We start from the raw sequence: 56,356 nt of genomic DNA on the forward strand, positions 1-56,356 counted from the left end.
CAGACCGGTTCCTCGGCTGGGTCCACCGAGCGCCCGCCGAACCCCTCGCAACATCAGTGGCCGAGAACTCTCCCAGCGGTCGCCACCACCCTGCCACAGACCAGTTCTGCGGCCACCGACAACACCCAGCTTACTGAATGTCGCACTGATCTGCCGAGGAGAGGACGTCTTGGGAGCGCTCTTGCCACGCTTTGATCCGAGCCCGATTCGTCGAGGCATCACCATGCCGTAATCAGAGTTTCGTTCGCCCGTCATTTTCAGCCTGCCAGGAACCAGTCGTACTCAATGCTGTAATGCGCTTCCTGCTCCTTGACGTCGAGGGTCTGGGGTCTGCCGATACTCGCATGTTGCCTGACCTGATCAGGATCAGGGATCGTAATCTCTATGGTTCGCGGTGCGAGGACGTCATTTTTGAGGCCTTTATCGATTTCCGCAATGATGTCGTCGAATACGGATCCGGCAAGCTCGCCGACTACAGCACCCAGGAGAGTTCCTACGCCCGGGATCACTGTGCCGATCGTCGCGCCCGCGATGGCCGCAGCTCCGGAGGTTGCTGCGGCCTCCACCGCGTCCTTGATCGTCTTACCGACTTGGTCGTGGAGGCCGTTGAACGACTTGGCGAGGTCTTTGTTGTCCTGCTCGACGATCAGCAGGGTCACCGTGAACGTTCGCGGCCAGTCGGCAGGTCGCCGCAGGTCGAAGTTCACCAGCACATGCGGGTTCGTTCTCCACGGATCTCGGACGGAGTTCTCGGAGACGTCGCCGATCGGCGGGGTGGTCATGGTCCAAGCCACCGGTTTTCCGCCGGCGCCGAGGATGACGTTACCGGAATCAGTGCCGATGGCCGACATAAACACTTCGTCGCTTTCACCTTGAAGGCAACAATCATTGGACTCGTGTTCGGCGAAGTATCGGAGGCGGAACTGCAGATGCTGCGGCAGTTCTCGGGCGGTCCGGGCCTTGTTGACGAGTTCTCGGAGACTGTGCACCCGCGCCTGGGTCAAGACAGCTCGCATGCCGCGGGGCCGTAGACCCTCTACGCCCAGCTGAACGATGGCGCTGCGGACCGATGGCACAGAGCCCAGCGCTGCCATCGCCGGGTCGCCCGCCCTATTGCCGGAAGTGGCCGGACGCTTGCCGGCTGCTGCGGCACCGTCGACCAGAATGCTGCCGCTGACGACCACACCGAAGCTGGCGGCTGCGGTGAGCAACAGTGCACGTCGCGAGGCGATCATCTGCGACCCGTGTGGATCGCCCATCATGGCTACCTCAGCCTGCCTGTCGCGTCCATCATGCACTGATGGCATGACGACTCCACCCGTTGGCTGTGAACGGCATCCGGCACACGATGACTCGACTGCTGAACTTGGATTTCCGCCGAAACGGCGTACGCCCGAGCCCTTTGTTCAGAACGACTGCCACCCTTTGTCACCTCAACCCGACTAGAACCAGGACATGACCCGTGCCAGAGGGAAGGGCGGTCAGGGCCTTGCCTACCACGGTGCCGATGCTCGCGAGCCGGTCCGCCGCGCGCATCGCATGACCTGGACGTGTGGACGTAGTCAATAGATCGCCCACCGCAATCGGATCGTTGGTTGCATCAGCCAGGCACCACGCCTTGCCGACGACCGCGATCGGTCGCCGTTTACGTGTTGTATCGTGCGTGCGATCCAGGACGAGTGCCGGTACTCGATCTCCGGCACCCGAGATAATACCGGCAACCCGGTTGTTGTACGGCTCGCCACAAATGCCGATCCTGCCGTGCTCGTCGAGCACGACCACAGAACCTGGTTGCAGAGATTCTGCGATCTCATCGGGAGACGTCTGAATCTCGAACTGCTCAGCGACGTCCGCACCCACCAATTGGATGTCGCCGTCAACAATGAGATCTTGAGCGACACGAACGTCTCCGTCAAAGAAGCCAGCCGGCCCGGATACGCTTTTCCCGTACACGCCTGGCCCACCCGCGGAGTTGGTGCCCACGACCCCGGCGTGGTCGTTTGAGCGTCCGAGACCATGGATGCCCTTGCCTGATTCGCTCTCGCCGAACACCCCGGTACCGCCCGCGGAGTTGGTGCCCACGACCCCCGTGGAGTTGTTCGAGCGTCCGAGACCGCGGATGCCGTGGCCCGATGCACTCTCGCCGAACACGCCTGGCCCACTCGTGGAGTTGATGCCCGCGACTGCGGCGTGGTCGTTCGAACGCCCTAGACCGCGGACGCCCTCGCCCAGCTCGCTTTCCCCGAGGACACCAATTTCATTGGCTCCGGTGACTTTGCCTACAAGTCCTGGCATAGCGGTTTTCCTCTCGAGCTGACCTGGACGATTATGGGCGAGTGCGGCCGGGCGAGCCGTCGACTCCATAAGTCATGTAGTGAATGGATAAGTAACCACGCGCCGCACCAAGTAGCCGCGAAGCGCCTCCGACGAAGTCTGGAACAGGTCCAGCCTACGGGGAGTGGCAGCTGACGGGTCAGCACTTCACTCATTTGACCACCCTGACCTTGCCCTTATAGGTTTACCTTGGAGTTCTTTACGGCGTTCGCTGGGGAGAACGGGAAGTCATCCCGTCCAACGTGACGCCTCCAGAACGTCAACGGCGGCCGTCACCTTCCAGCCAATGAACTCTCATGCCGCCGAGCGGGTGAAGCGTGAGCGGCGAAGCTGTGCCGATACGTGCCTCAGTACGCTGAGCAACGTGATCGACCGACCAACCTTCGTGTGGCGGGCTGATGTGGCACGCGAAGCCCTCGATGTTGCTACTGGTGCGCTCGCGGAAGAGGATGCCGTCTCGTCAAGGTTGTGGCCCGAGGCGATGAGCCGAGCGACCGATGTCGTACTCGACGGGTTCGAGGCAGACGTCGCCAGCCTGGTGGAACGCCGATGGGAGCCAGCGACTGACACGGGAATCCTTGAGGTCGTTGAACGCACAATCCGGGCGCTGAATGCCGTCAATGATCGGTTCGATGGCGCCGCCTTCGAGACGGACGAACGAGAATTGCTCTGTGCATACGTCGATCGTGTTCTCGAGACGGCGGGAATCGAGCCCGACGACCTCGCCCGCCGAAACGGGATCAGCAGCGGTGACATCACCGGCCCGTGGCGCGACTGGTAGATCTCACCTCACACCGCGCCGACAACTTCCCCATGCGGCGTCGGGAGCGGACGACGCCCTCATTTGCCGCTGAGCGGGCGCTCGGAGTCAGGGCGGCGGCTGAATGTACTCGTCGCATAGGCGGCAGCCGTACTCACCGACGTACAGGCTGTGGGTGTCGCATTCGGCGGTCAGCGCCGCGGCGGGCGGTAGCCGCCAGTCGCCCCACTTCGGCGTGGGCTCCGGCACTGGGGTGTATCCGGCGAGCATCTCGCGGAACCGGGTCAGGTACTGGATCGCGTACGGCGGGTCGTAGTTCAGGCGGTCCCATCCGTGCCGGGTCAGGGCCAACGCGATCAACTGGTCGAGGAACGCCTTCTCCGCCGGCCAGTCACCGGTCCACGGCAGTTCGGCGAGGTCGAAGCCGTCGCATCCGCGGCCCAAGCGGTGCCCGTCGGCGAAGCGCAGCACCAGGTTGCGCTGCCACGGCGTCTGCGCTATCACGCAGCCGGCCAGGGTGAGCACGTCGTAGAACACGTCGGTGCCGCCGTTGGTGAGGTCCAAGTAGCGGGGACCGGTCGAATCGTCCGCGGTGAACAGATTGGCCATGTATACGCTCCTTCCGGGCTGACGGACCATGAATGGCCGCTCCGGCCCTGCGCCGGCGGCTATGCCCGAGCCCTCCGCGAGCATCGAGGCTAGCGAAGGGCAGGCTAAGGAGGCATCCACATTCTTTGGAGTCGTACTGGTGAGCGCCGACTCAGCTGCCACGAGGCCGCCGTTTGAAGCAGGTGCGAGAGTCGTGCCGTCGAGCGTCGCGCGTCGCGCGGGCCGGCCAGCAATTGCGTTGTGGGCGGCCGACGGTACCGCGATCATCTGGGATGGCAGGACTTTGCGGGGCTCTGTGGTGGGAGGCGGCGTGCCGGATCCAGCACTGTACGTCATCGTCCGGGACGGACGGCACGAGGTTCGTCTCGACCGGTCTGGAGCGCTGAGCCTGCCTGAGACGCTCTTCGGCGGCCCGGACGCGTGGAGCGACCCGCACGGCCGGATCGAGGCCGAGCCGTACGACGAGGTGTGGGCCTCCGGTGGGGTGCTGCTGGACCACGACCGGCGCCTGCTGCGCTGGTACAACCGGTTGAGCGTCACCGACGACAGCCTCGGGCTGCGCCGGGCGCTGATGCCGCTGCTCGCGCAGTGCTGGCCGGGCTGGACGGTCCAGCACGCCGACCGCGGGTACGCGGCCGTGATCGACGGCTTGCCGGTCGACCCCGCCGCGCTGCTGATGTCCGATCCGCCGCCGCGTCCCGTCACCGCCGCCGGCATGCTGGCCGGCCTGAACGCGCCGAGTAGCGTCCTGGGCCAGCCGCTGAGCCTCGACGAGTACGTGGCGACCGCCGACCCGTTCGAGCACCTTGGGAACCTGCGCGGGTACGGGCTGACGGTCCTCAGCGTGCGCGACACCGGCCGGACCGTCCGTGACTACGTCGGCGGGATGTTGCTGACGGGCATGCTGGCGACCGGGCCGCGGCTACTGGCGATACTGGACGACGTGCAGACCGCTGCAGTGCCAGGGGAGCTGTACGTCGGCGACGGCGGACTTCTCGACGTCGCCGACCGTACGATCGCCGTCTGGCAGGCCTGCAGCGGCCGCCTGGAACCGGCTTCCTGGCCGGGGTGGCGGGTGACGGTGCACCACGACGGGCTGCCCGGGCACCTGCGCCGCTGTGGCCACGACGACACGCCGCTGCGGCTGCCTGCACGCACCGTCCTGGCCGAGGCTTGCATGCTGTTCGCCTACGACACCCGACAAGCCGAGCACCACTACACGGCGCTGCTCAACGACCCCGACTGGCCCGGTGTGACCGGCCGCCGCCGCGCCGTGCTGCACCGGCTCGCCAAACGGGCGGCCAACGACGGGGTTCAGAATCTTCGACGAGGATGACGTCCTTCATCCGTCTTCGCGGAAGGGCTCACCGGCAGAACCGGCAGACGTGGCGGATGGCTGAGCTCTGCGAATGCGGCGCGAGGAGGGCTGCCGTCCCCGCTGGAGTCGCGGTTCGGCTCCGGTCAGCCAGTGGGCGAATGGTGATCTGTTGCGTCCCGGCGCCGTCTACGGATGACGATCAAGGCCAGGATCGAACCGGCGGTGGCTACCGCTACGGCACCGATGCCGGCATATAGCGGCAGGGGGGAACTGGCGGGCTGAGATGCGGCGGACGATGGCGCGGAGGCGGATGTCGGGGTCGAGGGCGGACTGCTGGCTGCCGGCGCGGACGGGGCCGGGCTCGCCGGTGTGCCGGTGGCGGTCATCGGGGGTACGTCGGCGGTCAGGGCTTTGACGATGTTGAGGACGCCGTACCCGCACTGGTCGTCGCGGCCGGGTGGGCCGATGTCGTCGGCGGTGGCGGTGAGCCGGTGCATGACCTCCGGTGCGGAGAGGTTCGGGTAGCGGGACCGGACCAGCGCGGCGGCGCCGGAGACGATGGCGGTGGCGACGGAGGTGCCGGTGACGATGCGGTATCTGCCGGCTTGCCCGGTCGTGATCACCTTGACGCCGGGTGCGCAGATCCCGATGTTGCCGCCGGGATAGGAGACCGGCGCGTACTGCCCGTCCGGTCCGATGGCGCCGACGGCCAGGACACCGGGCATGGAGGCGGGGTACTCGTCCATGACGGTCTTCGTGGTGTTGCCGTTCGAGGCGACGATGAGAGCGTCGGCCTGCTCGGCGGCCTGGACGGCGCGTCTCAGTGACAGGCTCTTCGGGCCGCCGCTGGACACGTTGACCACCCGGGCGCCGCGTTTCACCGCGAGTTCGATGCCGTCGGCGATGGTCTGCAGGCCGCCGTACTTGCCGGCGGAGACGATTGGGAGGATCTTCGCTGAGGGCGCGATGCCCAGGATTCCGGCCTGGCCGCTGTGACCGCGGCCGGCGATGACGCCGGCCATGCCGGTGCCGTGACCGGTCAGGTCGATGCGCCCGCTGCCGCCGGGTTGAACGAGATTGATTCCGGGCAGCAGGTTCGCGCCGAGGTCGGGGTGTGCTTCGACGCCGGTGTCGGGTAGCCCGACGGTGACGCCCGCGCCGGTGCTGATCTGGTGGGCGCGGGCGATCTGCAGGTAGTCCAGCATCCACTGCTGTTGCCGGATCTTGTCCGCCCGGGCGGGCAGGGGGGCTGTCACGGGGGTGACGGTCAGGAGCGCGGCCACGACCGCGTTCGCTATCGCGGGGATCATGGTCAGGTCAGGCCGATCGCCGGTCCGGGGTTGATGGTCGTTCGTGGTGCCGTGTCCAGGACCGGTGTGACGCCGTCGTCGGTCTCCCACGGGTTGTCCGGATCCCACGAGCGGCCGGCCGTCCGGTCCGCCGGCTCACCGTCGCGGCGTCCCCGGCCGCCCGGGGTACCGGGGAGTCCGGGGTTGGGCCGGCCGGGCGCGGCTGTCTCACCGATGACACCACCGACCGCGTTGACCCGCTGCACCCCTCGCGTCATGCCGCCGGCATGTCCGCCCGGGTGTCCGCCCATAGGTCTTCCCGTGCCGGTGCCGGAGCCGCCGAGCAGGTTCGGATGGGTGGCCTGCTGGCCACGGCCGGATGGGGCACCGAGCGTTTCACCGCCCATCGGCTTCATCGCACTGGGTGAGCGAACGGTGGTGGAGGGTCGCCCGGCCGGGTCGCCCCAGTTGGTGGTGGGCATCCTGTTCGGTCCGGGCAGATTCTGGACCGGGTTGACCGTGTTGTGGTGCGCGGGCAGACCGGTCTGGCCCGGGGTGGTCGCCGGGGACGTGCCCGGTCCGGTATTGGTCGGATGGGTGCCTACGAGCGTCGGTCCGGTTCCCGTGTCGCCGAGCACGGGCGTGACGGTGACGGGCGTGGCGGTGACGGGCCGGTCCTGCACCAGGGGCATCGCGTCTCTCGCCACCCGGGTGGCGGCCTGCTGGTCTCTGAGCGTGAACAGGCTGAGAGCGCTGCTGCCGCCGGCGAAGGCGCCGGCGGCGGCACCATCACCGCCGGCATCGGCGCTCTCGCTGTCGTTCTGCCAGGTCAGGCGGTACTCGTCGGGGGTTCGGATCATGGATTTACCGACGGCCAGGTCGGTGCTCAGCGCGGACATCACCGCTCGCGCCTCGGCCTCCAGCACGGCCTGCCGGCCCCGGGCGGCCAGCGACTCCGGCGTCAGTGCCTGTTGCTGGCCCGGCGGCAGAATGCTCTGTTCGTACCGGGCGAGGTTGGCCTGATTACGCATGTAGTCGGCGTAGATTCGCGCGATCGCCGTGTACGCGGAGTCCAGCGCTCCCGCCACGGTCTCCAGCGTGGACCTGTTGCTCAGCGCCGTGCTCCAGGTGACCCGCATGTTCGCGATCATCGCTTCCAGCTGGTCGTGACACGCCTGGGCGGCAGGGCTGGCCGACGGCGGCCACGACGCGGCGAGCCGGGAACGGTAGTCCTCCAGATAGTCGATGTTGCGTTCCGTGGCGTCGGCGGCCTGCTGCCAGCCCTGGATCAACTGCTCGTAGCCGGTGCGGTTCTGGCCCTGCACCATCTGCCAGATCTGCTCGACGGCCATCGACGACCATGCCGTCCCGCCGCCTCCGGTCCCCGGCATCAGAGCAGGCCCTTCGGGTCGTACGACTGGACCTGGACGCCGAGGCGGTTGAACGCGGACTCGACATCACGTAGCCGGGCCGTGGCGAAGGCGTCGGCGTCGGCGTACTGCTTGCTGATCTGCTCCACCGCCACCCCGAACGCCCACGCGCCCTGCACATAGGTCTGCACGTTGCGCAGCGCCACTTCCTGGGCGGCGAACTGCGACTCCTGGAAGGCCAGCAGCTCGGCGAAGGCGTCGTGCGGTGTGGGCGGCAGGATGTACATCGCCTCCGCCGCTCGGTCGGCCGCCGGCGCGAGCCGCTCCTGGACTTCGGCCTTCAACCGGCCCGCGGCGACGTCCATGGACGTGAGATCCGCCCGGGTCTCGTCACCGATACCCGGCCAGTACCCCGGCGTCGGCGGCGGAATCGCGGGGATGCCCCCGCCCGTACCCGGCACCTCGCCCTTCACGTCGGTCATCAAGCCCCCGTCCCGCGGCATCCAGCCAGCTCCATCGGAGTCGGTAGATTACCGAAGCATCGGGGCACCCCGGTGAGCGGCCGCAGGGTGCTTCCGGATATCGGCCACTGCCCCGAGCGTGGCTGCTGTCTTCCGGCCGACCTGAACCGCCGGCCCCTTCTCGGTGCACCCCTTATCGACGAACGTCCATGGTGGAGCCTTTGGTGGTTGCGCCCACGAAGCAGGAGAGCCGGGGTGGTCGTTGGCCGATAGTGTCTTCTGCCGCGGTCGCCGCCGGGCTGGGGTTGCCCGAACCGGAGGCTCGGGTGGTCGTCGCTTTCCTCGCCGGCCTCCATGATCTTGGTAAGTGCACCGCGGATTTCCAACGCGAGATCGGTGTCGCCTTCGCGGCCCTCCTCGACGACGGCTACGAGAATCCGTGCTGGGACGGCCGTCTGGGTCACGCTGCAGCGTCGCAGTTGTTGGCGTACCCACTGCTACAGGCCGCGGGATATGGCAAGGGCAGCCGGCCAAACCGGACGCCGGCGTATGGCGCGGCTCAGGTGCTCGGGGGTCACCACGGCCGGTTCCAGCAGGATCTCACTTTGGATTATCTGCGTGATCCGCTGGCTCGTGTGCCGCAGTTGGCGGGCAAGACGTGGCAACGGCAACGCGAACTGATCTTCGACGCGCTGCGTGACGTGGTGGTTGACTTGCCGGTGCCGGCCAAAGCGGAAGTGTCCGCGCTGGCGTTGGTCACCGGGGTCGTCATCCTCGCGGACTGGCTGGTCAGCCAGGAGACCTTCTTGGAGAAGCGGCTGCGGCAGCTGCCCACTGAAGCGTCCCCGTCCGCGGTGGCAGCACATTTCGCTGGTACGTGCGCGTCGCTGCCTGGTGTGCTGGCTGAGGCCGGGTTGAGCCGGTCGACGTTGCGGGGCGGTTCTTTCGAGGAGCTTTTCCCGTTCGAGGCGAACCCATTACAGCGCTCGCTGATGCGGGAGCTTGCGGTGCCGGCCCGGGGCGGTGGAGGGCTGCTGATCGTCGCCGCGGCGCCGGGCGAGGGGAAGACGGAGGCGGCGTTGTACGCGGCCCAGGTGCTGGCGGGGGCCGTGGGTGTCGAGGGCTGTTTCTTCGCTCTGCCGACGATGGCCACCTCCGATCAGATGTACCGGCGGGTGCGGCGCTTCCTGGCCGGCCAGGTTGTCGACGCGACGTCATTAACGTTGTTGCACAGCATGGCCTGGTTGAATCCGGCCTACGGTGATGCTCGCCCGGAGGCAGGCACCACTGAGGTGGTTACGGACGAGGATCCATCGGGACGGCCGGGGCGGGTGTCGGCGACGAGCTGGCTGCGTACCGGTAAACGAGGGCTGTTGGCCGGCTGGGCGACGGGGACCATTGATCAGGCGCTGTTGGCGATCCTGCCGGTGCCGCACAACGCGTTGCGGTTGCTGGGCATCTCACGGAAGGTGCTGATCGTCGACGAAGCCCACGCCTATGACCCCTACATGCAGTTTCTGCTGCGTCGACTGGTGGCCTGGTGTGGCCAGCTGGGCTGCCCGGTGGTGCTGCTGTCGGCGACCCTGCCGTCGTCGGTGACCCGGTCGCTGGCGGAGGCATACCGGCGTGGCGCCGGGCAGAACGGGGCGCTGCCGGACACCGTGCAGGTGCCGTATCCAGGCTGGCTGTTCGTTCCGGCAGACGGCTCGGCTCCGGTGGTGCCGAGCGGGCCGGCGCTGGCGGCGATGGCCGCGTCACGGCCGGTGGCTCTGACAGTGAGGGTGCTGCCGGTCCGTCGCGAGGATCCGATCGGTGCGGTGCCGGCGCCGGGTAGCCGACTGGCGGTGGTGCGGGACACGCTGGCGGGGCTGGGCGCCAGCGGTGGTTGCGCGGCGGTGATCTGCAATACCGTGGCGGACGCCCAAGCGACGTACAGCTTCCTGCGGCAGTGGGCGCGGCGGCAGCCGTCCCGCCCGGCCGTCCATCTGCTGCATTCCCGGTTCCCGGCCGGGAAGCGCCAGGACATCACCGAGCGTGTGGCCCGCCTGTTCGGTAAGGAGGCCGGCGACGCCCCCCGTCAGGGCAGCGTCGCCGCGCCCCCGGCCCGTCAGGGACGGGAAGCTGAAAGGACCGCTGATCCGTGCACGCCCCCGCCATACGCCGAACCGGGCACCACACCGGCTACCGACCCCGGCTACCGGTCATCGCCGGACAACACCCTCATCCGCAAGCGCGGTGTCTCTTCCGACTCGGGAGGCCACCGATGAACGACTCAACCTCTGAATGGCGGCCCGACCCTTTACTGACCATCGACGACGTTGTCGCCTGGCTTCGTAAGCCAAAGAACACCTTGTATGCCTGGCACAGCCGGGGCAGGGGACCGCGTGCCATCCGCGTCGGCAACACCTTGCGCTACCGGCGCAGCGAGGTCGAACGGTGGCTCGACGCCCAGAGTGACCCGGAGCGCTGAGCCTTGGCCCGACCTCCCCTACCCATCGGCACGTACGGCGCGATTCGCACCGAACAGCTCGGCCCCAACCGATTCCGGGCCAGGACCCGCTTCCGCGACTACGACGGCAAGACCCGTGACGTGGAGGCGACGGACGTCAGTGGTCCGGCAGCCACCCGAGCTTTGAAGGTCAAACTTCGTGACCGCACGATTCCGGACGACGACGAGATCAATCGCGACACCCGCGTCACCACGCTGAGCGAGAAGTGGGTCGAAGAGATCACCGACGAGGAACGGATCGCCCCATAAACCATCGACCGGTATCGAGAGACGCTGCGCACCGCCATCCTGCCGGCCCTCGGTGAACTCCGGATCCGAGAAGTGACGGTAGGGCGGCTCGACCGGTTCCTCCGGGAGATAGCCAAGAACCACCCGTCCAAGGCCAAGGGCGCGAAGGTCGCCCTCAGCCAGATGTTCGCGCTCGCGGTCCGTCACGGCGCGATCCCTACCAACCCCGTCCGCGACACCGGACGGCTCCGCAAGCCTCGCCGCGAAGTGACCGCTCTCGGAACCGAGCAGCTCGAAACCGTCCGAACAGCGATTCGGGAATGGCAACAGCCCGTCCCCGGCAAACCCGGACCTCGGCACACCGGCGATCTTGCCGACATCGTCGATCTCATGCTCGCGACCGGTGCCCGCATCGGCGAGATCCTCGCCATTCGGTGGTCAGACCTCGACCTGAGTGCAGACCGTCCCGTTCTAACCATCAGCGGCACGCTGGTGTACGTCAAAGGTAAGGGCGTCTTCCGCCAGGACTGGACCAAGAGCGAGGCCGGCTATCGCACGATAGTCCTGCCTGGATTCGCGGTTGGGATGCTCCTGGCCCGCAAGCTCACCGCAGCGGAGAACGACTACGACGCCGTCTTCGCCTCCAGGAACGGCACCTGGCTACAGCCCAACAACGTCCGCCGCCAGTGGCGTCAGGCCCGAGCGGACACTGACCTCACTTGGGTGGTCCCCCACACCTTCCGCAAGACCGTCGCGACGCTCATCGACGAGGAGTCCAACACCAAGAGCGCCGCAACCCAACTGCGCCATGGCAGTGAAGAGGTCACCACCACGTACTACATCGCCAAACCTGCGATCGCCCCGGACAACTCCGCGATCCTCGAACGGCTGGGCGCAGACAGAACGACCGCTGAAGGTTCGGTCCAGGATCGCGACCGGCGGGCCGAATGATCGGCGGCCGACAACCGGTGATCAGTGATGACGATCCCGCCCGCCGATTCGGGTAAATCAGGGTTTTCGGGGGACGGTTCAAAACCCAATAGGTATGAACAAAAGCCCTGACCAGCATTCGTGCTGGTCAGGGCTTTTCAATGGTCGGGCTGACAGGATTTGAACCTGCGACCCCTTGACCCCCAGTCAAGTGCGCTACCAAGCTGCGCTACAGCCCGATCCCGCCCGGAGCCTCAGCCCCGCGCGACATCTCCTAAAGACTACCAACCTCACCCGTGGGCTTTTCCGCGACCCCCCGGCCCGAGCTTCTTGCGGGGTTTCACCGAGATCTCGACCGGTGTGCCCTCGAAGCCGTACTCCTCGCGCAGTTTGCGCTCGATGAAGCGCAGGTAGCCCGCGTCGAACGGGCCGGTGGTGAAGAGGACGAAGCGCGGCGGGGCGGCGCCGGCCTGGGTGGCGAACAGGATGCGCGGGGCGCGGCCGCCGCGGACCGGGTGGGGGGTGGCCTGGGTGAGGGCGGTGAGCCACTGGTTCAGGGCGCCGGTGGGGATGCGGGTCTCCCACGAGGCGAGGGCGCGGCGGATGGCGGGGGCCAGTTTGTCGACGGCCCGGCCGGTCTTGGCGGAGATGTTGACGCGAATGGCCCACGTCACCCGCTTGAGGTCGCGGTCGATCTCCTTGTCCAGGTAGAACCGGCGGTCCTCGTCGACCAGGTCCCACTTGTTGAAGGCGATGACCAGGGCCCGGCCGGACTCGATGACCTGGGTGATGACGCGCTGGTCCTGTTCGCTGATGACCTCGCCGGAGTCGAGCAGGACGACGGCGACCTCGGCGGCCTCGACGGCGCCGGCGGTCCGCAGGGACGCGTAGTACTCCGTACCGGAGGCCTGGTGGACGCGTTTGCGCAGGCCGGCCGTGTCGACGAACTGCCAGACCTCGCCGGCCATCTCGACCAGGCTGTCGACCGGGTCGACGGTGGTGCCGGCGACCGAGTCGACGACCGCCCGTTCCTCCTTGGCGAGGCGGTTGAGCAGGCTGGACTTGCCGACGTTGGGACGGCCGACCAGGGCGACCCGGCGGGGGCCGCGGGGGCCGCCCTCGGTGACCAGCGGGGTCGGCGGCAGGGCGTTGAGGATGTCGTCGAGGAGGTCGCCGGAGCCGCGGCCGTGCAGGGCGGAGATCGGGTGCGGTTCGCCGAGGCCCAGGGACCACAGGGAGACGGCTTCGAGTTCCAGGTTCTGGTTGTCGGCCTTGTTGGCGACCAGGATGACCGGCTTGTGGCTGCGGCGCAGCATCTTCACCGCGGCCTCGTCGACGTCGGTGGCGCCGACGGAGACGTCGACGACGAAGACGACCACGTCGGCGGTCTGCACGGCGATCTCGGCCTGGGCGGCGATGGCGGCGGCCCGGTCGCGGGCGTCCGGTTCCCAGCCGCCGGTGTCGACGACGGTGAAGCGGCGGCCGTTCCACTGGGCGTCGTAGGGAACCCGGTCGCGGGTCACGCCGGGCTTGTCCTCGACGACCGCCTGACGGCGGCCGATGATGCGGTTGACCAGCGTCGACTTGCCCACGTTGGGGCGGCCGACGACGGCGACGACGGGGACGGGGCCGGTGAATTCGTCCGACGAGTCCGTGGGGGAATCGGAGCCGAACTCGAATCCTCCCTCGAAGTCGTTGAGGTCGAGTCCGGCGGGAAGTTCAGTCACTTACTTACCTTGCTGTTCAGCAGATGCAGGAGGTGGGCAACGACCTCGTCGATGCCCATGCCGGTGGTGTCGACCTCAAGGGCGTCGGACGCCTGCTTGAGCGGGTCGACGGCCCGGGTGGAGTCGAGTGTGTCGCGGCGGGCCAGGTCGGCCTCGGTGGCGGCGACGTCGGTGGCGTCCTCGGCGCTGCGCCGGGCGGCGCGGGCGGCGGCGGAGGCCGTGAGATAGACCTTGAGGTCGGCGTCGGGGGCGACCACGGAGGCGATGTCGCGGCCCTCGACGATGATCCGCGGGTGCGCGGCGATGATCGCCTGCTGGAGCAGGACGAGGTGTCTGCGGACGGCCGGGACGGCGGCGACCGCGGAGACGGCGCCGGTGACCTCGGCGCCGCGGATCGGGGCGTCGACGTTCACCCCGTTCGCGGCGAAGTGGGGGGCGAGCGGATCGGTGCCGATCGACAGCTCGGTCTCCAGGGCTATCTTGGCGATGGCGTCGGGGTCCGCCAGGTCGGCGCCACCCTGGAGGACCGCCCAGGTCACCGCGCGGTACATCGCGCCGGTGTCTAGGTAGACGCCGTCGACAGCGGTGGCGAGCCGCCGGGAGACGGTGGACTTGCCCGACCCGGACGGGCCGTCGACGGCCACCACGCACTTCTCCGGCCGTTCCTGAAGCGCCACCGTTCCTCCTGAGGGCTCTACGGCAAACCAACCCTCCCATTGTGCCCGTGTACGCAGTCATCGACGAACCGGGGCCGGTCCGCTATGTTACCGACAAGTAACTAAGGAGGCCTGCCATGCCGACCCTGGACCGCCACGACGACGTCCACGTTCTCGACCTCGGCGACGACGAGAACCGACTCCACCCCGAATTCATCACCGAAGCCAACGCCCTGCTGGACGAGGTCGAGAAGAATCCCACCGCGCTCGTCACCACCGCCACCGGCAGGCATTACAGCCTGGGGCTCGACCTGGACTGGCTCGGCGAGCACCCGGAGGAGCGGACCGCGTACGTCGCCTTGGTGCAGCAATTCCTCGCCCGCCTGCTGACCCTGCCCATGGTGACCGTCGCCGCCGTCCCCGGCCACTGCTTCGCCGGAGGCGCCATGGTCTCCCTCGCGCACGACCTGCGCGTCATGCGCGCCGACCGGGGTTTCTGGTGCCTGCCGGAAGCGGACATCGGCCTGCCCTTCACCCCCGGCATGAGCGCCCTCATCCAGTCCCGCCTGACCCCGCAGAACGCGCACGAGGCGATGGTCACCGCCCGCCGTTACGGCGGCGCCGAGGCCGCGGAACGTCACATCGTCGATCACGCGGTCCCCGCCGAGGAGGTGCTGCCCACCGCGATCGCCCTGGCCAAGGCCCACACCGGCAAAGCCGGCGCCGGGCTCGGCACGATCAAGGCCCGCCTCTACCCTCAGGTTCTCCAGGCCTTGCGGTCGGCTGAGATCTGATTCGGTACGGCCCTCGTGCGCTGCCGAGCGCAAGCGACACTCCGTCCCCTCATCCACGGACCCGTCCCGCCGGGCGGCCCGTGGGAGGGGCGGACCTGTCGGAAGCGACCGTTCTCGGACGGCTGCGGGAGACTGCCACGCCGGCCAGGCAGAGCGCGCCGCCGAGGAGGGTGAGCCAGCCGGGCACCTCGCCCAGAACCAGCCAGGACATCAGGACCACGACGGCCGGGACGGCGTACGTCGTCGAGCCCATCTTGCCGGCGGTCGTGCGGGCCAGCGCGTACGCCCAGGTGGTGAACGCGATCGCGGTCGGGAAGACGCCGAGGTAGACGACGTTCAGGGTGGCCGTCCAGGGGGCGGACGCGACATCCGACACCAACTGCCCGGCGAACGGCAGGCAGGCGACCGCGCCGATCACACACCCGAACGTGGTCGCCTGCAGCGCGGTGGCGTGCCGCAACGCCGGCTTCTGGGCGACGACCCCGCCGGCGTAGGTGACCGCGGCGACCAGGCAGAGCACCACACCGAGGATCGACGACTGACCCTTTCCGGACATGGAGAAGCCGACGATCACGGTGCCGGCGAACGAGACCGCGATACCGGCGAGCAGCCGGGGCGGGAAACCCTCGTGCAGCAACCAGCCGGCGAGCAGCGCCATCACGGCCGGGCCGACGTTCACCAGCATGGCGGCGGTGCCGGCGTCGACGAGCTCCTCACCCCAGTTCAGAGCGACCATGTAGAGACCGAACCAGATCACCCCGGAGATCAGGATGCCCGGCCAGGCGGCCCGCGGGGGAAGACCCTGACGGCGTACGGCCAGGAAGATCAGCAGAGTCAGCGAGCCGGCGAGAAGACGGCCGAGTGCGAGCGATCCCGGCGAGAAGTACGGCGCGGCCGCCCGGATCCCCACGAACGCGGACGCCCACAGGACGACCGTGACGGTGGCGGCGGCGACAGCCGCGCGCGAGGGACGTACGACATCTGCGCTCATGCCCGCCAGCAAACCGTGTCCCGCCCCTCCCCCGCTAGCGGAATTCGGACCTCGCGCCCATGGCAGTGACCCAGGTGACAGCCGGTGCCGGATCAGCAGGCGCGCGGGAGGGACGTGAGCATCGACGGTTCGAACTCCTGGAAGGTGCCCTTGCAGGATTTCTTGGCGCGGTACATGGCCAGGTCGGCCTCCTCGAGGAGGCGTTCGGCGGAGCGGTCGCCGCTGTAGGCGATGCCGACGCTGGCGCGGGTGACGATGGTGCGGCCGGCGATGTCGTAGGGCAGGCCGATGGAGTCGATGACGCGCTGGGCGATGTCGCGGGCCTGGTTCTCGTGGGAGATCGGGTCGAGGAGGACGGCGAACTCGTCGCCGCCGAGGCGGGCGGCCATGTCGGTGTCGCGGACGGCGGCGCGGAGACGGCCGGCCACGGCGCGCAGCAACTCGTCGCCGACGGTGTGGCCGAGAGTGTCGTTGACCTGCTTGAACAGGTCCAGGTCGAGGTAGAGCAGGGCGGACGCGGCGGGGGTCGGGTCGGCGGCCAGGGCTTCCTCGACGCGCTGGAGGAACAGGCCACGGTTGGGCAGGCGGGTCAGCGGGTCGTGGTGGGCCTCGTGCACGGCGGCCAGGGTGTGCGCTCCGGTCAGGGCGAGGCTGGCCTGCTCGGCGAAAGCGATCAGCACATCGCGCCGCTCCGCCGACCCGATGGAAGCCACCCCGACGGGAGCCGCCCCGGCAGGAGTGGCCGGGAGGGCGGGAACGGCAGGGACGGCGGGGACGACGGGAACGACGGGAGCGGCAAAGACGGCGGGAACCCCGGGGGTGGCCGGGGTGGTGATGACGAGAGCGCCCGCGATCGTGCCGTCGATCAGGACGGGAGTGGCGAGGGACCGGCCGGAGGAAGCCGGCCCACCCCGGGAGATCGCATGGTGGGCGGCCTCGGTCAGGACGGCGCCGTCGACGGGGGCGCCGCTGACCGAGGCGATCGCGTCGCGGAGGACCAGCGCCACCGTCGCGTCCTCCAGCAGCGCCGCCGCACCCGAAGTGATCATGTGGAGGACGTCGTCGAGCGGGACCCGCTGGTTCGCCGAGCGCTGGACGTGCAGCAGCGTCTCCAGGAGCCGTTCCCGGCGTTGGAGGTCCTGGCGCAGCCGGCGTTCGGCGGCGAGCGTACGCAGACTGCGCAGGGCCAGCCCGAGGACGCGGGACATGCCCTGGAGCATCTGGCGTTCCTCGGCGGCGAACGGCTCGTCGGTGCGGGCGACGATCAGCCGTTCGCCGGTGTCGCGGTCGAGGACCTGCACGGTGAGGTGCATCGGGCCGGTTCCCGGGAACGACACCTCGCCGGTTCCCGGGCGCAGGGCGGTGAACAGGGACGGGTCCGGGGTGCGGCCGAGGCCGATCGAGGCGGGTACGCCGTCGTCGCACACCACTGCCGCCACTTCGGCGTCGGTGGATTCGGCGGCGCGCTGGACGGCGATCCGGGCGGCGCTGCCGATGGTTCCGGCGAGGGTGATGGCGCTGAAGAACTCGGCGAGTTGCAGACTGGACCAGCCGGACATGGGGCTCAGCCGACGGCGAGCGCGACGACGGTCAGGTGGTGCATGCCTTTGGCCTGCGGCTTGCGGACGATCTCGCCGTTGGACCAGAAACCGCCGTACGGCAGTGGCTTCAGCGCGTCGCGCAGCCGGGTGACGGCCAGGTCGGTCCGGTCGGGGCCGAGCGCGATGGGGCGTACGCAGCAGTCGAAGACCAGCACCCCCAGCGGTGCGGTGACCTGCGAGACGGCCGCGACCGCCGCGGACGCGGTGGCGTCGACGATCTCGTCGTCGTCGGCCTCCATGAACCAGACCATCGCCCCTTCGGGGGTGTCGGCCAGGCCGGAGAGGGACCGTTCGGTGGGGTCGGCGGCGAAGATGATCCGGATGTCCTCGCCGCTGCGGCGGGCCAGCCCGAGCGGCCGTACCGTGGCGAACTGCAGGAACGCGTCCGGGTCGGTTTCCAGGCCGGGGACGCCGCCGGTGCGGCGCAGGTAGACGTCGAGGGCCGGTTCGCCGTCGAGCTCGTAGATGGTGCCGGATTCGCTGCGGGTGACGACCATCGGCTCGCCGACCTTGTGCCAGCCGTGCGCGGATCCGATGCCGAACGGCACCGGCGCGGCGAGGGCCGCGGCGAGCACCGCGTTCGGCATCAGCCGGACCGTGGTGCCGTCGCTGAAGAAGTGGAAGGTGCCGGTCTGGGTGACGTTGTCGCCGGCGCAACCGCCGACGAGCGGCACGGCGGCGCCGGCGACCGTGTAGGCGCCGCGCACCATCTCCTGCTGGTCGCTGCTGCGGCCGTCGCCGAGCAGCAGCACGACCCTGTGCTCGCCGTCGACGTCGTCGAGACAGGAGGCGGCGGTGATGCCGGCCTCGTACAGGTCGTCGACCTCACGCGGCACCGCCCGCACGGCCGCGGAGTAGCCGCCGAGCGCGTTGACGACGACGCCGGCGCCGCTGCCGTCGTTGCTGAACTCCCCCGACGTCGAGCAGCCGATCATGAGGACGTCGCCGCCGGCTTCGGCGTGCACCGCCTGCGCCATCTCCAGGGTGGCGTGCGTCAGCGACGCGAAGACGACGAGCAGCCCGGCCGTGCGCCCGCCGAGGGCTTCGCGGCAGGCCTGTGCGCCGGCTTCGGCGGGGTCCGCCGCCAGGCTGCGTCCGACTCCCAACCAGCGTTCCCCGGTCGCGCCCATGTCCGCTCCTTCGCCTGCGGCCCGCCGCGCGTGCCGTCCGGAGCGAAACATCGGCGCTGCGGCGCGCCTTCTGAGGCTTGGGGCACGGGTCACTTCCGGACCGGACATTTCTGGTACGGGCCACGCAGGGTCCTGTGACAATCCCCGGCGGAAGGCGAATCCCCATGCGCATCCGCGGACCGCTCCTCGCCGGCGTGACCGGCATGCTCGCGCACCGGCCGGCCGACGGTCTACCGAGTCCCCACCGAGGCCGGGCGGCCGTCCCCCCGTCCCCGCAGCCGCCCGGCGCCCCTCCCGAAAGGAGGAATGGATCCACCCGAGCTGAACGGCACTGGCCGGCTTCGACGACGCGGACGTCATGGTGGCCGGGAACGGGTGAGTGAGAGCCGACCGGATTCGAACCGGCGTCTTCCCCCCTGCAAGGATGGCGCGACGACCTCTGCGCTACGACCCTCACCCGATCGAACATCTTAACGATTGGCCGATCCGCCGCCGGGATACCATCCATCCCATGGACGGTGAAGCGGAACTGCGTGAACTGGTGGCCGAGCGAGTGGCCGCCGTGTCGGCGAAGGATCCCGCGCCGCTGGCCGCCCGCCAGCACCCGGACATCATCACGTTCAACGTGCTGCCGCCGTTGCACGGCCGCGGCAACGAGGCGGTCGAGGAGGCCACCCGCGCCTGGTTCGACGCGTACGCCTCCGTGATCGGGTACGAGGTCCGCGATCTGCACGTCACCGTGGACGGCGACGTCGGGTTCTGCTCGTTCCTCTACCACGTCAGCGGCACGCTGAAGATCGGCGGCGAGGTCGACATGTGGGTCCGGGCGACGCTCGGCTGCCGCCGGGTGGACGGGCGCTGGCTGATCGTCCACGACCACGAGTCGGTGCCGTTCGACGCGGCGACCGGGAAGGCGCTGATCGACCTCCAGCCGTGAGGCTTCCACGCGGTCGACCGGCCCGGCCCGCCCACGCGGTCGAACCCGCCCCGTCCGCCCGCGCGGTCAGCCGGCCCGGTCCGCCAGCTCGGTCAGAACCTCCGCACGGCGCCGGTCGCGATCGTCGCCGGAACGCTCGGCGGCCTGCCGGGCCTGGGCGGCGAGCATCCGGATCCGCGTCGCCGCGTCGCGGAGCCCGTCCGTCGTGGGCAGGTGCCCGGCGAGCATCCGGATCACCTCCGGGTCGCCGTCGTCGAGAGCCCGGTCGACCGCGTCCGCGGTGACCACGGCGCCCCGGTCGATCAGGCGCCGGGCCAGGTCGGGGCCGGCGGCGTGCGCGCCGGCCCGCAGTGTGTTGACCACCGGGACGTCCCGGCCGAGCAGCCGCTCCACGGTGTCCAGGTGGCCGCCGAGCAGGGCGATGTCGATCGCGGTGAGGTCGCTGCGGACCGGTTCGGCCAGATCGCAGCCGGCCGCGGCGAGACGCTCCAGCGTTGCGGTGTCCCCGGCCGCGGCGACCCGGTCGATCGCGAGCCGCCGCAACCGCGGGTCGGCGGCGACGGTGCCCCCGGTCAACGCGGCACGCCAGTCCAGAACCGTGGCTCGGACCAGGTCGCGCAGCTTGGCGGCGACGTCCGGCTCCTCCTCGGCCAGCTCGTCGACCGCGTCGCGCAGCTCGGACCCGGTGCCGGCGCCCTCGTCGCCCCACGGGTCGTCCTCCAGCGCGAGCCGCCGGAACAGCTCCGGAACGCCGGCGGCGAACGCGCCCGCCCGATCGTCCTCGATCAGTTCCCAGCCCGGCGGCAGTCCCTGCTGCCAGTAGACGACCGCGCCGTGTTCCGGCCCGGGGGCGGTGTCCACATAGAGCCGGTCCAGGTACTCGAAGCCGCCGAACGGCAGGAACCGCAGCCGGTCCGTACCGCTCGTCTCCGCCTCGTGATCGATCCAGCCCCACAGATCCTGATAGCCGTCCGAATCGGGGTAGAACAGCTCGGTGAACGAGAGCTGATCGCCCGGCCGGTAGTCGATCCGGCCCCCGAACGTGGTCCTCCACAGCGTGACCAGCCCCGGCGGCAGCGTGCCGGTGCAGCGGGCGGCCACCGCGCGCAGCGTGTCGTCGTCGATCGGTGGCTGCGCGTCGAGGATCAGCCGGTTCTCGAAAACGGCGATCCCGGCAGCGCCGGCGATCCGAAGATCATCACCGGTCAGCGGTGCGGTCACGGCAGCCATCCCTCGATGCTAAAGCGGCTTCCGGTACGCCGTACGCCGGCCCGGGGTAGCGGATCGGGTGTCTGATGTGTCACGTTGAAGCCCCGCTGACCGTTATCGAGGAGCCCCCCATGCCACCCGGTGACCTGCAGACCGATCGTCCCCATTCGGCCCGCATCTACGACTACCTGCTGGGCGGCAAGGACAACTTCGAGGCCGACCGGCGCGCCGCCGAGCAGGCGCTCCAGCACACGCCGACTCTGCCGATCTCGATGAAGGCCAACCGCCGGTTCATGGCCAAGGCCGTCACCCTCCTCGCCGAGCGCGGCGTCCGCCAGTTCCTCGACGTCGGCACCGGCCTGCCCACCTCGCCCAACCTGCACGAGGTCGTCCAGCGGGTGGCCCCCGACGCGACGATCGTCTACGTCGACAACGACCCGCTCGTCCTCACCCACGCCCGGGCGCTGCTCACCCCGGTCGGCACCGGCGCCGTGTCCTACCTGGACGCCGACCTGCGCGACCCCGGCACGATCCTCACCTCGGACGCCGTGACCGAGGGCTTCGACCTGTCGAGGCCGGTCGCCGTCACGCTGATCGCCGTCCTCCAGCACGTGACCGACGACGATCAGGCCCGCGACATCATCGGCCGGTTGATGGCCCCGTTCCCGGCCGGCAGCGCGCTCGCCCTGTCGGTGGTGACCATCGACAACGACGAGGCCGGCCAGGGCACCGTCAACACCTACAACCAGAACGGTGTCCCGGTCGTCGCCCGCTCCCGCGCCGGCGTCGAGTCCCTGTTCACCGGCTTCACCCTGCTCGACCCGGGCGTCGTCCCCGTCCACCACTGGCATCCCACCGCCGAGGACGAGGGCGTCGACGACGCCGCCGTCTTCATGTACGGCGGCGTGGCCCTCAAGTAACCCGGTCACGTCCGCCGGCCTCCCGACACTGCTACGGCGGTTGTCCGCTTCCGGTCCGCGGTGCCTCGGTCACACCATGCTTCGGTACGGGCCACGCAAACGTCGCGTGCCTCGCGGCGGCCACGGCAGGCGTCACCTCACGACCGTCCCCCGGTGCGGCTCATGCATGCGCGTCCCGGTCACCCCCGGCTGGCTCCGCTCCACGCCGTGATCCGCCGCAACCGTGTCACCGGGGCCGGGCGAGGACGGGCCTTGCCGCCAGTGGGCGAGCAGGACCGGAATCAGGGCGAGGACGGCGCTTTGTCGTCGGGCGGGATCAGTGGGCGAGCAGGACCGGAATCAGGGCGAGGACGGCGCTTTGTCGTCGGGCGGGATCAGTGGGCGAGCAGGACCGGGATCAGGGCGAGGACCGCGGGGACGGTCTGGATGTAGATGATGCGGCGGCTGGCGGTGAGGGCGCCGACGACACCGGCGACGGCGACGCAGACCAGGAAGAACACGAGCGGGCCGAAACCGCCGCCGAGCAGGCCCCAGAAGAGGCCGGCGGCCAGGAAGCCGTTGTAGAGGCCCTGGTTGAGGCCGAGGACGCGGGTCTGGGCGGCGAACTCCGGTGTCAGGTTGAAGGCCTTGCGACCCTGGGGCCTGGTCCACAGGAACATCTCGAGAACCGCGATGTACACGTGGATCAGTGCCACGACCGCGGCGAGGACGTTCCCGACGATCATCATGGGGTGGAGCGTACCGGGACCGTGACCACCGCATTCGGCCCGCAGCGGGCGCTGCGGGCCGGATCACCGGGAGACGTCGCCCCGGAAGGCCGACGGGACGGTCCCGACCGCTCTCGGGTGCTGCCGGTCCCGTACCGGAAAGGGATTCAGAGGCCGTAGGTCTTTCCGATGATGTCGCGCTGGATCTCGCTGGTGCCGCCGTAGATGGTGCTGACCAGGGTGGTGCGGACGTGGCGTTCCATGTCGTACTCGGTGGCGTAGCCGTAGCCGCCCATCATCTGCATGCCGGCCAGGGCGACCTCCCGGGCGACCTCGGTGGCCTTCAGTTTCACCATCGAGCTCTCCCGCGGAAGGACCTTGCCGGGGTCGCGGTCGGTCAGGGTGGCGACCCGGTGGACCAGCAGGCGGACGCATTCGATCTCGGTGGCCAGGTCGGCGATCCGGTGGCGCAGCGCCTGGAAGGTGCCGACCGGGCGGCCGAACTGCCTGCGTTCGCGGATGAAGCCGAGGGCGTCGTCGAAGGCGCGCTGCGCGGTGCCGAGCATCAGGGCGGCCAGGATCAGCCGTTCCACGTTGAGGCCGGCCATCAGCTGCTGCCAGCCCTGGTCGACGGTGCCGACCACGGCGTCGGCGGGGACGCGTACGTCGGTGAAGTAGAGGTCGTTGACCTCCTTGCCGCCCATCGTCTCGATGCCGCTGATCCGCAGGCCGGGGCGGTCCGCGGGCACCAGCAGCATGGTGAGGCCGGCATGGTCGCCGGCGCTGCCGCTGGTCCGGGCGACGAGCAGGATCGTGTCGGCGATGTGGGCGTTGGAGCACCACGTCTTCTGGCCGTTGATCACCCAGCCGTCGCCGGTGCGCACGGCGCGGCAGGACAGGTTCGCCACGTCCGACCCGGCCTCCGGCTCGCTCATCGCGATCGCGTGAACGCGGCCGTCGACCAGGCCGCCGAGGACCGTCTTCTTCTGTTCCTCGCTGCCGGAGCGTTGGATGGCGGCGGCGACGATCGCGCTGGTGGTGAAACCGCCGATCGGGGCCTGGCCGTAACCGACGCGTTCCAGGAAGAGGCAGGTGTCGACCATGCCGGCGCCGGAGCCGCCGTACTCCTCGGGAACGGTGACGCCGAGCCAGCCGAGGTCGGCCATCTTCTGGTAGAGGCCGGCGTGGTGCGGGCTGTCGCCGCGCTGCTCGCGCGTGCCGGCCTCGCGGCGGCAGAAGTCGTCGACAGCCGCGGTGAAGGCCCTCTGCTCGTCGCTGATATCGATGCTCATGTCATCACCCTCCCGAGTTAGTGCAGGTGAATCACTACATTGACAGCGACCGTAACATATCAAATATCAAATCCGGGCAGAGAAGCCGTCGAGACGATCGACGGCCGGGGCCGCAAGACTCATCTGCCGGGGCGGGGAGGGCAGGCGCGGATGACGGCCGCGATCGACACGCTCGGAAACGGATCAATGCTCCCAGATGCCCAGGTCGTCGAGGTGTTTGACCAGGCGCTCCGCACCGTCGGTGAAATGTCTGGTCATCGCCGTGCGCGCGGCGCCGGCGTCGGCGGCGGCGAACGCGTCGAGCAGCGCCTCATGGTCGGCGCGCATGCCGTCGCGCCAGCCGGGGTCGGCGGAGTAGACCCGGGCCGGGGTGTACCGAGTGGCGGTGTGCAGGAACCAGCTCAGTTTGCGGGAACGGGCCATCCGGTTCACGGCGCGGTGGAACTCGTACTCGTACGTCTCCACGTCGGCGGCGCGGCGGGCCCGGGCGACCTTGTTGTGCGCCACCCGCAGCTCGGCGATCTGGGCCTCGGTGACCGCGGTCGCGACCCGGGCGGCCAGCTCCCCGGCGATGTCACCCTGCAGCTGGAACACGTCGAGGATGTCCTGGCGCGACAACGGGGCGACCACGTACCCCTTGCGTGGCTCGAGCTCGACCATGTCCTCGCCGCGCAGGGTGAGCAGCGCCTCGCGGACCGGGGTGATGCTGACACCGAGCCCGGCGGCCACCTCTTCGAGCCGGATGCGGGCGCCGGGCCGCAGCTCACCGGACATGATCCGACCGCGCAGGGCGCCGGCGACCTCCTCGGAAAGCATGCCCCCACCTCTCGCTTCATGGGCCGCCAACGTATCAAATATCAAAAAAGGAGGATGTCGACATGGGCCGTTACGACCTGGCGAGACGGATAGCGTCCCTCGATCCGGAACAGGACCACCTGGAGATCTACCAGATCTCGTCGGGGCGGGAGTTCCCCTGGGACTACACCCGGGCGCTGGAGTTCGCGCTGTTCCGGACGTACTGCGTGCCGAGCATCTCGAAGCTCCTCGCGGCGACCGGCGAGTTCCGGGACCGGCCGCAGCGGCGCTACGACGACACGGCGCTGCTGATGGGGGAGATGGCGGCGCACGGGTACGACTCGCCCCGCGGCAAGGAGGCGCTGAAGGTGGTGAACCGGGCGCACGGCCGATACGCCATCAGCAACGACGACATGCTGTACGTGCTGTCGACCTTCGTCTACGACCCGATCGACTGGATCACCCGTTTCGGCTGGCGCTCTCTGCACCCCCACGAGAAGCTGGCCGCCTTCCACTACTACCGGGCCGTCGGCAAGCGGATGGGCATCCGCGACATCCCGGACACGTACCAGTCGTTCCTGGCTTTCAAGCTCTCTTATGAGGAGCGGAATTTCGTTTTCAGTACGACGAATCAGGAGATCGGGCAGTACACCGTGGACCTTTTCGCGGCCTGGTTCCCCGGCCCGCTGCGGCCCGCGGTGCGGCTCGGGGTCCGGGGGATGCTCGACGATCGGATGCTGCGGGCGTTCGGCTTCGACCCGGCGCCGGCCTGGGTGGGCGGCGGGGCCGAGATCTCCCTGAAGGCCCGCGCGTACGCGCTGCGGTTCTTCCCGCCACGCCGGCGATCGGTCCTCGGCGAGTCGAAGCGGAACCGCACCTACCCCGGCTATCCGGGTGCTCTCCAGCCGTCCGACCTCGGCGCCCCTCCCCCGCCGGACGACCTGCCGGCCGAGTTCCGCCGGTCATCACGTCAGGGTCCGGGGGATATTGGCATGCCCTGATGCATTGCCCACCTTCGATATCTGGGGGTTTGCTGTGAGCACCCGACTCCCCCAGATCCCGGAGGTCGTTCATGAGACGACGGTCCTTCGCGGTGCTCGCCGCGGTCGCGCTCTGCGTGTCCACGGCGGTGTCCGCCTCCTCCCCCGCCGGCGCCGAACAGTTCGACGCCGCGGCGGAATACGAGATCTACGACGTACGGACGGTCGCGCAGCGCAACGTCATCGCCCGCACCGGTGTGGCCGTCGACGACATCGAGCACGGCGTCGCCACGGTCACCGCGACCGGCGCCGAGGTGGCCCGGCTCAAGCGGCTCGGGTTCACCGTCGAACCGGCGGCGCGGACGCTTGCCTTCCCGCCCGCGGACGCCGCCTACCACGACTACGCCGAGACGGTCGCCGAGATCAACTCGGTGGTGGCGGCGTACCCGTCGATCGCCAGCAAGCGGGTGATCGGCAAGTCGTACGAGGGCCGCGACATCGTGGCCGTCAAGATCTCCGACAACGTCGGCACCGACGAGGCCGAGCCGGAGGTCCTCTTCGACGCCAACCACCACGCCCGCGAGCACCTGACCGTGGAGCAGGCGCTGTACCTGCTCGGGCAGTTCACCAGGACGTACGCCAGCGACACCCGGGTCAGGAACATCGTCGACACGCGCGAGCTGTGGATCGTGCCGATGGTGAACCCGGACGGCGTCGAGTACGACATCGCCACCGGCAGCTACCGGTCGTGGCGCAAGAACCGGCAGCCGAACAGCGGGTCCAGCTACATCGGCACCGACCCGAACCGGAACTACGGCTACCAGTGGGGTTGCTGCGGCGGCTCCTCCGGCAGCCCGTCGTCGGCCACCTACCGCGGCCCGTCGGCGTTCTCCGCGCCGGAGGTCCGCGCGATCCGCGACTTCGTCAACAGCCGGGTGGTCGGGGGCGTGCAGCAGATCAAGGCGGCGATCGACTTCCACTCGTACTCGAAGCTGGTGCTGTGGCCGTACGGGCACACCACCGCGAACACCGCGACCGGCATGAACGCCGACCAGGCCAACACGTTCGCCACCCTGGGACGGCAGATGGCGGCCACCAACGGGTACACGCCGCAGCAGTCGAGCGACCTCTACATCACCGACGGCGACTCGCTGGACTGGCTGTGGGGTGTGCACAAGATCTTCGCGTACACGTTCGAGCTCTACCCGGGCAGCTCGGGCGGTGGCGGCTTCTACCCGCCGGCCAGCGTGATCCCGGCGGAGACGGCCCGCAACCGGACGGCGGCGCTGATGCTGGCCGAGGCGGCGGACTGCCCGTACAAGGTGATCGGCAAGCAGGCGACCTACTGCTAGACGGTACGGCTGCGCGGCCCCGGCGACCCGACGTCGCCGGGGCCGCGCGGTATAAGCCATGCGGGATGTTTATATCGGTCTATATCAATGGGACGCTCGGTGTACCCCGACCCGAGGAGAACCACATGCGCAGATGGCGAACCCTTCTGGCGATCCTGGCCGCGGCCGTCACGGCGGCCACGATGTCCCCCAACCCGGCCGCGGCGGCCGGCGACCCCGTCACCCCGTACGTCGTCGGCGGCACCCGCGCCGCGCTGGGCGAGTTCCCGTGGATGGTGCGGCTGTCGATGGGCTGCGGCGGCGCCCTCTACAGCCCGACCCTGGTGCTGACCGCGGCCCACTGCGTCAGCCGGACCGGCGCGAACACGTCGATCACGGCCACCCTCGGCGTCGTCGACCTGCAGTCGTCCAGCCGGGTCACCCGCAAGTCGAACTACGTCTACCGGGCGCCCGGCTACAACGGCAACGGCGACGACTGGGCGTTCATCCGCCTGGCCAACCCGGTCACCGGCGTCGCCACGCTGCCGATCGCCACCTCCACCGCGTACGACACCGGCACGTTCACCGTCGCCGGCTGGGGCGCCAACCGGGAAGGCGGCGCGCAGCAGCGCTACCTGCTCAAGGCGAACGTGCCGTTCGTCAGCGACGCCACCTGCAACTCCAGCAGCATGTACGGCGGCCAGGTGATCGCCGCCGAGGAGATCTGCGCCGGCTACACCGCCGGCGGCGTCGACACCTGCCAGGGCGACTCCGGCGGCCCGATGTTCCGCCAGGGCGCCTCCGGCTGGGTCCAGGTCGGCATCGTGAGCTGGGGCGACGGCTGCGCCCGCCCGAACAAGCCGGGCGTCTACACCCAGGTCAGCTACTTCTCCTCGGCGATCCGGTCCGCCGCCACCTCCCTCGGCGGCTGACCTCTCCCACCGTGCGCCGGGCGCCCGCCGACCTCGCGGGCGCCCGGCCCGTGCTCTCGCACGTCTACGCACGCAGCCGGGCGCGGACCTCCATGAGGGCGAAACCGAGCAGGTTCAGGCCGCGCCAGCGGTACGGGTCCGCGGCGCGCTCGTCGTCGCGGGACAGGCCGATGCCCCAGACGCGGTCCAGCGGACTGGCCTCGACCAGCACCCGGTCGCCGCTGTCGAGAAGGTAGTCGCGCATGGCCGGGTCACCGCCGAACTTGGCGAGGTTGCCGGCCACCACGATCGGCGTCCGGTGCTCCTCCCAGACCGCCTGGTCGAAACCGGCGACCCGGCCGCCGAGCTTCTTCGCCTCGTGCGGATGCCCGGCCGCCAGGATCTTCTCCGCCATCGCGGCGTCCCCGAAGAGCACGGCCTTGCGCCACATCATGTAGTGCTCGGCGGTCGCGAACCGCACCCCCTCGACGGTGAACACCGACGGGTACCACTGGCTCAGGTAGCCGCGCCCGGCGTCCTGATGCCCCCAGAAGAACAGGTACTTGACCCGCCGCCCCGCCGCCACGGCCGCCTGCAGGTCAGCGACACCGCGAATCCCCTCGTCCATGACCGCAGAGTCTGCCCTGCCCGGCACCTCCACCGCACGGCGATTTTCAGCCGGCGAAGCGGGGCTGCGGGCCATCGTGCGGTAGGCGGGGACGACGACCGACGGCAGCTCACAGCGGGGGCGATGGCGCATGCCACAGCACGGCCGGGATGATTCGCGGCTTCCTGCCTGAAAAGTCGGCAATTCTGGCTGATCGGCCCAGCCGTAGCCGTTTCCGCGGGTGGCGCGCTTTTGCCGGGCGTAGTTTTCGGGTCATTACCGGGACGCCATTCCGGAGGCCCGGGGACACGGGGAGAAAACACTCATGAACATCGGAAAGCGTTGCGTTCTCGCCGCCGGTGCGTTCGTTCTGGCGACCTCGGGAATCGCGCTCACGGCCACCGCCGCCGCGGCCTCCGAGTCGCATGCCGTGGTCGTGACGGACTCGGCGTACCCGCCGCCGGATCCGTACGGCGACCCGTACCCACCGAACCCGTACCCGCCGAACCCGTACCCGCAGAACCCGTACCCGACCAAGCCCTATCCGCCGAAGCCGTACCCGCCCAAGCCCTACCCGCCCAAGCCGTATCCGCACCCGTGGCCGAAGCCGCCCGGCCAGGGCGGTTACGCGCAGAGCTACCAGCGTGGCTTCGACGCCGGCTACCAGACGGGGTGGAACCAGGCCCGCAAGGACTGCCGCAGGATGATGGGGTACGGCGCGAAGGCGTACAGCCAGTTCGACGAGGACGCCTACGCCAAGGGTTACCAGCGCGGCTTCGATCAGGGATTCGAACGCGCATCCCGGCAGTACTGCTACTAGCAGGACCGCTGCCGGCAAGCTGAAGAACGGCGGCCGGGACATCGCGTCCCGGCCGCCGTTCTCAGCGCTGTCAATGCGCGTAGAGCTCGCCGATCTCCTCGGCATAGCGGTCGGTGATGATCCGGCGGCGCAGTTTCAGCGTCGGCGTGAGTTCGCCGGTCTCCGGCGTCCACCCGCGGGACAGGATCCGGAACGTCTTGATCTGCTCGGGGCGGGACAGTTTCGCGTTCGCCGCCGACACCGCGGCCGCGATCTCGGACCGCAGCACCTCGTCGGCCGCCAGATCGGCGATGGTGCGGACCGGCAAGCCCTTGGACCGGGCCCAGAGCGGGGCGATCTCCTCGTCGAGGACGATCAGGGCGGTGACGTACGGCCGCCGGTCGCCGATCGCGACGGCCTGGGCGATCAGCGGGTGCGCCCGCAGCAGGTTCTCGATCTGGGCGGGTGAGATGTTCTTCCCGCTCGAGTTGATGATCAGTTCCTTCTTGCGGTCGGTGATGGTGAGGAAGCCGTCGTCGTCGAACGCGCCGACGTCGCCGGTGGCCAGCCAGCCGTCCGCGTCGGTGACCGGGTCGACACCGCCGTCGGCGCGCAGGTAGCCGGCGCAGACCAGCGGCCCGCGGACCAGGATCTCGCCGTCGGAGGCGAGCCGGATCTCCATGCCGCCGTTGGGCTTGCCGACCGTACCGGTCCGGAAGGATTCGGGGGTGTTGATCGTCGCCGTGCCGGTGGTCTCGGTCATCCCCCACACCTCGAGCACGTCGATCCCGATACCGGCCAGGTAGAGCAGCACCTCGACCGGGATCGGCGCGGCCCCGCTGCCGGCCCACCGCATGTCGTCCATGCCGAGCTTGGCCCGCAGCGGCTTGAGGATCCGGGCGTCCATGGCCTCGTGCTTCGCGGCGAGCTCGGCCGGGATCGGCTCCTCCGCCGCGCGCAGCCGGTACACCTCCAGAGCCACCTCGCGGGCGGCGTCCACCGCGGCCTTCACCGGCGGCTCTGCGGCGGCGAGCTGCCCCTGCACGCCGGCGACCATCTTCTCCCAGATCCGCGGCACCCCGAAGAACGACACCGGACGGACCGTGACCAGCCCGGCGAGCAGCTGGGCGGGGTCGGGGCAGATGACGACGTGCCCGGCCCGGTAGATCGGGTTGTAGACGCCGAGCACCCGTTCGGCGATGTGCGCCAGCGGCAGGTAGGCCAGCGACCGGGCGTGGTCCGGCGTCTCGATGGTGTGCTGCATGACGACGGTCTGGTAGATGACGTTGTGGTGGGTGAGCACGACGCCTTTCGGGTCGCCGGTGGTCCCGGAGGTGTAGAGCAGGGTGACCGGCTGGTCCGGCCGTACCTCCCGCCAGGTCTTCTCGAAGGCGGCCGGGTCGGCCTGATGGGCCGCGGCGCCACGGGCCCGGACGTGCCGCAGCGTGACGATCCGGCCGGTGTCGGTGTCGCCGTCCCGGTCGGCGACCACCACCCGGCTGATCTCCGGGACGTCGTCGAGGATCGGCGCCCACCGCTGGACGGCCGCCTCGTCCTCCAGCACCACGATCCGGGCACCGCTGTGCCGGGCCAGGTAGCGCAGCTGGTCGGTGGAGAGGGTGGCGTACACGGTGGACGGCAGCGCGCCGAGGTGGACGGCGGCGAGGTCGGCCAGCCAGTGCTCGGGCCGGCTGGACATCATGATCAGCATCCGGTCGCCGGAGCGCAGGCCAAGGTCGGCGAGCCCGCGGGAGAGGGCGGTGACCTCGTCGCGCAACTGCAGCCAGGTGAGGGTGTCCGGCGAGCCGAGCAGGCTGAGCGCCGGCAGGTCGGGGAATTCCGTGGCGTTTCGGTGCAGCAGTGCGGGAATCGTCAGATCGCGCGCCATGTCGGCACAGCGCTGTTCGAGAACGGGATCCATGAGCTGCCTCCTGGAAGGAGCCGAAGACGGGCGGCTATGGCGCGACTGTAAACGCGCACTAACTTCCTGGGAAGGCAGCATGCGAATCCGGCCTAACTTTTTCGCCCGCGATCAGGCGTACAGCACCGCCAGAGTGAGCCGGACCAGATGCCGGTCCATCCCCGAACGACTGTCGAAACGGACCAGCCGGCTCAGGTCGGTGACCAGGTTGAGGCCCGCGTGGACCAGCACCCGGGCCTCGGCGACGGGCAGCCCGGGACGCAGCCGGACGAGCAGCCTGACCCACTCCTCGACGTGCAGCCGCTGCACCTTGCGCAGCTCATGGCGGTCCGCCTCGGGCAGGTTGTTGTTCTCCGCGAGGTAGACCGCGACCAGGGCGCTGCGCTCGAAGGTCAGCTCCACGTAGGACTCGGCCATCCGCCGCAGCGCGTCCTCGTCGCCGGTGGCGCCGGAGAGGGCGGCGGCCGTCGACTCGGCGACGCGCTCGGAGGCGCGGTAGAAGGCGGCGGCGAGGATGTCGGCCTTGCCGGGAAAGTAACGATAGACACTCGACGCATTGATCCCCGCGGCCCGGCCGATGTCCTCGACGCCGACCGCGTGGTACCCGTGCCGGTGGAACAGCTTGATCGACTCGGCGAGCAGGATCTCCCGGCGGGCGGTCACCCCGAGGATCGGCTCGGGCCGCGGGCACTCCGGCTCGGGCACCAGGGGCGTCGGCGGCTCGTCGCGCAGCACCGCCCAGGCCACCCGGCGCAGAGCCGCCTCGGCCCGGCCGCGGACGATCGCGGCCCGGTGCGTGCCGAGGCTGCCGAAGACGCTGAGCACGGCGCGGACCAGGGCGTGCGCGTCCCGGCCGGTCAGCTCGGGGCGCAGCTCCCGCAGCGGCGCGGCCAGCCGCCGGCCCAGCGTGCGCAGCTCGGCCAGGAACTCCGCACGGTGCTCGGGCGTCAGGTACCGCCACTCCCACTGGTAGAGCCCGGCCACCCGGCGGTGCTCGACGGCGAGCCGGGCCAGCACCCCGAGCAGCTGATGCAGCCGCTGCTCCGGGCCGTCCGCGGCGGGCAGGTCGGTGGCGGCCAGCACGGTGTCGACGAGCCGGCGGGTGGCGTGCACGAGCATCGCGTACTTGTTGGGGAAGTGCCGGTAGATCGCCGGGCCGCTGATGCCGACGGCGGTGGCGATCTCGTCGAGGCTGACCCCGTGATAACCGCGCTCGCAGAACATCTCGGCCGCCGCCAGCGCGAGCTGCGCCTTGCGGTTCTTCGGCCGTTTCCGCAACCCCGCGGAGGCCGGTTCGTCAGATGCTGCGATGCTCACCTGGACCAGCCTAGCGGTGATCTGTGGTTCGCCCGACGTTCGACTTCGTATCCTTGACACCTAGCGGAAACATCGGCAAAAGTTAGCCGCAATTCGCATCCAGGGGAGCAGTCGATGACGACCGAGGCCTATCTGTACGACGCCGTGCGGACACCGCGCGGCCGGGGGAAGAAGACCGGATCCCTGCACGGGGTGAAACCCATCTCGCTCGTGGTGGGCCTGATCGACGAGTTGCGGCGGCGTTTCCCGACCGTCGACCCGCAGGACATCGAGGACGTGGTGCTCGGCGTGGTGTCCCCGATCGGCGAGCAGGGCTCCGACATCGCCAAGACCGCCGCCCTCGCCGCCGGCCTGCCGGCCGAGACCGCCGGTGTGCAGCTCAACCGCTTCTGCGGCTCCGGGCTGGAGGCGGTCAACATCGCCGCGCAGAAGGTGCGTTCCGGCTGGGAGGACCTGGTCCTCGCCGGTGGTGTCGAGTCGATGTCGCGGGTGCCGATGGGCTCCGACGGCGGTGCCTGGGCGATGGACCCGGAGACCGCGCTGAACACCGACTTCGTCCCGCAGGGCATCAGCGCCGACCTGATCGCCACGCTCGACGGGTTCAGCCGGGAGACCGTCGACGCGTACGCCGTCGCCTCCCAGCAGAAAGCCGCCCGCGCCTGGGAGAACGGCTGGTTCGACCGCTCGGTCGTGCCGGTCCGCGACCGCAACGGCCTGCTGATCCTCGACCGCGACGAGCACATCCGCGCGGACAGCACGGTGGAGAGCCTGGGCAAGCTGCCCGCCTCCTTCGCCGCCATCGGCGACCAGGGCGGTTTCGACGCGGTCGCGCTCCAGAAATACCACTGGGTCGAGAAGATCAACCACGTGCACTCGCCGGGCAACTCGTCCGGCATCGTGGACGGCGCGGCCCTCGTGCTGATCGGCTCGGCCCGGGCCGGCGAGCGGGCCGGCATCGCCCCGCGCGCCCGGATCGTGTCGGCCGCGCTCAGCGGCGCCGACGCCACCATCATGCTGACCGGCCCGGCGCCGGCCGCGCGCAAGGCCCTGGACAAGGCCGGGCTGACCGTCGACGACCTGGACCTGGTCGAGATCAACGAGGCGTTCGCGGCGGTCGTGCTGCACTTCGTCGACGACCTCAAGCTGGACCCGGAGAAGGTCAACGTCAACGGAGGCGCGATCGCGATGGGCCACCCGCTGGGCGCCACCGGCGCCATGATCCTCGGCACCCTCGTCGACGAGCTCGAGCGGCGCGGCGGCCGGTACGGCCTGGCCACGCTCTGCATCGGCGGCGGCATGGGCATCGCCACCATCGTCGAACGGCTCTGAGGGGAAATCGAACGTGTCTGAGACCATCCGTTACGACCGCGGTGACGACGGCATCGTCATCCTGACGCTCGACGACCCGAGCCGCGGCGCCAACACCATGAACGACGCGTACGTGGCCAGCATGGAGGCCACCGTCAGCCGCCTGGAGGCGGAACGCGACGAGATCGCCGGCGTGATCATCACGTCGGCGAAGAGCTCGTGGTTCGCCGGCGGCGACCTGGACCAGCTCGGCTCGGTGCCGGCCGACCGCGGTCAGGACGTGTTCGACACGTCCACCCGGGTCAAGGGCCAGCTGCGGCGGCTGGAGACGCTGGGCAAGCCGGTGGTCGCCGCGCTGAACGGGTCGGCCCTGGGCGGCGGCCTGGAACTGGCGCTCGCCACCCACCACCGGATCGCGCTGAACAACCCGAAGCTGGAGGTGGGCCTGCCGGAGGTCACCCTCGGGCTGCTGCCGGCCGGCGGCGGTGTGGTCCGCACGGTGCGGCTGCTCGGCCTGGCCACCGCGCTGATGGAGGTGCTGCTCAAGGGCACCCGGCACAAGGTGGCCAAGGCCCGGCAGCTGGGCCTGATCGACGAGGTCGTGGAGACCCCGGAGCAGCTGATCACCGCCGCGAAGGCGTGGATCGCGGCGAACCCGTCGGCCGCCCAGCCGTGGGACACCAAGGGTCACCGGATCCCCGGCGGCACCCCGTCCACCCCGGCCCTGGCCGCGATGCTGCCGGCCTTCCCGGCCAACCTGCGCAAGCAGCTCAAGGGCGCGAACTACCCGGCGCCGAAGAACATCCTGTCGGCCGCGGTCGAGGGCGCGCAGGTCGATGTGGACACCGCGTTCGTCATCGAGACGCGGTACTTCGTCGATCTGGTCACCGGCCCGGTCGCCAAGAACATGGTCAAGGCGTTCTTCTTCGACCTCAACGAGGTCAGCCGGCGCGACATCGGCGAGGTCCCGCCGATCACCAAGGTGGCGGTGCTCGGCGCCGGCATGATGGGCGCCGCGATCGCGTACGTCTGCGCCCGCGCCGGCCTGCCGACCGTGCTCCGCGACGTCAGCCTGGAGGGCGCCCGGCGCGGCAGGGGCTACTCGGAGAAGCTGGTCGCCAAGGACGTCGAGCGCGGCCGGATCACCCAGGAGAAGGGCCGGTCCCTGCTCGACCTGATCACCGCCACCGACCAGGTGTCCGACCTGGCCGGCGCCGACCTGGTGATCGAGGCGGTCTTCGAGGACCCGGCGCTCAAGCACAAGGTGTTCGCCGAGATCGAGGGCATCGTCGCGCCGGACGCGCTGCTCTGCTCCAACACCTCGACGCTGCCGATCACGCTGCTCGCCGAGGGGGTCACCCGGCAGGCGGACTTCATCGGGCTGCACTTCTTCTCCCCGGTCGACAAGATGCCCCTGGTCGAGATCATCAAGGGCGAGAAGACCGGAGAGCTCGCGGTACGCCGTGCACTCGACGTGGTGCGGCGACTGCGCAAGACCCCGATCGTGGTCGGCGACAGCCGTGGCTTCTTCACCAGCCGGGTGATCGGCACCTTCACCACCGAGGGCATCGCGATGCTCGCCGAGGGTGTCCCGCCGGCCAGCATCGAGCAGGCCAGCAGCCAGGCCGGTTACCCCGCGCCGGTGCTGCAGCTGATGGACGAGCTGACCCTCACCCTGCCGCGGAAGATCCGCAACGAGTACCGCGCGGCCGCCACCGCCGCCGGGCAGCAGTGGGCGGCGCACCCGGCCGACGAGGTCATCGACCGGATGATCGACGAGTTCCAGCGGCCGGGCCGGGCCGGTGGCGCGGGCTTCTACGAGTACACCGACGGCAAGCGCACCGGGCTCTGGCCGGGCCTGTCCGCCTTCGCCAAGCCCGGTGTGGACATCCCGTTCGAGGACCTGAAGGAGCGGATGCTCTTCATCGAGGCGATCGAGACGGTGAAGTGCCTGGACGAGGGGGTGCTCGGCTCGGTCGCCGAGGCGAACATCGGCTCGATCCTCGGCATCGGCTACCCCGGCTGGACCGGTGGCGTCCTGCAGTACATCAACCAGTACGCCGGCGGGCTGCCGGGCTTCGTGGCCCGGGCCCGTGAGCTGGCCGAGCGGTACGGCGACCGGTTCACCCCGCCGCCGCTGCTGCTGGCCAAGGCCGACGCGGGCGAGACGTTCGTCTAGAAACCTTCGGTGTGTGTGGTCCGGGCGTGTACGGCGGCCGAACCGCACACACCGAAGCGGCGAAATCCGACACCCGGCCGATGCATGATCGATGATCTCCGGACTACCGTCCATGCCGGAGGTTGATCATGCATTGGGAACCGGAGTTACCCAGCGGCCCGGCGGGTGAGCCGTGGACCCCCGCGGTCCAGGCCCTGCTGCGGCATCTGGAGCAGTCACAGTTCGACGGCGTGCCACCGGCCGGCGCCGGCTCGACCGGCCCGGCGCTGCCCTGGCCCGAGTGGGCCCGCGAGGACGACACGCTCTGGCAGGTCGCCCAATGGCTGCGCGAGTACCACGAGGCGGTCGCCGATTTCGTCCCGCCCGCCGACGCGGTCTGGCGCAAGGGCGGCAGCTGGGAACCCGGCCTGATCATCGGGCACAACGACACGGCGCCGTACAACGCCACCCGCTCCGGCCGGCGCCTCACCGGCTTCGTCGGCTGGGACTTCGCCGGGCCGGTCACCCGGGACGCCGATCTCGCCTTCACCGCGTTCGCCTGGGTGCCGCTGAACGCCCACGGCGATGCCGCCGCGGAGGGCTGGACGTCGCTCGTCGACCGTCCGCGACGGCTGCGGTTGCTCCTCGACGCGTACGGCTGGCGCGGCACCGCCGGCGGCATGGTCCGCGAGGTCCGCGACCGGATCAGCGCCGCCATCCACGACATCCGCCGTCTGGCCACGGCCGGTGACCACGACTGCCGTGAACTGATCCGTACCGGCCTCGATCTGCGCCTCGCCGCCGCCGTGAAGGAGCTCGCCACCTTCCCCGGCTGACCGGCCGGCCCCGTGCGGTCGCCGTCTCGTACCGGTACCCACCGCGCTCAGCCCGGCGGTCGCGGCAAAGGCGCGACGGTCGCCCGCCTCGCGTGGGGGCCGACGGGACGGGTCACGCTGGGCGGAACGGTGACGGGCGTACCATTAAACGGGTTTTGTCCGGAAAGCCGCTGATAGTAGGCGTTGGACCGGGACAACTCGTCGTGCGTCCCCTCCGCGGCGATCCGGCCGCTCTCGACCACCATGATCCGGTCGGCGGCCCGGACCGTCGAGAAGCGGTGCGCGATGACCAGCACCGCGCACACCGACGACACCTCGTGCAGGGTCGTGGCCAGGGTCTGCTCGCTCTCCGGGTCGAGATGGGCGGTGGGTTCGTCGAGCAGGATCAGGTCCGGCCGGGCCAGCAGGCAGCGGGCGATCGCGACCCGCTGGCGCTGACCGCCGGAGAGCCGCCGCCCGGCGTCACCGACCGGGGTGTCCAGGCCGTCCGGCAGCCCGCTGACCACCCGGTGCAGCCCGGTCATCGCCAGCACCCGGCGGATCTCCCGGTCGTCGACCGGCCCGGCGCCGTAGAGCAGGTTCTCCCGCAGGGTGCCGGCCAGCAGACGGCTGTCCTGGTCGACCAGGCCGACGGCGGCGCGGAGCCGGGCGTACCGGATCAGCCGCACGTTCCGCCCGCCCAGGAGCACCGCGCCCCGGTCCGGCTCGTAGAACCGCTCGGCCAGCGCGAAGATCGTCGACTTGCCCGCCCCGGACGGTCCGACCAGGGCGACCTGCCCGCGGACCGGCACCGTGAACCGGGCGCCGCGCAGCACCGGCCGCCCCGGCCGGTAAGCGAACCAGACGTCCCGGAACTCCAGCGCCGGCGCGGCCCGGGCGGCGCGCGGCGACGGGACCACCCCGACGGCCCGGTCCTTCTCGGTGGGCATCGCCAGCACCTCGTTGATCCGGTGCAGCGCGCCGGAGCCCTGCTGCACCGCGCTGACCGCCTGGAAGATCTCGTAGACCGGAGCGGCCAGGTACGTCATGGCGAGCGTGAACGCGACCAGGTCGCCGAGCGTGATCGCCCCGGACGACACCCGGGTCGCGCCGAGCAGCAGCACCGCCAGGAACGCGCCGCTGACCGCCAGGTCGTTGGCCGGCCCGCTGAGCGCGACCATCCCGGCCGTCCGGAGGTTCGCCAGGTACGCGCCGCGCGCCGACGACTCCAGCCGCTCCTCCTCGGCCGCCTCGGCCCGGCAGGCCCGGACCAGCCGGATACCGCCGAGGGCCCGTTCCAGATCGGCAGCGAGCAGACCCTCGGCGGTCTGCGCGGCCCGGGACTCGATCCGCACCCGCCGCACCACCGCCAGCAGCGCGGCGAACGAGCCGCCGAACAGGATCACCACCGCCCCGAGCAGCCACGGGTCGAGCCAGCCGAGCAGGCCGAGCGCGGCGGCCAGCCCGATCGTCCCGGCCAGCCCGGTGCCGAGGCTCTGCGCGATCAGCGTCTTCACGGCGACCGTGTCGCCGCAGGCCCGGGCGATCAGGTCACCGATCCGGCCGGCGTCCAGCGCCGCGATCCGCACCCGCAGCAGGTGGCCGGTGACGCGCCGGCGCAGGTCGAGGGTCATCGTCTCGCCGGTGTGCGCCTGCACGTACCGGGCCAGCGCCAGCGCGGCGGCCTGCGCGGTGAACAGCGCGATCAGCGCCCCGATCACCGGCCACGGCAGGCGCCCGGCCACGGCGCCGTCGACGGCGGTGCGGGCCAGCAGCGGCTGGGTCAGCGCCAGCAGCGTGCCGAGCAGGCCGAGCCCCGCGGCGGTGAGGATCGCGCGGCGGTATCCGCGGGTCAGCCGGCGCAGGTCCCGCCACCGGGCCAGATCCGCCATGGCAACCCCTCTCGACGGGAGATCACGACGGTAGGCACGCATTTCGGGCAACGGCAACGACCCCGGCGCTGGTCCGAGCGCGGCAAGGGGCGCAGCCGTCGCCCTTTCGTAGGATCCGGTCATGCCTCTGCTCGCATCCCTGCACGACCCCGCCGACCTGGCCGGCGCCGTCGTCACCCCGGACGGCACGCTGTCGCGCCACGAGCTGCTCGGCCTCGCCGGCGGGATGGCCGGGCAGATCGCCGGGGCGCCGATCGTCGCGGTCGAGGCGGTCCCCGGGTTGCCCACCATCGTGGCGGTCACCGGAGCGCTGCTGGCCGGGGTGCCGATCGTGCCGATCCCGCCGGACGCCGGGGACCTGGAACGCGACCACATCCTGCGGGACTCGGGCGCGACGCTGATCCGGCCCACGATGCGCGCGGGCAGCGTGCCGCCGCCGGTCCAGGGTGACGGCCCGGCACTGGTCCTCTACACCAGCGGCACCACCGGCGCCCCGAAAGGCGTGGTGATCTCCCGGGACGCGATCGCCGCCGACCTGGACGCCCTCGCCGCCGCCTGGCAGTGGACCGCCGCCGACACCCTGGTGCACGGCCTGCCGCTGTACCACGTCCACGGGCTGGTCCTCGGCGTCCTCGGCCCGCTGCGGCTCGGTTCCCGGCTGGTGCACACCCATCGGCCCACCCCCGCGGCGTACGCCCGGACCGCCGGAACCATGTACTTCGGGGTGCCCACCGTCTGGTCGCGGATCGCCGCCGACCCCGCCGCCGCCCGGTCGCTGGCGAGAGCCCGGCTGCTGGTCTCCGGCAGCGCCCCGCTGCCCGTCCCGGTGTTCGACCGGCTCGCCGCGCTCACCGGCCAGGCCCCGGTCGAGCGCTACGGCATGACCGAGACCCTGATCACGGTCAGCGCCCGGGCCGGCGGGGAACGCCGCCCCGGCCACGTCGGCCTGCCCCTGGCCGGCGTCACCACCCGGCTGGCCGACGAGTCCGGCGCGCCGCTGCCCGCCGACGCCTTCGATGGCGAGACCATCGGCCACCTCCAGGTGAAGGGCCCCACCCTGCTGGACGGCTACCTGCGCGACGGCGGTGTGCGGGCACCCGATCTGATCGACGGCTGGTACCCGACCGGTGACGTCGCGACCATCGGCCCGGACGGCTGGCACCGCATCGTCGGCCGCGCCTCCACCGACCTGATCAAGACCGGCGGCTACCGGGTCGGCGCCGGCGAGGTGGAGGACGCCCTGCTGCTGCACCCGGCGGTCCGGGAGGCCGCGGTGGTCGGCGTCGCCCACCCCGATCTGGGCGAACAGATCACCGCGTTCGTGGTGGCCGACCCGGTGAGCCCGGCCGAGCTGACCGATTTCGTGGCGCAACGGCTGGCCGTGCACAAGCGTCCCCGGGTCGTGCATCTGGTCGACAGCCTGCCGCGCAACGGGATGGGAAAGGTGCAGAAGACTTTGCTCACCGCCGGATGACTCAACTCGGCACGGGACCCTGCCGATCGAGCAGCTCGTGACGAGACCCTCCCCGCGTACGGCGGCCGCGCTCCTGATCCTCGCGGTGTGCTGGCTTGCGATCACCGTCGTGCTCGGGTTCGCCGGGATCTACCGGCCGGTGCCGCCGTGGCTGCTGTGGCCGATCACGGTGGCCGCGGCCGGAACCACGGCGCTGGCCTGCCGGACGGCGGCCGCCACCGGCGCCGGGCCGGTCCGCGCGTTCTGGCGCCGCCTGACCGTGGCCACCGGCGTGCTCACCGCCGGGACGGTCAGCCAGGCCGGGGGCGTCGCGCTCCCCGCGGCGTCGGTGACGCTGTACCAACTGGCCGCCGGTTGCTATGTGGTGGCCGTGCTGCTCGCCGGGATAGCGCTGGTGCGCCTGCCGAACCGGCGCCGTGGCTGGCGCGCGAACGTCGGCCCGTTGCTGGACACCGGAATCGTGGCGGTCGCCGTCGCCCTCGTCGTCAGTCATCTGCTCGGGACCAGCTCGGTCCCCGAGTCCGGCCGGGTGCTGACCGCGTTGATGCTGGTGATCGTGCTCGCCACCTGCGGCGCCGCGGTGGTGGCCCTGGTCAAGGTCGGTGTCACCGGCACCGGCCGGCTGCTGCGCGGCCCGCTCTGGGCACTCGCGCCGATCGGCCTGCTCCCGCCCGCCTCCTGGGTGGCGGGCCCGTTCCTGCGGCAGTGGCCGCATCTGTACCCCACCGTCGTGGTCCTGCCCGTGACCGGCGTCCTGATCGGTCTCGCCGTCTGGCTGCAGACCCGCGCCAATCTGGCTCCGCCCGCCGCGCCGCGGGTCCAGCCGCTGGCCACCGGGACCGGGCGCCGGCGCGCGTGGCGCAAGATCAGTGCCGTGCCGTACGCGGCCGTCGCCGTCACCACCGCCATGATGCTCGGCGTCACCCTGGACACCGGCTTCCTGTCCCCCGGTCTGGCGGGCGGTTCGGTGGTGATGACGGTGCTGGTGGTGACCCGGCAGTTCATGGCGCTGCTGGACAACTCCACCCTGCTCGACCGCCTGGACGATCAGGCCCACCACGACGATCTGACCGGCCTGCCGAACCGGCGGTTCTTCACCGCCGCCCTGGCCCGCCGGACCGACCTCAGCACGGTCGCGGTCTGTGACCTGGACGGGTTCGCCGCGCTCAACGACCGGCTCGGCGACGAGGCCGGGGACGCGCTGCTGCGGGCCGCCGCCGAGCGGGCCGGCGCGGTCGCCGGCGACGGCGCGGTGGTGGCCCGGCTGCTCGGCGACGAGTTCGGCGTGCTGGCGCCCGGCGCCGTCCCAGGGCTGGCCGAGAAGCTGGTCGCCGCGTTCCGCTCGCCGCTGCGGGTGGACTCCCGGGATCTGCTGGTGACGGTCACGGCGGGTGTCGCCACCGGCGGCGGCGAGGCCGTCCCGGACCTGCTGCGCCGCGCCGAGGTGGCGTTGCAGGCCGCCAAGTACACCGGGGCCGACCGGGCCCGCGAGCACAGCACCGCCCTGGACGCCACCGCCGCGCACCACGCCGAACTGGCCGCCGCCCTGCGCCGCGGCCTGGACCACGGCGAGTTCCGGCTGCTCTACCAGCCGATCGTGGAACTGCCCGGCGGCGTGCTGACCGGCGTGGAGGCGCTGGTCCGCTGGCAGCCCGCCGACCAGCCGGTGGTCTCGCCGGCCGAGTTCATCCCGGTGGCCGAGCACAGCGGCCTGATCCTCGACCTGGGCGCCTGGATCATCGACGCGGCCTGCGCCGACGCGGCCTCCTGGCAGCTCCGGCACGGCGCGAACGGCCCGCGCGTCAACATCAACGTCTCGGCCCGGCAACTGCTCGACCCGGACCTGCCCGGGACGGTCGCCGAGGCGCTGCACCGGCACGGGCTGACCCCGGACCGGATCACCATCGAGATCACCGAGACCGCGGTCTTCGCCGGCGGCGCGGCCCTGGACACCGTGCGTGAGCTGCGCGAACTCGGTGTCGGCCTGGCCCTCGACGACTTCGGCACCGGGCACAGCTCGCTCACCCTGCTGCGTACCTGCCCGGTCACCACGCTCAAGGTGGACAAGTCGTTCATCGACGACGTGAACGGCACCGCCGAGCAGGAGGCCATCGCCTCGTCGCTGAGCACCATCGCGGCGACCCTCGGGCTGCGCGCGGTCGCCGAGGGCGTGGAGACCCGGGACCAGGCCGAACGCCTGCACGCCCTCGGTTACCGCTACGCCCAGGGCTACTTCTTCGCCCGCCCGGTCCCGGCCGCCGACATCGATGCCATGCTCGCCGCGCCCGTCCTGCTCTCCTGAAGACCTTCAGCGGTACGCCGTGAGCCGCCCCGCCCAGCGTGAGCCGTCCCCGCTCCCCCGCGCGACGTCCGCGCGGCGCCGGACCGCAGCGCGGGCTGCGGGCGTGAGCGGTCGGTTCCGGCTGCTCGTCACGGCCGGGGTGTGGACCCCGCCCCCGCGGGTACGGTGCGGACATGATCAGTACGTGTCCCGACTGCGGGGCCGCCGGGATCCCGCTGATCTTCGGGCTCCCGGTCCCCGCGGCCCGGCAGGCCGCGGAGAGCGGTGACCTGGCCCTCGGCGGTTGCGCCATGCCCACCCGGCCGCCGCACTGGCAGTGCCCGTCCGGCCACCGCTGGCCCGACGACGACGAGGCCGCCTGGGACCGTCGGCTGCTGACCGTCCTGGAGGCCCACGGCTACCGAGCCTGAGACTGTCGCGAGGTTGCGACCATCCGGTACCGTTCCGTCCCGCCGGCACACGTGCATCGATCTCGATGCCGGTATGTCCGACTTAAGCGGAGGCGGGAACCGAGTGAAGAGACGTATGGGTGTGGCGGTCGTCGCTGTCACGGTGGTCCTGAGTGGCTGTACGTCGGAGGGCGAGACCGCGCAGACGCCGGATCTCGAAGCCCGGGGCACCGTTCTCACCACCGTGCAGCCCGCCCGTCAGGATCTGACCAACCAGATCAGCCTGTCCGGCAAGGTGACCATCAACCCGCTCTTCGGGATCGTCGCCCCGGCCGCCGGCGAGATCCGCTACGTGAGCCGGAAGCCGAGCACCCGCCCGGTCGAACGGCGCACCTGGGTCGCGTCGGTGTGGGACGAGAACGGCATCGCCCGCCGGGTGGAGATCCCGATCGGCTCGGTTCTGGCGGGACGGCTGATGGCGGACCGGTCGCCGGTGTCCAAGGGCATGCCGGTGGTGTCGGCCCGGCAGGTCGGCTACGGCATCGTTGCCGACATCGACAGCGCCCAGGCGTACCGGATCTCCGGCTCGGTCGAGTCGGTCAAGGCGCAGATCAAGAACGGGCCGGGCCCGTTCGCGTGCGAGCCGATCGGCACCATCGCGGCGCTGCCGGCCGGCACGCTGCCCGAGCCGCAGCCCACCGCCGCCGCGACCACGCCGGCCGCCGGCGCCTCGGGCGCGCCCGCGCCCGTCCCGACGGACCCCGGCGCCGGTGATGCGGGCAGCCAGGGCGGCGACGGCTCGGAGCCGACCGGACTGCGGCTGGTCTGTGCCGCCCCCGAGCAGATCAGGCTGATCAACGGTTCCGACGTGACCCTCGACGTGATCACCGGCCGGGCTGCGAACGCCCTGGTGCTGCCGGTGGAGGCGGTCGCCGGGCTGCAGGGCCGGGGCAAGGTCGACCTGGTCATCGGCCAGGACAAGCGCCGCAAGACGATCGACGTGGAGCTCGGCATCTCGGACGGCAAGGTCGTCGAGATCAAGAAGGGCCTGGTCGGCAACGAGACCATCGCGGTGCCCGGGCCGAACCTGCCGACCGCGGCGCCGACCGAGGTGACCGGGTGACGGCCCTGATCCAGCTCTCCGGCATCACCAAGGTTCTGAAGGGCCAGCAGCAGCCCCGCACCATCCTCGACGGCGTGAACCTGGACGTGCACGCCGGCGAGAGCATCGCCATCGTCGGCCGGTCCGGTTCCGGCAAGAGCACCCTGCTCAGCGTGCTGGGCCTGTTCGACCGCCCCGACCACGGCAGCTACACGCTGTCCGGGGACGATATCAGCCGCCTGCCGGAACGCCGGGCGGCGAAGCTGCGCAGCTCGCACTTCGGTTTCGTGTTCCAGCGGTTCTTCCTGCTCAAGCACCTGACCGCGGCGCAGAACGTGGCGATGGCACTGGTCAACGGCCAGGGCTGGCTGCCCCGCCGGCAGCGCCGGGCCAAGGTCATGGCGGCGCTGGACGAGGTCGGCATCGCCCACCTGGCGAAGAACCGGCCGACCCGGATGTCCGGCGGCGAGCAGCAGCGGGTGGCGATCGCCCGCGCCCTGGTCCGCCAGCCGAGGATCCTGCTGGCCGACGAACCGACCGGCGCCCTGGACACCGAGACCGGCACCCTGGTGATCGACGCGCTGTCCGCGGTGACCGACCGTGGGTGCGCGCTGATCCTGGTCACCCACGACCGGGACCACGCCGCCCGGATGGGCCGGGTCATGCACCTCGACGCCGGTGTGCTGACCGAGCAGGCCGGTGCGCCGGCCGGACAGGGAGGCCGGCGGTGATCCGCTTCTCGGGACGGTTCCGGTCCGCTTTCATCATCGGGATCCAGGGCATCCGGGCCCGCAAGACCCGGACGCTGCTGTCCATGGTGAGCCTGTTCCTCGGCGTGCTCGCCGTGGTCATCGTGCAGGCCGGCGCCAGCATCGCCGAACGCGCCCAGCTGGCCAACCTGGAACTCGCCGTCGGTCTGGACGGCACCAAGACGATGGGCCTGGGCGGCGCCTCGCCGCAGGTCGGGCCGATCATCCTGGACACGGTCAAGGGCCGGCAGGACGCGATGGCGCTGGTCGGCATGCAGGCGATCATCGGTGAGCCCGGTGTCCGGCCGGTCAACCCGGACGCCGCGCCGTTCGACGGCTCCTGGGGTCACAGCGCGCCGATGGTCTGCGACGCGGTCGGCAACTGCCGGGAGCAGACCGCGCAGGAGTCGGGCCCGGAGGGTCAGGCCATCGAGGTACGCCTCACCGCGGTCACCGGCGACGTCCGGAAGTTCCGGCCGTACCGGCCCGTCTCCGGCCGATGGCTCGACTTCACCACGATGCCGGCGCTGGCCCCGAGCCTGGTGCTGAACAAGGAGGCCGCCAAGGGCTTCACGACGCACCGGGTGCCCGCCGAGATGCGCGTCGCCGGCGCCTCGGCCAACCTGACGCCGCGGTTCGTCGGGGTGGTCGACGACGGCGACTCCCGGCCGCGGGCCTACGTCCGGGTGGACGAGCTGAGCCACTGGGTGCCGACCACGAAGCTGATCGATCCGTCCTTCGGCGAGGTGCAGGTGCTGCTGGACGCGGAGACACCGGTCGAGCAGGTGCTGGCGTCGAAGCTCAAGGCCGTGAACGTCGAGACGTACACCGAGCTGATCAACTCCCGCAAGGACCAGGAGAAGGAGCTGGCCATGCTCCGGATGATCTTCCTGGCGATGGCCGGGCTGGTGCTGCTGATCGGCGTCGCCGGCATCCTGAACGTCGGCCTGGCCACGGTGGGCGAGCGGGTGGAGGAGTTCGCGCTGCGCCGGGCCGTCGGCACGCCCCGCGCCCTGCTGGCCGGCATCGTCCTCGCCGAGACGCTGATCACCGGCATGCTCACCGCGGCCCTGGCCATCGGGGCCAGTGTCGGCGGCCTGAAACTGCTGGTCACCCTGTTCGGCGACTCGGAGCCGTTCCTGCAGGGCCTGGCGTTCCCGTGGGACGCCGGGGTCGCCGGGATCATCGCCGGCCTGATCGCCGGCATCCTCGGCGGCATCGTCCCGGCCCTGCGCGCGGCGGGGATCCCGATCGCCACGGTGATGCGGGCCTGACCGCCCCGGGCATCGGCGACGGCTGATCAGCCGTCGCCGATGCCCGGGTTGCACCCGATATCGGGGTAGCGATTGCGGCCAATGCCGGAAAAGATATCAACCAACCGGTAACCAATCAGTGTCGCCAATTCCCTCAGCGGGGTGGATCAGGGTCTCCGCGATTGTTATCGTCAACGACCGTTCCGGAATGATCATTTCGATCGAACCGCTGACGGGGGTCGGCTGATGCATAGACGTTCTTTCGTGACCCTGGGCGCCGTGGGCCTGGGCTCGATGCTGGCCGGCTGCGGCGACTCCGAGAGCGCCGGGCCACGGACCCGGCCCAGTGGCCCGATCGTCCTCGGCTTCTCCCAGGTGGGCGCGGAGGGCGGCTGGCGGCTCGCCAACACCAAGTCGATCAAGAAGGCGGCCGAGCGCAACCGCGTGAAGCTGCTCTTCGAGGACGCCGCGGGCGATCCGAAGAAGCAGCTCGAGCACATCCAGTCGTTCATCGACGCGAAGGTGACCGCGATCTCCTTCTCCCCGGTGGTCGAGAAGGGCTACGACGACGTGCTGCGGCGGGCCCGGGACGCCGGCATCCCGGTGATCCTCACCGACCGGCTGATCGACTCCGACCCCTCGCTCTACGTCAGCTCGATCGGGGCCGAGTTCGTCGCCGAGGGCAACCTGGCCGCCCTCTACCTGGAGAACGACTACGACGAGGAGCAGGGCGGGAAGGGCTCGATCAATGTCGTCGAGCTGCTCGGCGCGATCGGCGCGACACCGACCAAACAGCGCTCCGAGGGTTTCGCGGCGACCGCGAAACGGACCGGCAGAATCAAGATCATCGCCAGTGAGTCCGGCGACTGGACCAAGGCCGGGGGCGAGGCCGCCATCCGCAAGGTGCTACGCCGCACCCGCAAGATCGACGCGGTGTTCGCGCAGAACGACGACATGGGCCTCGGCGCGGCCGAGGTGCTCGCCGCCGAGGGGCTGAAGCCCGGCACCGACATCAAGATCGTCACCGTCGACGCCACCCGGGCCGGCCTGGAGGGACTGGTGGCCGGCAAGCTGAACTACGTCGTCGAGTGCAGCCCGCTGATCGGCGAGGACCTGATGAGCGTCGTCGTCGACCTGTTCTTCGGCGGCGAGGTCAAGAAACGCATCACGTCCGACAAGAACGTCTTCAACAAGATCTCGGCGGCGCCGGCGCTGGAGGCCGGCCGCGAGTACTGATCGCGGCCGGTCCACACCGTTCCGTCCCGTCCCGAACAGGCCGCCGGCGAACGGCGGCCGGCGGATCAACCGTGGCCGGCGCGCGGCGGCCGGCGGATCAACCGCGGCCGGCGCGCGGCGGCCGGCGAATCAGTCGCCGACGGCCTTGAAGAGTGCGGCGACCTCGGCCGGCGACAGGTGGCGGAAACCACCGGGCCGCAGGTCGCCGAGGCGGATCGGGCCCACCGCCGTCCGGATCAGCCGGGTGACCGGATGCCCCACCGCGTCCATCATCCGGCGGACGATGTGCTTGCGGCCCTCGTGCAGGACGATCTCCACCTGCGCGGTCTTGCCGATCGCGTCGACCAGGCGGAACGAGTCCACCTTGGCCGGGCCGTCCTCCAGCTCGACGCCCTTCTGCAGGGCCCGGCCGACGGTACGCGGCAGCGGCCCGACCACCTCGGCCAGGTAGGTCTTGTTGATCTCGTACGACGGGTGCATCAGCTTGTGCGCCAGCCCGCCGTCGTTGGTGAACAGCAGCAGCCCCTCGGAGTCGGCGTCGAGCCGGCCCACGTGGAACAGCCGCTGCTCGAAGTTGGCCCCGAGGAAGTCGGCCAGCTCGGTGCGGCCCTTCTCGTCGTCGAGGCTGGAGACGACGCCGCGCGGCTTGTTCAGCGCCACGTAGACGAGCTTGGTGTTGGTGATCACCCGCTGCCCGTCGACGTGGATCTCCGCGGTGGCGGGGTCGACCTTGTCGCCGAGTTTGGCGACCCGGCCGTTGACGGTGACGCGCCGCCGGAAGATCAGATCTTCGCAGGCGCGGCGGGATCCAACACCGGCCGCCGCCAGGACTTTCTGGAGGCGTTCGGCGGTGTCAGCCTGAGGCATCGAGCACTTCTTCCACATCGTCGGGCAAAAACGGAGCGAGCGGCGGCAGCTGGCCGACCGTGTTGAGGCCGAGCTTCTCGAGGAACAACGGCGTCGTCCGGTACAGGTGTGCCCCGGTCTCCGGCTCGGTGCCGCACTCCTCGATCAGGCCGCGAGTGACCAGCGTACGCATGACCCCGTCACAGTTCACACCGCGGATGGCCGAGATGCGCGATCGGGTCACCGGCTGTTTGTAGGCGACCACGGCGAGTGTCTCCAGGGCGGCCTGGGTGAGCCGCACCGACTGGCCGTCCAGAACGAAGCGCTCGACGTACGCCGCGTACTCCGGACGAGTGTAGAGCCGCCACCCGCCGGCCACCCGCCGCAGGTCGATGCCGTGCCCGGCCGCGGTGTACCGCGCCGAGATGTTCTCCAGCGCCCGCGCGATCCGCTCCACCGGCTGCTCCAGGACCTGGGCCAGCTGTAGCTCGCCGGTCGGCTCGTCGACCACCAGCATGATCGACTCGAGCGCCGCGGCGAGTTCCGCGTCGCCCATCGGCGCCGGAGCGGGCGTGACCGGCTCCGGCTTCTGCCGAACCCGCCGCGGCTGCGCCGGAACCGCGGCCGGCGTGTGGACCTCCGCCACCATGGGTGCCGCAACCTCACCCACCGCCGGGTCCGGGTCCGCGTCCGGCTCGGGCGTGTCCACGGGTGCCGTAACGTCACCCGCCGCCGGGTCCGGGCCCGGCTCGGGCGTGTGCACGGGTGCCGCAACCTCATCCGCCGCCGGGTCCGGGCCCGGGTCCGGCTCGGGCGTGTACACGGACGCCGCAACCTCATCCACCGCCGGGTCCGGGTCCGGCGTGTGCACCTGGGCCGCCACGGGCGCCGGGTCCTCATCCGCCGCCGGATCCGCGGGCGCCTCCACGGCGGCTTCCTGGAAGGCCCGGTCGGGTTCCCGGCGCCGTTCCCACGGCGGCACCCACGAGGCCGCCTGCGCGGCCAGCGACTCGGGACGTTCCTCGCTGCTCACGATCTCTCCTCCAGGGCCGCTGGCCCGCCTCCCGGGGCCGGGTCACCCGTGTCAAGATCGCCATCCGGGCCCGGCGAGTCAAGCCGCGCCGCCGCAGGATCGTCCGAACCGGCGGCATCCGCGCCGTCCGGCTCCGGTTTGCTGCCCTCGTAGTCGTCCACCTCGAGCTCGACGTCGCCGTCCCCGCCGATCCAGCGGACCACCAGTTCGTCCAGCGACACCGGCTGCTCGAAGTCGATCAGCCCCTCCCGGTACAGCTCCAGCAGCGCCAGGAACCGTGCCACCACCTCGAGGGTGTTGTCGCAGTCGGCGACCAGCAGGCTGAACGTGGCGGTGCCGGCCCGGCGCAACCGGTCGCGCAGCAGGTTCGCGTGCTCCCGGACACTGACCCGCACCTGGTGGATGTGGGCGATCGACACCTGCGGCGGGCCGGGTTTGGGCAGGAAGCTCTTGAGCGCGAGTTTCAGCAGCCGTTCCGGGCCCACGCCGAGGACCAGCTCGGGGAGCGCATCGGCGTACCTCGGCTCGAGGGAGACCATCCGCGGCCAGCGACGCGCCCCGTCGGCCTCGAGCTCCGCGATGTGCGCGGCGGCCTCCTTGTACGCCTTGTACTGCAGCAGCCGGGCGAACAGCAGGTCGCGCGCCTCCAGGAGGGCCAGGTCCTCCTCGTCCTCGACCTCGGCGGCGGGCAGCAGCCGGGCCGCCTTGAGGTCCAGCAGGGTCGCCGCGACCAGCAGGAACTCGCTGGTCTCACCGAGGTCCCAGTCGTCGCCCATGGCCCGGATGTAGGCGATGAAGTCGTCGGTGACCTGGTGCAGCGCGATCTCGGTGACGTCGAGCTTGTGCTTGCCGATGAGCTGCAGCAGCAGGTCGAACGGGCCGGTGAAATTGTCCAGCCGGACGGTGAATCCACTGGTCTCCGCCTCCGCCGGGACGAGCGCGGCGGCATCATGCTCCTCTTCAGGCACGTGCCGACCGTAGACCATGCCTGTGACGAGTTGCTCCGAGCGCACTCCCTACCAACGTCACAATCCGTGCGGGGTTGCTCGGTAAGCCGGTCACCGGCCGATTACGTTTCTCGCAGTCTCCCGTTACGCTGCGGCGATGCGGTCATTGATCTCGCCTCGGCTGCTTCTGCGTGAGTGGGAGGAGAAGGACATCGACTTCCTCCTCGACATGTACTCGCGCTGGGAGGTGGCGCGTTACCTGGGCCCGGAGCCGCGCGCGCTGGAGGGTCACGACGACGCGGTGGCGACGCTGAGCCGTTGGCGGTCGCGGCAGGACGACGTGCACACGATCTGGGCGATCCAGGACCGGTCGACCGGGCATCTGCTCGGGACCGCGCTGCTGATTCCGCTGCTCGCGTCCGGGGAGCGGCTGACACCGGCCGAGGAGACCGAGATCGGCTGGCATCTGCACCCGAAGGCCTGGGGTAGGGGGTACGCGACCGAGGCCGCGAACGCGGTCCTGGCGTACGCCGCCCGGTCCGGCATCGACCCGGTGCTGGCCGTGACGCGGCCGGAGAACACCGCTTCGCAGGCGGTGTGCCGGCGGCTCGGGATGCGCCATGCCGGACAGACCGGCCGCTACTACAACACGACTCTCGAGCTGTTCACGACCGCGCGTGAACCTACGGCCCCGTGAAAGTGCGGTCGTGTGAGACTGCGGCCGTGTGAGACTGCGGCCGCGTCAGACTGCGGCGGTGAAACGGGCCGCCGCGCCGCGAGCGCGACGGCCCGGCGGATCACTTCTTCTTGCTCTTCTTGGACTTCTTCTCCACCTTGACCGGGGTGACGTCGGCGACGACCTTCTTCGCCTTCTTCACCGCGGCCGGGGCGGTCTCGGCCTTGACCGTCTTCTTGGCGTCCTTCTTGGCGGCCTTGACCTTGACGTCCGCGGCCTTCACCTTGACGCCTTCCTTGGTCTTCGCCATGTCGGCTTCCTTTCGCGTCGCTTCACGCGACCCGGCCGGCGCGCGTGTGGACGCGACTGTAGACGCTGAGGGGAAATCCGGGGTTGGCGAGACCGAAGTGAGATGTTCACCATCCTGTCTCCCGCCCGATGCGGCCAGCGCTCGGCAGAGCGCGCAATCGCCGCCTCGGGGACACTTCCGGCCGGCCAGTGAGGACGCTCAGGGGCGGCTGAACAGCACGGCGCATTCGACGGCGCGGCGCCAGTCGGCGTACTCGGTGGCGCGCCGCCCGGAGTCCAGGGCCGGTTTCCAACTGCCGGCCCGGTGCCGGTTGGCGCGCAGGTCCCGCAGATCCGACCAGTAATCGACGGCCAGGCCGGCCGCGTACGCGGCGCCCAGCGACACCGTCTCGGCGACCATCGGCCGGACCACCGGGACCTGGAGGAAGTCGGCGACGATCTGCATCAGCAGGTTGTCGGCGGTCATCCCGCCGTCGACGTTGAGGGCGGTCAGCGCCAGGCCGGAGTCGGCGTTCATGGCGTCCACCACGTCCCGGGTCTGCCAGCCGGTCGCCTCCAGCACCGCGCGGGCCAGGTGCCCCTTGGTGATGTACGAGGTCAGGCCGACGATGACCCCGCGCGCCTCGCTGTGCCAGTAGGGCGCGAACAGGCCGGAGAACGCCGGAACGATGTAGCAGCCGCCGTTGTCGCGTACCGTCCCGGCCAGGGTCTCGATCTCCGAGGCGGTGCCGATCAGGCCGAGGCCGTCGCGGACCCACTGCACCAGCGAGCCGGCGATCGCGATGGAGCCCTCCAGCGCGTACACCGGTCTCTCCGACCCGATCCGGTAGCCGACCGTGGTGATCAGGCCGTGCGACGACCGTACCGGTGTGGTCCCGGTGTTCATCAGCAGGAACCCGCCGGTGCCGTACGTGCACTTGGCCTCGCCCGGCTCGAAGCAGGTCTGCCCGAACAGGGCGGCCTGCTGATCGCCGATGGCCGCCGCGATGGGCACCCCGGGCAGCACCGTCTCGGCGGTCCCGTACACCTCGGACGAGGACCGGATCTCCGGCAGCATGGCCCGCGGTATGCGAAACGTCCGGAGCAGATCGGGATCCCACTCCAGATCCGACAGATTCATCAGCATGGTGCGGCTGGCGTTCGTCACGTCGGTGAGATGGCGGCCGCCGGTCAGGTTCCAGATCAGCCAGGAGTCCATGGTGCCGAACAGGACCTCGCCGCGTTCGGCGCGTTCCCGCAGCCCCGGCGTGTGGTTGAGGAGCCATTGGATCTTGAGTGCGGAGAAGTACGTGGCCGGCGGCAGTCCGGTCCGGCTCTTCAGGAGATCCGGATCTATGGTGGAGGCGTCCACTCGGGTGTCCTGCCAGACGATCGCGGGTGCCACCGGGACGCCTGTCGCACGATCCCACAGGACCGTCGTCTCCCGCTGGCTCGCGATCCCGATCGCCGCCACCTGCGCCGGCTCCACCTCCGCCGCCCGCAGTGCCTTGACCATCAGCCGCCGCACGTCCCGCCAGATCCGGGCCGCGTCGTGCTCCACCCAGCCCGGCCGCGGATAGGACTGCGGGTGCTCGGCGCGCACCACCGACACCACCGTCGCCCGCCGGTCGAACAGGATGCACCTGGTCGACGTGGTCCCCTGGTCGATCGCCAGCACGTAACTCACGACTGGACCTCCCGGGAGATCGACCGGGCCGCGGCGACGACCTGCTCCACCAGCGCCGGCCGGGCCTGCCGGCGGGTGTCGGTGAGGCGTTCCACCGGGCCGGCGATGCCGATGGCGCCGACGACCAGGCCACCGGAGGTGCGGACCGGCGCGGCGATTCCGGCGAGGCCGGGGCGCCACTCCTCGGCCGACAGCCCCCAGCCACGGGCGCGGATCGCGGCGAGCTCGACGGCGAGCGGTTCGCGGGCGGTCACGGTCCTTCGGGTGTACGCGTCCAGCCCACCCGCCGGCGCGGCCGCCGTCGCCGAGTAGGCGAGCAGCACCTTGCCGAGGGCGGTGGCGTGCGCGGGCAGGCGTACCCCGGTGTCCAGATCCTGTGCCGAGTCGTCCGGCCGGAAGACGTGGTGCACGACGAGGACCAGGCCGTCACGGAGCACGCCGAGGCGTACCTCCTCGCCGCTGCGCGCCGCCAGGGTGTCGGCCCAGTTGAGGGCCCGCCCGCGCAGCTCGTTGGCGTCGATCCCGGCCGTCCCGAGGTCGAGCAGCCCGCGCCCGATCCGGTACCGGGCGGTGCGCGGGTCCTGCTCGACGAAACCGACGTGCTCCAGGGTCCGCAGGATGCTGTGCGCGGTGGACTTGGGCAGGCCGAGCGCGTCGGCGACCTCCTTGACCCGCAGCCGGTCCGGATCGGCGGCGAGCAGCCGCAACACGGCCGACGACCGTTCGATCGACTGGATCATCCCCGGCACGTGCGACATTGTCGCACGCAGGCCGTTGCCGCACTCCAGTTCCGTTCATACCGTCACGGTCACCGATCCGGCTGGTCGTCAGTGCTGTCTCAGCGCCGCTGAGACAGCACTGACGACCAGCCGGGGTCAACAGGGAGGACTTGTGGCGCGGTACGTCGGCGCGATCGATCAGGGCACCACCAGCACGCGGTTCATGATCTTCGACCGGTCCGGTACGGAGATCGGCCGGCACCAGCTCGAACACCGCCAGATCCAGCCGCGCTCCGGCTGGGTCGAGCACGACCCGATGGAGATCTGGGAGAACACCCTCAAGACCATCGGGGTGGCGCTCGCCGACACCGGCCTGGCCCCGGCCGACCTGGCCGCGATCGGCATCACCAACCAGCGGGAGACGGTCGTCCTGTGGGACCGGTCCACGGGGGCCCCGGTCGCGCCGGCGATCGTCTGGCAGGACACCCGCACCGACTACCTGCTCCACGACATCGACGCGGACCTGGTGCGGAGCCGGACGGGACTGCCGCCCGCCACCTACTTCTCGGCCACGAAGATCCAGTGGCTGCTCGACGAGGTCGACGGGCTGCGGGCACGCGCGGAGAACGGGGAGATCCTGTTCGGGACGATCGACTCGTGGCTGATCTGGAACCTGACCGGCGGCCGCCATCTGACCGACGTGACGAACGCCAGCCGTACCATGCTGATGGACCTGTCCTCTCTGGACTGGTCGCCCGAGCTGCTGGCGATGTTCCGGATCCCCCGGGCGATGCTGCCGGAGATCCGCTCGTCCGCCGAGGTCTACGGGACCGCCGAGACGGTGCTGCCCGGGGTGCCGATCGCGGCGGCCATCGGCGATCAGCAGGCCGCCCTGTTCGGGCAGACCTGCTTCGAGCCGGGCGAGGCCAAGTGCACGTACGGCACCGGCGGGTTCCTGCTGATGAACACCGGGACCACACCGGTACGGTCGTCGCACGGCCTGATCACCACGGTCGGCTACCGGTTCGGCGCCGAGAGACCGGTGTTCGCCCTGGAGGGCTCGATCGCCGCCTGCGGGTCCGCGATCCAGTGGCTGCGTGACCAGCTCGGCGTCCTGGACACCGCGGGCGACAGCGAGATCCTGGCCGGGCAGGTCGAGGACAGCGCCGGCGTCTGCTTCGTCCCGGCCTTCTCCGGCCTGTTCGCACCCTACTGGCGCCCGGACGCCCGCGCCGCCATCGTCGGTCTGTCCCGCTTCCACACCTCCGCCCACATCACCCGGGCCGCGCTGGAGGCGATCTGCCACCAGACCCGGGACGTGGTCGAGGCGATGGCCCAGGACTCCGGCACGGTGCTGGACTGCCTCCAGGTGGACGGCGGGGTCACCGCGAACGCGCTGTGCATGCAGTTGCAGGCCGACATCCTCGGCGTGCCGGTCAGCAGGCCCGCCGTCGCCGAGACCACCGCGCTCGGCGCCGCCTACGCGGCCGGGCTCGCCGTCGGGTTCTGGGACTCCCTGGACGATCTGCGCGCCAACCGGCACGAGGACCGGCGCTGGCAGCCGTCCTGGTCGGCGGCCCGGCGTACCGAAGGCATCACCCGCTGGAGAGCGGCCATCGACCGCACCCTCGACTGGGTCAGCGTCGGCTGACTCTGACGGAAGGACCATGATGAACACCGGAGTGATCTCACCGCAGGCCCGCACCCGGGCCCTGGAAACCATGTCGTCCGGCGAGGAACTGGACGTGCTGGTCGTCGGCGCCGGAGTGGTCGGGGCCGGCTCGGCGCTGGACGCCGCCACCCGCGGCCTCTCCGTCGGCCTCCTGGAGGCCCGCGACTTCGCCAGCGGCACCTCCAGCCGATCCAGCAAGCTCATCCACGGCGGCCTGCGCTACCTGGAGATGCTCGACTTCAGCCTGGTCCGGGAGGCACTGCGGGAACGTGGCCTGCTGATCCAGAAGCTCGCCCCGCACCTGGTCCGCCCGGTGCCGTTCCTCTACCCGCTGCAGAAGCGCGCGTGGGAGCGGTTCTACATCGGCGCCGGCATCGCGCTCTACGACGTCCTCGCGCTCTCCGGCGGCGGGGCGGGCGTGCCCGTGCACCGGCATCTGAGCCGGGTCGAGGCGCTCAAGGCGTTCCCGTCGCTGCGCCCGGAGACCTTGGTCGGCGCGATCCGCTACTACGACGCGCAGGTCGACGACGCCCGGCACACCATGTTCCTGGTCCGGACCGCGGCGGCGCACGGGGCGCACGTCGCCTCCCGTACCGAGGTGATCGGCTTCCTCCGGGAGGGCCGCCGGGTCGTCGGCGTCCGCGCCCGGGACCTGGCGACCGGCGCCGAACTGGAGATCCGCGCCCGCACCGTGATCAACGCGACGGGCGTGTGGACCGGCGACAGCCAGGCCCTGCTCACCGGCGAGCGCGGCGAGTTCCGGATCACCGCGAGCAAGGGGATCCATCTGGTGGTGCCGCGGGCCCGGATCGCCGGCCACACCGGCATGATCCTGCGTACGGCCACCAGCGTGCTCTTCGTCATCCCGTGGGACCAACACTGGATCATCGGAACCACCGACACGAAATGGGACCTGGACAAGTCCGACCCGGCCGCGTCCGGCAAGGACGTCGACTACCTGCTCGACGAGGTCAACAAGGCCCTGGCCACCCCACTGACCCGCGACGACGTGCAGGGCGTCTACGCCGGGCTGCGCCCGCTGCTGTCGGCCGAGGCGTCCAGCACCGCCAAGCTGTCCCGCGAGCACGCCGTCGGCAACCCGGTCCCCGGCATGATCGTCGTCGCCGGCGGCAAGTACACCACCTACCGGGTGATGGCGAAGGACGCCGTCGACGCCGCCGTCCGGGAGCTCGCGGCCCGTGTCCCGCAGTCCTGCACCGACCAGGTCCCGCTGCTCGGCGCGGACGGCTACCGCGCCGCCTGGAACCGCCGGGCCGCCCTGGCCCGCCGCTCCGGCCTGACCGTCACCCGGATCGAAAACCTCCTGCACCGCTACGGCACCCTGCTCGACGAGGTGCTCGGCCTGATCGAGGCGGA

48 protein-coding genes, 2 tRNA genes and 2 pseudogenes (1 of these 52 cut by a window edge) are annotated in these 56,356 nt (G+C 70.7%); 25 read left to right on the forward strand and 27 right to left on the reverse strand.

The window, feature by feature from the left end:
- Positions 1-257: 257 nt before the first annotated feature.
- Both Aut01nite_RS39000 and Aut01nite_RS39005 read right to left on the reverse strand, forming a co-directional pair.
- Positions 258-1,307, reverse strand: a complete 1,050-nt coding sequence (locus Aut01nite_RS39000) for a hypothetical protein (RefSeq protein ID WP_152628896.1) — start codon at positions 1,305-1,307, stop codon at positions 258-260.
- Positions 1,308-1,428: 121 nt separating this feature from the next.
- Positions 1,429-2,295: a hypothetical protein gene (locus Aut01nite_RS39005; protein ID WP_152628895.1), complete on the reverse strand. Its 867-nt coding sequence runs from the start codon at positions 2,293-2,295 to the stop codon at positions 1,429-1,431.
- Positions 2,296-2,620: 325 nt separating this feature from the next.
- Between Aut01nite_RS39005 and Aut01nite_RS39010 the strand changes: the two genes are divergently transcribed.
- A complete protein-coding gene (locus Aut01nite_RS39010; RefSeq protein WP_152628894.1) occupies positions 2,621-3,115 on the forward strand; it encodes a hypothetical protein in 495 nt (164 codons plus the stop codon).
- Between the two features lie 87 nt (positions 3,116-3,202).
- Here Aut01nite_RS39010 and Aut01nite_RS39015 read toward each other — a convergent pair whose 3' ends face one another.
- Complete coding sequence (locus Aut01nite_RS39015; protein ID WP_052164128.1) at positions 3,203-3,703, reverse strand: hypothetical protein; 501 nt, start codon at positions 3,701-3,703, stop codon at positions 3,203-3,205.
- A 310-nt stretch (positions 3,704-4,013) separates the two neighbouring features.
- Between Aut01nite_RS39015 and Aut01nite_RS39020 the strand changes: the two genes are divergently transcribed.
- On the forward strand, positions 4,014-5,039 hold the full coding sequence (locus tag Aut01nite_RS39020; RefSeq protein WP_043528441.1) for a hypothetical protein: 1,026 nt from the start codon (positions 4,014-4,016) through the stop codon (positions 5,037-5,039).
- 125 nt (positions 5,040-5,164) lie between these two features.
- Here Aut01nite_RS39020 and Aut01nite_RS39025 read toward each other — a convergent pair whose 3' ends face one another.
- From Aut01nite_RS39025 to Aut01nite_RS39035, 3 genes are read right to left on the reverse strand one after another with little or no spacing between them, the layout of a single operon-like run.
- A complete protein-coding gene (locus Aut01nite_RS39025) occupies positions 5,165-6,277 on the reverse strand; it encodes a S8 family serine peptidase (RefSeq protein ID WP_161790688.1) in 1,113 nt (370 codons plus the stop codon).
- Positions 6,278-6,333: 56 nt separating this feature from the next.
- Complete coding sequence (locus Aut01nite_RS39030; protein WP_043528438.1) at positions 6,334-7,701, reverse strand: hypothetical protein; 1,368 nt, start codon at positions 7,699-7,701, stop codon at positions 6,334-6,336.
- Positions 7,701-8,162 carry a hypothetical protein gene (locus tag Aut01nite_RS39035; protein ID WP_043528436.1) on the reverse strand — a complete coding sequence of 154 codons (462 nt, stop codon included), beginning with the start codon at positions 8,160-8,162 and terminating at the stop codon, positions 7,701-7,703. The genes Aut01nite_RS39030 and Aut01nite_RS39035 overlap by 1 nt, the downstream gene beginning before the upstream one ends.
- A gap of 188 nt (positions 8,163-8,350) precedes the next feature.
- Here Aut01nite_RS39035 and Aut01nite_RS39040 point away from each other — a divergent pair, with 188 nt between their 5' ends.
- The 3 genes and pseudogenes from Aut01nite_RS39040 to Aut01nite_RS39050 all read left to right on the forward strand — a co-directional run bounded on the left by Aut01nite_RS39040 (position 8,351) and on the right by Aut01nite_RS39050 (position 11,829).
- Positions 8,351-10,408, forward strand: coding sequence for a CRISPR-associated endonuclease Cas3'' (locus Aut01nite_RS39040; RefSeq protein WP_052164127.1), 2,058 nt, complete (start codon positions 8,351-8,353; stop codon positions 10,406-10,408).
- Entirely contained in the window at positions 10,405-10,611 is a 207-nt protein-coding gene (locus tag Aut01nite_RS39045; protein ID WP_083999462.1) for a helix-turn-helix transcriptional regulator, read from the forward strand. Before Aut01nite_RS39040 ends, Aut01nite_RS39045 begins: the two co-directional genes overlap by 4 nt.
- A gap of 3 nt (positions 10,612-10,614) precedes the next feature.
- Positions 10,615-11,829 (forward strand): annotated as a pseudogene (locus Aut01nite_RS39050) (tyrosine-type recombinase/integrase).
- Between the two features lie 141 nt (positions 11,830-11,970).
- Here the strand turns inward: Aut01nite_RS39050 and Aut01nite_RS39055 are convergent.
- The 3 genes from Aut01nite_RS39055 to cmk all read right to left on the reverse strand — a co-directional run bounded on the left by Aut01nite_RS39055 (position 11,971) and on the right by cmk (position 14,212).
- A tRNA-Pro gene (locus Aut01nite_RS39055) sits at positions 11,971-12,047 on the reverse strand.
- A 51-nt stretch (positions 12,048-12,098) separates the two neighbouring features.
- Entirely contained in the window at positions 12,099-13,535 is a 1,437-nt protein-coding gene (gene der, locus Aut01nite_RS39060; protein ID WP_043528434.1) for a ribosome biogenesis GTPase Der, read from the reverse strand.
- Positions 13,532-14,212: a (d)CMP kinase gene (gene cmk / locus Aut01nite_RS39065; RefSeq protein ID WP_043528432.1), complete on the reverse strand. Its 681-nt coding sequence runs from the start codon at positions 14,210-14,212 to the stop codon at positions 13,532-13,534. The genes der and cmk overlap by 4 nt, the downstream gene beginning before the upstream one ends.
- Before the next feature lie 116 nt (positions 14,213-14,328).
- Between cmk and Aut01nite_RS39070 the strand changes: the two genes are divergently transcribed.
- Positions 14,329-14,985 carry an enoyl-CoA hydratase-related protein gene (locus Aut01nite_RS39070; RefSeq protein WP_043528430.1) on the forward strand — a complete coding sequence of 219 codons (657 nt, stop codon included), beginning with the start codon at positions 14,329-14,331 and terminating at the stop codon, positions 14,983-14,985.
- 49 nt (positions 14,986-15,034) lie between these two features.
- On the opposite strand, the gene Aut01nite_RS39075 is transcribed toward Aut01nite_RS39070, so the two are convergent.
- The 4 genes from Aut01nite_RS39075 to Aut01nite_RS39090 all read right to left on the reverse strand — a co-directional run bounded on the left by Aut01nite_RS39075 (position 15,035) and on the right by Aut01nite_RS39090 (position 19,161).
- Positions 15,035-15,976: a DMT family transporter gene (locus Aut01nite_RS39075; protein ID WP_043528477.1), complete on the reverse strand. Its 942-nt coding sequence runs from the start codon at positions 15,974-15,976 to the stop codon at positions 15,035-15,037.
- Positions 15,977-16,068: 92 nt separating this feature from the next.
- Complete coding sequence (locus Aut01nite_RS39080) at positions 16,069-17,535, reverse strand: GGDEF domain-containing protein (protein WP_052164126.1); 1,467 nt, start codon at positions 17,533-17,535, stop codon at positions 16,069-16,071.
- A gap of 5 nt (positions 17,536-17,540) precedes the next feature.
- Positions 17,541-18,707 carry an FIST signal transduction protein gene (locus tag Aut01nite_RS39085; RefSeq protein WP_043528428.1) on the reverse strand — a complete coding sequence of 389 codons (1,167 nt, stop codon included), beginning with the start codon at positions 18,705-18,707 and terminating at the stop codon, positions 17,541-17,543.
- A 381-nt stretch (positions 18,708-19,088) separates the two neighbouring features.
- Positions 19,089-19,161, reverse strand: a tRNA-Ala gene (locus Aut01nite_RS39090).
- A 57-nt stretch (positions 19,162-19,218) separates the two neighbouring features.
- Between Aut01nite_RS39090 and Aut01nite_RS39095 the strand changes: the two genes are divergently transcribed.
- Positions 19,219-19,644 carry a YybH family protein gene (locus Aut01nite_RS39095; RefSeq protein WP_043528427.1) on the forward strand — a complete coding sequence of 142 codons (426 nt, stop codon included), beginning with the start codon at positions 19,219-19,221 and terminating at the stop codon, positions 19,642-19,644.
- Between the two features lie 66 nt (positions 19,645-19,710).
- On the opposite strand, the gene Aut01nite_RS39100 is transcribed toward Aut01nite_RS39095, so the two are convergent.
- Positions 19,711-20,874, reverse strand: a complete 1,164-nt coding sequence (locus Aut01nite_RS39100; protein ID WP_052164125.1) for an ankyrin repeat domain-containing protein — start codon at positions 20,872-20,874, stop codon at positions 19,711-19,713.
- A gap of 110 nt (positions 20,875-20,984) precedes the next feature.
- Here Aut01nite_RS39100 and Aut01nite_RS39105 point away from each other — a divergent pair, with 110 nt between their 5' ends.
- A complete protein-coding gene (locus Aut01nite_RS39105; RefSeq protein WP_043528425.1) occupies positions 20,985-21,773 on the forward strand; it encodes an SAM-dependent methyltransferase in 789 nt (262 codons plus the stop codon).
- 374 nt (positions 21,774-22,147) lie between these two features.
- Here Aut01nite_RS39105 and Aut01nite_RS39110 read toward each other — a convergent pair whose 3' ends face one another.
- The 3 genes from Aut01nite_RS39110 to Aut01nite_RS39120 all read right to left on the reverse strand — a co-directional run bounded on the left by Aut01nite_RS39110 (position 22,148) and on the right by Aut01nite_RS39120 (position 24,588).
- Positions 22,148-22,501, reverse strand: coding sequence for a DUF1304 domain-containing protein (locus tag Aut01nite_RS39110; protein ID WP_063958817.1), 354 nt, complete (start codon positions 22,499-22,501; stop codon positions 22,148-22,150).
- A 146-nt stretch (positions 22,502-22,647) separates the two neighbouring features.
- Positions 22,648-23,772 carry an acyl-CoA dehydrogenase family protein gene (locus Aut01nite_RS39115; protein WP_043528424.1) on the reverse strand — a complete coding sequence of 375 codons (1,125 nt, stop codon included), beginning with the start codon at positions 23,770-23,772 and terminating at the stop codon, positions 22,648-22,650.
- Between the two features lie 183 nt (positions 23,773-23,955).
- Complete coding sequence (locus Aut01nite_RS39120) at positions 23,956-24,588, reverse strand: GntR family transcriptional regulator (protein ID WP_052164124.1); 633 nt, start codon at positions 24,586-24,588, stop codon at positions 23,956-23,958.
- A 62-nt stretch (positions 24,589-24,650) separates the two neighbouring features.
- On the opposite strand from Aut01nite_RS39120, the gene Aut01nite_RS39125 reads away from it, so the two are divergent.
- The 3 genes and pseudogenes from Aut01nite_RS39125 to Aut01nite_RS39135 all read left to right on the forward strand — a co-directional run bounded on the left by Aut01nite_RS39125 (position 24,651) and on the right by Aut01nite_RS39135 (position 27,810).
- The gene (locus tag Aut01nite_RS39125) at positions 24,651-25,568 is read left to right on the forward strand and encodes an oxygenase MpaB family protein (RefSeq protein ID WP_043528421.1); all 918 of its coding nucleotides are present in this window, start codon (positions 24,651-24,653) and stop codon (positions 25,566-25,568) included.
- Between the two features lie 71 nt (positions 25,569-25,639).
- A pseudogene (locus Aut01nite_RS39130) lies at positions 25,640-26,896 on the forward strand (M14 family metallopeptidase); the annotation flags it as partial.
- A gap of 128 nt (positions 26,897-27,024) precedes the next feature.
- Positions 27,025-27,810 (forward strand): S1 family peptidase, encoded by a 786-nt coding sequence (locus Aut01nite_RS39135; RefSeq protein WP_043528418.1) that lies wholly within the window; start codon positions 27,025-27,027, stop codon positions 27,808-27,810.
- Between the two features lie 64 nt (positions 27,811-27,874).
- Here the strand turns inward: Aut01nite_RS39135 and ybiA are convergent, their stop codons facing one another.
- A complete protein-coding gene (ybiA, locus tag Aut01nite_RS39140) occupies positions 27,875-28,417 on the reverse strand; it encodes a riboflavin biosynthesis intermediates N-glycosidase (RefSeq protein WP_043528416.1) in 543 nt (180 codons plus the stop codon).
- A gap of 304 nt (positions 28,418-28,721) precedes the next feature.
- Here ybiA and Aut01nite_RS39145 point away from each other — a divergent pair, with 304 nt between their 5' ends.
- A complete protein-coding gene (locus tag Aut01nite_RS39145) occupies positions 28,722-29,216 on the forward strand; it encodes a FliH/SctL family protein (RefSeq protein WP_043528415.1) in 495 nt (164 codons plus the stop codon).
- Between the two features lie 70 nt (positions 29,217-29,286).
- Here the strand turns inward: Aut01nite_RS39145 and Aut01nite_RS39150 are convergent, their stop codons facing one another.
- The gene (locus Aut01nite_RS39150) at positions 29,287-31,116 is read right to left on the reverse strand and encodes an AMP-dependent synthetase/ligase (RefSeq protein WP_043528413.1); all 1,830 of its coding nucleotides are present in this window, start codon (positions 31,114-31,116) and stop codon (positions 29,287-29,289) included.
- Between the two features lie 111 nt (positions 31,117-31,227).
- Complete coding sequence (locus Aut01nite_RS39155) at positions 31,228-32,433, reverse strand: TetR/AcrR family transcriptional regulator (protein WP_052164122.1); 1,206 nt, start codon at positions 32,431-32,433, stop codon at positions 31,228-31,230.
- Positions 32,434-32,547: 114 nt separating this feature from the next.
- Here Aut01nite_RS39155 and Aut01nite_RS39160 point away from each other — a divergent pair, with 114 nt between their 5' ends.
- The 3 genes from Aut01nite_RS39160 (at position 32,548) to Aut01nite_RS39170 (ending at position 36,735) form a co-directional block, all read left to right on the forward strand.
- Positions 32,548-33,762, forward strand: coding sequence for an acetyl-CoA C-acetyltransferase (locus tag Aut01nite_RS39160; protein WP_043528412.1), 1,215 nt, complete (start codon positions 32,548-32,550; stop codon positions 33,760-33,762).
- 13 nt (positions 33,763-33,775) lie between these two features.
- Positions 33,776-35,920: a 3-hydroxyacyl-CoA dehydrogenase NAD-binding domain-containing protein gene (locus Aut01nite_RS39165; RefSeq protein WP_204037905.1), complete on the forward strand. Its 2,145-nt coding sequence runs from the start codon at positions 33,776-33,778 to the stop codon at positions 35,918-35,920.
- A gap of 128 nt (positions 35,921-36,048) precedes the next feature.
- A complete protein-coding gene (locus Aut01nite_RS39170; RefSeq protein ID WP_052164121.1) occupies positions 36,049-36,735 on the forward strand; it encodes a phosphotransferase in 687 nt (228 codons plus the stop codon).
- A gap of 47 nt (positions 36,736-36,782) precedes the next feature.
- Here the strand turns inward: Aut01nite_RS39170 and Aut01nite_RS39175 are convergent, their stop codons facing one another.
- Positions 36,783-38,606 (reverse strand): ABC transporter ATP-binding protein, encoded by a 1,824-nt coding sequence (locus tag Aut01nite_RS39175; protein ID WP_052164119.1) that lies wholly within the window; start codon positions 38,604-38,606, stop codon positions 36,783-36,785.
- A 121-nt stretch (positions 38,607-38,727) separates the two neighbouring features.
- Between Aut01nite_RS39175 and Aut01nite_RS39180 the strand changes: the two genes are divergently transcribed.
- The 7 genes from Aut01nite_RS39180 to Aut01nite_RS39210 all read left to right on the forward strand — a co-directional run bounded on the left by Aut01nite_RS39180 (position 38,728) and on the right by Aut01nite_RS39210 (position 47,111).
- On the forward strand, positions 38,728-40,080 hold the full coding sequence (locus Aut01nite_RS39180) for an AMP-binding protein (RefSeq protein ID WP_043528410.1): 1,353 nt from the start codon (positions 38,728-38,730) through the stop codon (positions 40,078-40,080).
- Between the two features lie 37 nt (positions 40,081-40,117).
- The gene (locus tag Aut01nite_RS39185) at positions 40,118-42,382 is read left to right on the forward strand and encodes a putative bifunctional diguanylate cyclase/phosphodiesterase (RefSeq protein ID WP_236642903.1); all 2,265 of its coding nucleotides are present in this window, start codon (positions 40,118-40,120) and stop codon (positions 42,380-42,382) included.
- 173 nt (positions 42,383-42,555) lie between these two features.
- The gene (locus tag Aut01nite_RS39190) at positions 42,556-42,792 is read left to right on the forward strand and encodes a hypothetical protein (RefSeq protein ID WP_043528407.1); all 237 of its coding nucleotides are present in this window, start codon (positions 42,556-42,558) and stop codon (positions 42,790-42,792) included.
- Positions 42,793-42,895: 103 nt separating this feature from the next.
- A complete protein-coding gene (locus Aut01nite_RS39195) occupies positions 42,896-43,894 on the forward strand; it encodes an efflux RND transporter periplasmic adaptor subunit (RefSeq protein WP_236642902.1) in 999 nt (332 codons plus the stop codon).
- Entirely contained in the window at positions 43,891-44,604 is a 714-nt protein-coding gene (locus tag Aut01nite_RS39200) for an ABC transporter ATP-binding protein (RefSeq protein WP_043528404.1), read from the forward strand. The genes Aut01nite_RS39195 and Aut01nite_RS39200 overlap by 4 nt, the downstream gene beginning before the upstream one ends.
- Positions 44,601-45,896, forward strand: coding sequence for an ABC transporter permease (locus Aut01nite_RS39205; RefSeq protein ID WP_043528402.1), 1,296 nt, complete (start codon positions 44,601-44,603; stop codon positions 45,894-45,896). The genes Aut01nite_RS39200 and Aut01nite_RS39205 overlap by 4 nt, the downstream gene beginning before the upstream one ends.
- Positions 45,897-46,121: 225 nt before the next feature.
- On the forward strand, positions 46,122-47,111 hold the full coding sequence (locus tag Aut01nite_RS39210; RefSeq protein ID WP_043528401.1) for an ABC transporter substrate-binding protein: 990 nt from the start codon (positions 46,122-46,124) through the stop codon (positions 47,109-47,111).
- Positions 47,112-47,240: 129 nt separating this feature from the next.
- On the opposite strand, the gene Aut01nite_RS39215 is transcribed toward Aut01nite_RS39210, so the two are convergent.
- From Aut01nite_RS39215 to Aut01nite_RS39225, 3 genes are read right to left on the reverse strand one after another with little or no spacing between them, the layout of a single operon-like run.
- Entirely contained in the window at positions 47,241-47,996 is a 756-nt protein-coding gene (locus Aut01nite_RS39215; RefSeq protein WP_052164112.1) for a pseudouridine synthase, read from the reverse strand.
- Complete coding sequence (scpB, locus tag Aut01nite_RS39220; protein ID WP_043528398.1) at positions 47,965-48,990, reverse strand: SMC-Scp complex subunit ScpB; 1,026 nt, start codon at positions 48,988-48,990, stop codon at positions 47,965-47,967. The genes Aut01nite_RS39215 and scpB overlap by 32 nt, the downstream gene beginning before the upstream one ends.
- Positions 48,987-49,976 carry a segregation and condensation protein A gene (locus tag Aut01nite_RS39225; RefSeq protein ID WP_052164132.1) on the reverse strand — a complete coding sequence of 330 codons (990 nt, stop codon included), beginning with the start codon at positions 49,974-49,976 and terminating at the stop codon, positions 48,987-48,989. Before Aut01nite_RS39225 ends, scpB begins: the two co-directional genes overlap by 4 nt.
- 118 nt (positions 49,977-50,094) lie before the next feature.
- Here Aut01nite_RS39225 and Aut01nite_RS39230 point away from each other — a divergent pair, with 118 nt between their 5' ends.
- On the forward strand, positions 50,095-50,634 hold the full coding sequence (locus Aut01nite_RS39230; RefSeq protein WP_043528396.1) for a GNAT family N-acetyltransferase: 540 nt from the start codon (positions 50,095-50,097) through the stop codon (positions 50,632-50,634).
- A gap of 100 nt (positions 50,635-50,734) precedes the next feature.
- On the opposite strand, the gene Aut01nite_RS39235 is transcribed toward Aut01nite_RS39230, so the two are convergent.
- The 3 genes from Aut01nite_RS39235 to Aut01nite_RS39245 all read right to left on the reverse strand — a co-directional run bounded on the left by Aut01nite_RS39235 (position 50,735) and on the right by Aut01nite_RS39245 (position 53,337).
- Positions 50,735-50,923 carry a hypothetical protein gene (locus Aut01nite_RS39235; RefSeq protein WP_043528394.1) on the reverse strand — a complete coding sequence of 63 codons (189 nt, stop codon included), beginning with the start codon at positions 50,921-50,923 and terminating at the stop codon, positions 50,735-50,737.
- 198 nt (positions 50,924-51,121) lie between these two features.
- Complete coding sequence (gene glpK / locus Aut01nite_RS39240; protein ID WP_043528393.1) at positions 51,122-52,588, reverse strand: glycerol kinase GlpK; 1,467 nt, start codon at positions 52,586-52,588, stop codon at positions 51,122-51,124.
- Positions 52,585-53,337: an IclR family transcriptional regulator gene (locus Aut01nite_RS39245; protein WP_043528462.1), complete on the reverse strand. Its 753-nt coding sequence runs from the start codon at positions 53,335-53,337 to the stop codon at positions 52,585-52,587. The genes glpK (Aut01nite_RS39240) and Aut01nite_RS39245 overlap by 4 nt, the downstream gene beginning before the upstream one ends.
- A 142-nt stretch (positions 53,338-53,479) precedes the next feature.
- Here Aut01nite_RS39245 and glpK (Aut01nite_RS39250) point away from each other — a divergent pair, with 142 nt between their 5' ends.
- Both glpK (Aut01nite_RS39250) and Aut01nite_RS39255 read left to right on the forward strand, forming a co-directional pair.
- Positions 53,480-54,958, forward strand: coding sequence for a glycerol kinase GlpK (gene glpK / locus Aut01nite_RS39250; protein WP_043528391.1), 1,479 nt, complete (start codon positions 53,480-53,482; stop codon positions 54,956-54,958).
- Between the two features lie 19 nt (positions 54,959-54,977).
- Positions 54,978-56,356, forward strand: the 5' portion of a protein-coding gene (locus Aut01nite_RS39255; protein ID WP_043528460.1) for a glycerol-3-phosphate dehydrogenase/oxidase. Its footprint extends 343 nt past the window's final position; 1,379 of the gene's 1,722 nt are visible here — the first part of the coding sequence; the start codon lies at positions 54,978-54,980; its stop codon lies off the right edge, out of view.

It is taken from the genome of Actinoplanes utahensis, assembly GCF_016862455.1.
GTDB lineage: Bacteria > Actinomycetota > Actinomycetes > Mycobacteriales > Micromonosporaceae > Actinoplanes > Actinoplanes utahensis.

What these genes read in the sequence shown, in the direction of transcription:
- Aut01nite_RS39080 (WP_052164126.1), bottom strand. Translation starts at nt 17,535, where the DNA reads ATGTCCGGCTGGTCCAGTCTGCAACTCGCCGAGTTCTTCAGCGCCATC.
- Aut01nite_RS39005 (WP_152628895.1), bottom strand. Translation starts at nt 2,295, where the DNA reads ATGCCAGGACTTGTAGGCAAAGTCACCGGAGCCAATGAAATTGGTGTC.
- Aut01nite_RS39040 (WP_052164127.1), top strand. Translation starts at nt 8,351, where the DNA reads ATGGTGGAGCCTTTGGTGGTTGCGCCCACGAAGCAGGAGAGCCGGGGT.
- Aut01nite_RS39170 (WP_052164121.1), top strand. Translation starts at nt 36,049, where the DNA reads ATGCATTGGGAACCGGAGTTACCCAGCGGCCCGGCGGGTGAGCCGTGG.
- Aut01nite_RS39075 (WP_043528477.1), bottom strand. Translation starts at nt 15,976, where the DNA reads ATGAGCGCAGATGTCGTACGTCCCTCGCGCGCGGCTGTCGCCGCCGCC.
- Aut01nite_RS39190 (WP_043528407.1), top strand. Translation starts at nt 42,556, where the DNA reads ATGATCAGTACGTGTCCCGACTGCGGGGCCGCCGGGATCCCGCTGATC.
- Aut01nite_RS39230 (WP_043528396.1), top strand. Translation starts at nt 50,095, where the DNA reads ATGCGGTCATTGATCTCGCCTCGGCTGCTTCTGCGTGAGTGGGAGGAG.
- Aut01nite_RS39235 (WP_043528394.1), bottom strand. Translation starts at nt 50,923, where the DNA reads ATGGCGAAGACCAAGGAAGGCGTCAAGGTGAAGGCCGCGGACGTCAAG.
- Aut01nite_RS39160 (WP_043528412.1), top strand. Translation starts at nt 32,548, where the DNA reads ATGACGACCGAGGCCTATCTGTACGACGCCGTGCGGACACCGCGCGGC.
- Aut01nite_RS39105 (WP_043528425.1), top strand. Translation starts at nt 20,985, where the DNA reads ATGCCACCCGGTGACCTGCAGACCGATCGTCCCCATTCGGCCCGCATC.
- Aut01nite_RS39110 (WP_063958817.1), bottom strand. Translation starts at nt 22,501, where the DNA reads ATGATGATCGTCGGGAACGTCCTCGCCGCGGTCGTGGCACTGATCCAC.
- Aut01nite_RS39115 (WP_043528424.1), bottom strand. Translation starts at nt 23,772, where the DNA reads ATGAGCATCGATATCAGCGACGAGCAGAGGGCCTTCACCGCGGCTGTC.
- Aut01nite_RS39175 (WP_052164119.1), bottom strand. Translation starts at nt 38,606, where the DNA reads ATGGCGGATCTGGCCCGGTGGCGGGACCTGCGCCGGCTGACCCGCGGA.
- Aut01nite_RS39150 (WP_043528413.1), bottom strand. Translation starts at nt 31,116, where the DNA reads ATGGATCCCGTTCTCGAACAGCGCTGTGCCGACATGGCGCGCGATCTG.
- Aut01nite_RS39135 (WP_043528418.1), top strand. Translation starts at nt 27,025, where the DNA reads ATGCGCAGATGGCGAACCCTTCTGGCGATCCTGGCCGCGGCCGTCACG.
- Aut01nite_RS39010 (WP_152628894.1), top strand. Translation starts at nt 2,621, where the DNA reads ATGAACTCTCATGCCGCCGAGCGGGTGAAGCGTGAGCGGCGAAGCTGT.
- Aut01nite_RS39180 (WP_043528410.1), top strand. Translation starts at nt 38,728, where the DNA reads ATGCCTCTGCTCGCATCCCTGCACGACCCCGCCGACCTGGCCGGCGCC.
- Aut01nite_RS39100 (WP_052164125.1), bottom strand. Translation starts at nt 20,874, where the DNA reads ATGGCTGCCGTGACCGCACCGCTGACCGGTGATGATCTTCGGATCGCC.
- Aut01nite_RS39145 (WP_043528415.1), top strand. Translation starts at nt 28,722, where the DNA reads ATGAACATCGGAAAGCGTTGCGTTCTCGCCGCCGGTGCGTTCGTTCTG.
- Aut01nite_RS39030 (WP_043528438.1), bottom strand. Translation starts at nt 7,701, where the DNA reads ATGCCGGGGACCGGAGGCGGCGGGACGGCATGGTCGTCGATGGCCGTC.
- Aut01nite_RS39015 (WP_052164128.1), bottom strand. Translation starts at nt 3,703, where the DNA reads ATGGCCAATCTGTTCACCGCGGACGATTCGACCGGTCCCCGCTACTTG.
- Aut01nite_RS39045 (WP_083999462.1), top strand. Translation starts at nt 10,405, where the DNA reads ATGAACGACTCAACCTCTGAATGGCGGCCCGACCCTTTACTGACCATC.
- Aut01nite_RS39035 (WP_043528436.1), bottom strand. Translation starts at nt 8,162, where the DNA reads ATGACCGACGTGAAGGGCGAGGTGCCGGGTACGGGCGGGGGCATCCCC.
- Aut01nite_RS39120 (WP_052164124.1), bottom strand. Translation starts at nt 24,588, where the DNA reads ATGCTTTCCGAGGAGGTCGCCGGCGCCCTGCGCGGTCGGATCATGTCC.
- Aut01nite_RS39210 (WP_043528401.1), top strand. Translation starts at nt 46,122, where the DNA reads ATGCATAGACGTTCTTTCGTGACCCTGGGCGCCGTGGGCCTGGGCTCG.
- Aut01nite_RS39125 (WP_043528421.1), top strand. Translation starts at nt 24,651, where the DNA reads ATGGGCCGTTACGACCTGGCGAGACGGATAGCGTCCCTCGATCCGGAA.
- Aut01nite_RS39085 (WP_043528428.1), bottom strand. Translation starts at nt 18,707, where the DNA reads ATGGGCGCGACCGGGGAACGCTGGTTGGGAGTCGGACGCAGCCTGGCG.
- Aut01nite_RS39000 (WP_152628896.1), bottom strand. Translation starts at nt 1,307, where the DNA reads ATGCCATCAGTGCATGATGGACGCGACAGGCAGGCTGAGGTAGCCATG.
- ybiA (WP_043528416.1), bottom strand. Translation starts at nt 28,417, where the DNA reads ATGGACGAGGGGATTCGCGGTGTCGCTGACCTGCAGGCGGCCGTGGCG.
- Aut01nite_RS39070 (WP_043528430.1), top strand. Translation starts at nt 14,329, where the DNA reads ATGCCGACCCTGGACCGCCACGACGACGTCCACGTTCTCGACCTCGGC.
- Aut01nite_RS39225 (WP_052164132.1), bottom strand. Translation starts at nt 49,976, where the DNA reads ATGGTCTACGGTCGGCACGTGCCTGAAGAGGAGCATGATGCCGCCGCG.
- Aut01nite_RS39215 (WP_052164112.1), bottom strand. Translation starts at nt 47,996, where the DNA reads ATGTGGAAGAAGTGCTCGATGCCTCAGGCTGACACCGCCGAACGCCTC.
- Aut01nite_RS39095 (WP_043528427.1), top strand. Translation starts at nt 19,219, where the DNA reads ATGGACGGTGAAGCGGAACTGCGTGAACTGGTGGCCGAGCGAGTGGCC.